This is a genomic window from Bacillus sp. CCB-MMP212, assembly GCF_022748145.1.
Classification (GTDB): domain Bacteria; phylum Bacillota; class Bacilli; order Bacillales; family Bacillaceae_G; genus Bacillus_A; species Bacillus_A cereus.
Map to the genome: position 1 here is coordinate 1 of NZ_JALDQE010000020.1, position 50,114 is coordinate 50,114.

Below are 50,114 nucleotides of genomic sequence, written 5' to 3' on the forward strand. Positions count from 1 at the left end.
GATGTAAGTCCGGTTCGGGGAGGAGCATTTGGAAACCTATCACAGCAATGTGAAAAGGCGCTGGGTGCTTACTCTACACTTACGTTTCCAAAGTTTTGAAATATTACAAGGATTTGGGGTGTGTTGCGGATGTATCTGGAGAATGGATTTCTGATAAAGGTTGGAAATGGCCAACGAAAAGCGGGCGTATTACAGGTACATTTGATGAAATTCATGCTAGCAAACCGCATAATGCTGTAGATATTGGGGCCATGACCGCCGGAAAACCAGGAGACCCCGTATGGTCGATGGAAGCTGGTATGGTTACGGATAAAACGGGAAATGTAAACAACGGTGGTTTAGGGGTCTATGTTGACCATGGAAATGGCGTTGTATCTCGTTACTTACATTTGAGTAAAATCTTAGTTGCACCAGGAACTATGGTAACAAAAGGACAGATTATAGGGGAAATGGGTGGTTCTAACTATGTTGGTGGTGTTCTTAATATGTTTGGATACGCTGTCCATTTAGATTTCCAAATTCGTATAAACGACCAACCAACGGATCCAATGAAATTCTTTAAGAAAAATGATGATCCAGGGTTATCATCAGGTGGCTCTCCTACAATGGCAAATGCTAAACGACAAAAGGTACTGGAAGAAGCGAAAAAATGGCTTGGACAAGGGAAAGTGAGCTATGTATCCGGTGCTAGAAATCCAGCTGCAGGTAGTACCGATTGCTCTGGATTTACACAATACGTGTTTAAAACCAGTATAGGTGTCCAACTAGGGGATTGGACAGGTGCTCAAATTGGACAGGGAAAACAGGTGCCCGATATCGGTCGTGCACAGCCAGGAGACTTAATTTTCTATGAAAATCCGAACCATGTAGCTATTTATTTAGGGAATCAGAAAATGATTCATATTGGTGATAATAAAGGTGTACAAATTACAGGTCTAAACTATACGGCAAGAGGACAACATATGACGCAAGTTCGTAATGTAATAGACTGATTTGGGATGTGATGATATGAAGAAAGTCATGAATATGTTAGCGAATCTGCCTCGTAAGTACTTAGTTATATTGGGAATTATAGTGTTAGTAGTAGGCGTTGCGACCTATAATACTATTCATCGTTATATGATGAAATCACAAGTACAAGAGGAAGAGCTGGTCAATCAAGATGAAATCGAGATGCTTGGAGATAAGCCAAAGGGATTTGATACAAAAGAGGAAGAATATATCGCAAAGACAAAAACAGTAGAGGATTTGCTACGAAAAATTTCTAATAGTAGTTATGATGTACCGTACTTGTTTACAAAGGCTGGATTTGGTATTGAACCGATGAAAATGACAAGCAATGAGCGTATGCTGGCTACAGAAGCTGTACAACGATATTTCCTAAATGGGGATCAGTTTTACAATGCGCGAATTACCAAAATTGACCGTGGGAAAAAAGTAGATACGTTTCATATTGAAGTTTTAATTCAACAGGTAAACTTCTTAGAACCACGACAATTTAAAGTGCAGGTAAACAAATATGCACAAATTGTAACACCAATTGCACAAATTCCGCATGGACAAGAAGAAGTACCTGTGGATTAAGTAGAAAATAAGGGTTGTGGAGAAAAACGCAACCCTTTTATAAAAAAATAAAGAGTACCTAAAATCTTTTATTTGATATTCATAATATCATGATATAACAAAACAGTGATTAAATAAAATTTGTATATAACGCTAAAACGAAATAAATATGGAGGTATACAAATGAGGATGTAAATTGGAACAGCTGCGAATTTTGTTTCGGGATATTATATAGGTCGAAATTTCGGATTATTAGGAACGTTGCTTGGATGGGCTTTTTTGTTGGGTGGTGGATATTTATTAATAGAAAATTGGGATAATATCACAGTATGGATGCATAGTTTGAATATTGTACGAGGACTAGATGGTTACGAAGACATGAGCAATGGCTTCATTTTCATCTGTTTGGTATTGACACTCCCACGGCTAAAGCCGCAAGCTGACTAACGTCAGTGGGATTCTTACTACCAAAGGCGAAGTCCATTTCTGGTATCGCTGACGTGCAAGATTGCGGTGTGCCATCACCACTCCCACAACAGACCATATAGGTTCGTGGGCTACGGTACTGTGACCATACCGTACAGATTGTTGGTTCTCAAATGTTTTTACGTCTTGTTCTTGACGACTTAATACATTTTATGGAGTAGAAGAATTTGCTACCCCAACCTCATATGTATTCTGTTTTCAGAGAACAGTCGTTTTAAAGTCTTTTGCATGACTATGAATAGAGTATACCATGTTTTGCTATGCAAAAACGATACTTTCATCCCACGTCTAAAGACGGACTAAAGTCCTGTGTGGGCTTTCTCGTATCATAAGTTCTGTAAGTGGCTTTATTCTTATCTTGTTGTCACCGATTTTCGTTATATTATTGGTAATTTGTTTCGTGTTAATAAATATTGTAGCTTGTACACTTGTGTTATTAACATCACCAAGTACATGTATGAAGAAGAAAGATAAGGAGAGTGAATGGGTATGAGTACAATTCTAGTTTTAGGTGGATCAAATGGAAGAACGTTAGAGAAGTTGGCCAAAAAAAGAGACTGCCAGGTTATTTTCCATGATGGGAAAAATCACGGAGGCGCAAAGAAAACCTTTCGAAGTGTTATAAAAAAATGCGATGTTATTGTCATTCAAAAAGGTGCATGTGGCCATGTATCTATTGATGTAGCAAAAGAGTACGCAAAGAAGTATGATGTCCCACTATTATTTAATCCGGGATTTGGTGGAACTGATGCGCTTGAAATGGGATTAAAGCTTTTGAAGGTTGCATGAGGTTTGATACATATCTATGGAATTATTATTGTTAAATCAATATATAGCATTTAAAAAGAGGACGGAGGAAGATAGTGTTTAAAGATATATATGTATTATTTCCACCAGAAGGGAAAGAAAACATCGAATTTCAATTCATTTTAGATATAGAGGGAGAGAAGTTTTACGAATATTATAAGGAAAAATATAAAGATCTTATGTCCGATGTATCTGTATATTTTCCAATGTTTCAAAATACGTATGAATCCTATTTATAGGGATTTTTATACCCGTATGTAAGTAGCTTTAAAGAAATTCGATTAGGACGGGATACATGGGAAAATGAAGGTATTTGGTTTGGTATTCATCAGGACGGAAGGGAACTGGAGATTCTTTTACCTAGAGTAGATTTTACTTATTATAAAGGAGCTTTATCCTACAAAAACTTGAGAACAAAATAACTGTACAAAGTCTTTATTTACATACAAAAAAGGAGAAATGAGAATGACACAAACAGCAGCATATCGTTATACAGTTCCGTCAGTAGATGGAGAAGGATGGGGGGTATTTTTATACGATCAATCCGGAGTTTTTACAGCTGTTACAGACTTCGGTAACTTTGCTCATTGGTTTTCATTAGGAAGAAACAAAAGTATAGAAGAATACTTAATTAGCCGAAGACCGGATCAGATACTTTGCAAAATTGCAAAAGAAGATGTGGTTGATATTGAAGGAACCATTACTTATATCAAAAAAAATTTGCTATATGATCGTAGAGAAGGGCGCTTTACAGAAGATGATGCAAGGACAGAATGGAAGCTTATTGAGGAATTACAGGTAGATTTGGAAGAGTACTCAAATGAAGTAGCATTTCAATATTGGTACGACAAAACAAAGATACAATTTGACGACGGTTTTTTTCAGTACAAATATCCAAGTGCAGCTGTTCGATTTTCAAATGAAACATTTGTGAGATTTCAAGAGAAATTAAAGGTGGAATTAAAAGAGGTGCAAGCATGAAGCCAACACTTGAAATGATAAAAGATGAACGTGGTGGAGTGGAAATGACTTATACAACAAGTGGAGGTAAGCAATGCTCTACTTACTTTACCGGTCCTCCAGAAGATATAGATCACGTTTGCTTGGATTATATGAAGGGACGTTTTGCAAATGTTAGAACAAAGAAGCAAGTTGATTTCATAAAACGTAGATATAAAGAAGCATATCAAACGGTATTTGGTGGGATGGACGGATTAAAGGCAGGCGACAAGGTAGTAATGCACACCTGCTTAGAGTCAAAGCGTTATGACGGAAAAGTTTGGACTTGTAGGACAGATCAGTTTAAAGCAGAGAGGGGTATGGAAGCGATTCTCAGTATGAGGGGCCACTCTGGGGTTTAATTACAAATCAAAAAAGAACTTTATTCAAGTTCTTTTAATCTACGATACAGAGCGGCCTGACTCACACCAGTAATTTGGCATATTTCTTTAACAGTTTTATTGGTATGCTTGCGCAATTCAATCGCATGATTCATACCTGGGTGCTTATCCGTATATTTCTTCAATCTTCCTCTATACACTCCTTTTTGTTTCGCTAACTTTATTCCCGTACGTTTCTTTTCTTTAATCATTTCTCGATCAAGTTCACTAAAGGCAGCCAAGACAGTTAAAAAGAATTTTCCTGTTGGCGTTCTCGTATCTATTCCTAAATTTAAAATCGCAAAGTGAACATCCTTTTCCCGAAGTTGTTCTACTAATTGTAAAAGCTGAATAGTATTTCGACCTAAACGATCCATTCTAGTTACGACTAAAGTATCCTCAGTAGTTAGTTTTGAAAGTATAGAGTCTAACTCTGGCTTTTGTTTGGTTACTCCACTTACTTTTTCTTTAATAATTTAATCTACTCCATATTTCATGAGCTGTTCAATCTGTGTATCTAGATTTTGATCTTGTGCACTGACACGAGCGTATCCATAAACCATTTTTTCCTCATTTCAATTGTATTTTTGATAAGTGTTATTAAGAGTCTCTGAGACTAATAATATCAAGGAAAGGATTTCTTCTTAATAGGGTACACTCTATCGAGAGAGTAAATATGCAATTATGCATATTTATATTTTTTTATTTTAATAGAAATTAAACCTAATATATAATTAAAAGGTTTTTTACGAATTGATAAGGAGATGTGAGAATGAAGAAAATCATAGGACTTATATTATCATTATTCTAATTATTTTCTACCTATGCACCAATGTTTACAGAGGAAGTCGAAGTTTTAAATCAAATAGGCCGCATCAAAGAGAAAGGAGACTGGTATTATTGTGGTTCTCGTCAACATAATGCGAATTTTACACTAAGGGATTTTCAAATTAAAAAATTTGGTTTTACTGTATATTAAGAAGGTTCTATAAACGGGCTACTATATTAAAAAAATGAAACATCTTATGAATTAATTATTGTTTAGACAGAATGACTTAGGTTGTCCTTATGCGAAATATCAGTATGAATAGAAATTTGATAATTATATAAAATGCCGTAAATGAAGGATAAAATAAGTGCTAATTTTGCAATTATATTTTTAAAAATTGAATAGGAGATTTATTATGAATACAATTAAGAAATTATTTTTAAGTTCTGTGATATGTATTTTATTATTCAGTACAGTAGGAACAGCGTATGCAGAACAAAATAATCAAGGAAATTCATCATCATTTATTGACGTTCCTAAAACTCACTGGGCATATAAAGAAATGATGTATATGGCTGAGAATAAGATTATAACAGGATATGGAAATGGGTATTTCGGTGCTACGGATCCTATTATTCGCGAACATCTTGCTGCTTTCTTGTACCGATATTTAAAACCGCAAGATAGTACCAATAATCCATTTGTTGATATTGGTGACAGCAATTTTAAAAAGGAAATTTTGGCACTTACTGCACGGGGCATATTTAGCGTAAATGTAGAGAAACAATTCAATCCGAAAAATAATATGACGCGTGCTGAAATGGCTGCAGTGCTTGTCAGAACATTCGATTTAAAACCGCAAGGGAATTTTGACTTTACGGATATGAAAGGTCATTGGGCTAACGAATATGTCAAAACATTAGCTGGGAATAAAATCACAAATGGTACTGGTGATGGAAATTTTAATCCAAATGGACTTGTCACAAGAGAGCAATTTTCTGTGTTCTTATATAGGACAATCATGGCAACATCAGGTATAAAAAACAATGAATCGGTTGGCTGGGTTGTAGATGGAGAAAAGAAATACTATTATGACAAACCAGGCGTGAAACATACTGGATTATTACGTTCAGGGGATGATACCTATCTCTTCGATAAAAATGGTAATCTAGCTTCAGGATGGAATACCGTAGACGGAAAGGACTACTATTTTGATACGGTAAGTGGAGCTGCACAAAAAGGATGGTTCTCTCAAACTACCCATTGGTATTATGCAGACGATAACGGTGTGATTCAAAAAGGCGATGTAACCTACAAAGGAAAACAGTTCCAATTCGATAGAACAGGTAAAATGGTAAAAGGGTGGATAACAATCCAATCCCTCGACCAAAATATCTACAAATCCAGAACAGTTGTAAGGGGATTTGACCCGATAAAAGTTAGAAAGGATGAAATTCTTGAAGTAGTAGGGGAAGACGGTCCTCTATGGTTTAAGGTGAATTACAATGGTCAAACATACGTTGTGCAAAAATTATTTGCAGTCGTGTTTGATCAATCCTTGTCTAATAAAATAGATACAATTCGTCATGATATTGACGATTTAAAAACGAGTGCTGAGTTAGTAAAAAAATATTCCGAACGCTATAAAAAAGCAAAAGAAACTAAAAATTATGATGCGGCTTTAGTTGAATCAAGTGAATTCGCACAAAGTGTTTCTCAATTATTAACGACACTAAAAAAATCTGAATTGAAGAATACTGTAGATAAGATTTATGAAAAAGAAGCTGATCCAGCTGTAAGAGAAAAATACAATTCTACTATCGCAACTTTAGAGATGATGAATCAGGATTTCGGGAAAATCCATAAATTAATGTTACTAAAAGATAGTGTTATGATTATCGATAAAGCGAATAAGGATTCAGGTAATATTATTCAACAAATTCAAGAAGGTAAATATTTAGTACAACAGGATAAAGCTAACCTTCAAAACTATGTGAATGGTTTAACGGATTATAAAAATAGTATGACAGCCTATAAAAAGCAAATGTTGGATTGGTTTGTAGATACTGTAGATGCAGGAACAGATGCCATGATAATGTTTATGGACATGACAACAGCTTACTCGCTCTCAATTAATAAGGTGTTTATCGAACCAGCAGAAAAATGGGTTGGCACATTACCAAAAGGTGAAATAGAAAAATTTGCAGATGGTGTTCGCGACTATGGACAGCAACTTACTGCCATGCAGGAAGGATTCAAAAACAGACTACCTGAATATAAACAAATGGCCAGTGATTTACGCGTAGTAAATCAAAGTTTCCATAAGTTTGGAGATTCAGTACAAAAAGCTGGGGCATCACTTCATAAACAAGCAGTAATGGCTGATGGACTAATTAATAGTGTCTCAACGCATGTTGCAGAAGCTCAACAAGCATTTCCAACACTACATACAGATATTATGTCTGGATTAGATGCTGCCAATAATATTATGGACTCTACTAATAAAATTGCGAGTTATAAAATTGATGTACCTGCAGCATCCCAAAACATTGGAAATATTGACTTGAGTAATGCACTACGTGATTTAGGTGGTGATCCATCTAGAGTATATGATCGTAAGAATGATGGAGATTTATCTTTCGTATTAGGTATTACGCCTATAATTGGTACAGGAAAAGAAATTGGACAACTCATAAAAGGGGAAGACTTAGTAACAGGTCAAAAATATGGTCCAGAAGATTATGTATGGGGGACACTGGCTGTCGTATCTGGTGGTACAACACGAGTTGTTGGTAAAGTTTTTGGAAAGGCTGCTGATCTTGAGAAGAAAGGTAAGGCTTTAGAAGCGGCTGCCAAAAATACAAAATTCACGAAATATCCTACGGGTTTTGATGAAGTCGCTCAGTATATAAAACAAAATAAGAAATTACCGGATAATTTCATCACAAAAGATCAAGCAGAAGCACTAGGGTGGGTGAATAGAGATGGCAATCTGCATAGAGTAGCTCCTGGTAAAAGTATAGGTGGCGATATTTTTGAAAACAGAAAGAAGCAACTACCCGACGTTCCGGGTAGAACTTGGTATGAAGCGGATATTAATTATATTTCAGGTTATCGAGGTAATGATAGAATTGTCTATTCTAGTGATGGACTAATTTATAAAACCTCGGATCATTATAAAACATTTACTGAGATAAAGTAGGAGAAGTTTTTATGGAATTTTTAAATTTAGATGGTCGACAATTTACAAGTGAAGAAGTTTTACACAAAGTATTAAAGGAAAAATTAGATCTCCCTGATTATTATGGGGAAAATGCTGATGCACTATGGGATTGCTTGACGGCATGGGTCATTCTTCCGTTAACAATAGAGTGGGAGTTTTTTAAGGAAAGTCAAAATATGTTAGGTCAAGAGGCAGATATAATTTTAGAAACATTTCAAGATGCACAAGAAAAAATGCCAGGTAAATTCTATATTGTTGTAAAATAATTAAAAGAATCTTAGGTAAAAATAAAAACCGTGGAAATATTTAATTTCTACGGTTTTTATTGTATCAATTAGATTTTCTTTTATAGTGGCCCCTCATACCTCGAATTGTTGCCGTACCCTAGAGAGTGGCACACAAGTGGTTTTTCTAGAAGGATTTAGAGGTTACTTTGCAGTTAATTTTTTAAAGCGAATTAGTTTGTTAGAAAACTAAGCAGAATAGTTAAGTGGGAGCGATTAGTAGCTGAAATGCTAGTTATCTAGCATTTTTGTGCTTATTGTTGCTGTAATGAGTGGTATCGAAAAGATAAAGAAAGTGGAGGATGGAATTAAGAATATGAGTAGTGGTATTAAATATAAATCGGGTTTCGTCATTTTGATTTATTTTGTTATGACACAATTTGTAGGGATAATAGGTGTACTATTGCTAGCAAAGACAGGTTGGTATGATATTCAGGGAAACCAACAGCAAGCAATTCAACAACTTCTTGTGCATTGGGAACTAATTGGTTTTTCACTTATGCTGATAATCATTTTTCTTATATATAGAAAAGAATTAATAAATGATCCAAAGTTATCGATTAAATTATCAAGAAAATCATTCATATGGATTTTAGTTGGGATCATATTCGTATTTTTTGCGCAGGTGGTTGGTAGTGTATTAGATAAAAGTGTATTTCAGCTAACTACGCAATCAGCAAATACGTCTAATACAGTCGCTGCTGCAGCAATATCTCCTGTGGCACTTATTTCAATTGTTCTTCTTGCACCGTTAGTAGAAGAGTTTGTTTTTCGTTATGCGGCCATAAACATTTTAATGTCTAAGTTTAAGCAAACTTGGAGCATACTAATAAGCGCATTGTTCTTTTCTATCATGCATTTTGATTTTCCGTTTATATTTGGATATTTTTTAATTGGACTTGTACTTGCTGTAGTATATGTGCGTACCAATAGGTTACTAGTATCATTTGTTGCCCATGCTAGTATGAACTTAATTGTTGTTATACTCCAGATTTCTTGATGAAAAAGCAGCGGATTCGCGCAACTTACTAGTGATTTAGTTTTTTTATGTTTATGAATTTAAAATTATGGTAGACTTAATAAGACTATATTTGAAAATGTGGGTTCAAGTTGCTGTATTGACTGAATTGCACCAAAAAACCAATTCCATTACACGGGAATTGGTTTTTTGGTGTGTGTTGTTAGCATAATTATTGACGGCCTAAAGGAGATTTGTTTCTTTGTAGTTTAGTATAACTTAGATAAAAAGAATATTCAAAAACAAAATGATGAATCTTTACATATTTTTAAATTACAATACAAAAATGTAAAGATATGGTTTATGATGAGTGGTGAAACACTCTCCTATGTTTCTAGTGATTGTATTTTTTATCTGTTTTTGGTGCGAAATCTGTTGATGGATTTTGCACTTTTTTATTTATTGTTTAATAGGTTTAATTTAATTATTTGAAAGGGGGAAATTAGTATGTTTGGGAATAAAGAAAATGAAATTAAAGAAAATGAAATTAAAGAATACCTTATACAAGAAGGTTATGAGATTAAAGAATATTTAAGAAAAAATGGAGATTGGTACTATTTTAAAGTACATACTTTTTGGTCTGGAAAACATTTAGTAAAAGTAAAAGATGGAGTATTTGGTTTTAGAATAGAAAAAGCGTAAATAGAGGGATTTATTCTGTATAAGTGCACTTATACAGAATAAATCCCATAATAAAAATACTGTAACTAGCAAAATTAAAGTTTACTTTCATTTCTTTCATCTTTAACCCAATTAGTTCTATAAGGGGTCTTGCAAACAAAACGCGGATTTCGTACGCTAAGGAATTATTCGGTGTCTTTTTTTAATATATCAATTAATAAAATGAACTATATAAATAATTTGTTATACTTCCGTGTACCCTAGCTGATATAATGTATAAGGCAATTATTGGTTAATGAATAGCGTACATATATTAGGGAGGTACATAAGTCATGGAGTTAATAGTTTTTTCATTTGTATTAGTGGTAATATTCTTTATTCTGTCGATAGTTTTAAGTGGTAAAGGTCAGCGAATAGCAAAAGAAGTTTTAAAAGAGCTTATTAATGGTCCTGAGGGGAAAATGTTGGTAGGTTTTTTTGGATCTGCAGCAGTTACAGGAGTAATTTTTGTCATTTGGCTTCTATTAAATTAAGCATTCCAGTTACTCAGGCTGATACAAGGTGCAAGAAAATTACTGGATAATTAAAGGTACATATATATTAGGAGGTACATAAGCCATGTTAGAGGTAGTTTCGGCATTTTTCTTATTAATTCTCTATTCCATTGTTTATCTCTTTTCAAGTGGAGAAACTAAGCAAATAGCAAAAAAACATATAAAAGAAATTCTCAATAGTCCGGATGGAGTAATAATATTAATCGTTGCTGCGGCACTTTTAATCGGGGGGATATATTTATCTTTTTATGGTTTCGGTTTATGACTATAAACTAAAATCATATCCAAGTATACGAGACAATGGTTCATCTAGGAAGTATGCGTATTATGGTGGAGAATGGGACACAGGTGGTCTTTTTGGAGGAGCCAAATATGTTAATTGATGAATCGGATAATAAATAATATATAGACCTTATCTTTTCCATAGGAAGATGAGGCTTTTTTATGCATAAAGAGAAGACACCCTAAGGTGCCTTCCTCCAACTTGAACCACTTTAATTTTAATACTATGTATTGGACTCCCATTCAAATATTAATTTTGCCATGTTAAGTTGTTTCGCACATTGATAAATATGGTTCAAATCTATATTCTATTTTTAGCTCGATATAATTTGAGATTATCCCGATGATATTTCCTCTAATAAAATTGTGTGATAGACTGTATGTAACTGTATATTGTGAGGGCGGGAGGTTGCTATCCTTTCTCTGATTCTAGAGAGAAAGGAGGTGACCGAATGGATTCTTTATTTAATTTATTGTATGACGCTGCTAAGGTATTCCTTACAGTATTTGCAACAGCTTATGCGAATGAGCTAGCGAAAAAGATTAGCAGTAAACGAAATAAAAGAACCGCCCCAAATGCCGGCAAGCGAAAGGGCGGTTCTAAACGCAAAAAATAAGTTTAAGCAACCGACCACCTTGCGGTAGCAGTTACTTGAAGAGATGTTAGCGCATCTCTTCTTTTATTATATACACAAGGTATTAATGTAATACTATTACACTAATTATATCAAACGTACATAAAAAATCAATGAGCACGTAATGGATATAATGTACAGAAGAAAAGACATCCTAAGGTGCCTTCCTCCGACTCGAACCACTTTACTTTTAATAATATGCATTTGGACTTTCATCCAAATAATATTTTACAATATTAAGTGATATTGGTGATTGAGAAATATGAATCGAATCTATTGTTTTACTTTTAAGCTCTTTTCGTATTCTTTTGCTTCATCAACATTTTTAAATGTTTTTAAATCGAATATCTTTTCTCCATCAATACATACAACTAATACTCCATCTTGAGCTTGAAGAACACTACCTACATTACCTTTTCCGAGTGAAATACTGAAGGGATTCTCTACATTTAATGATTTCTTTTTAGCAAGATAATCTTTAAATGGCATACCAATGGATAGTTCGTCTTTTAAGCCTTTAATAGTGTTACCAGAAGTAGTTGTTGGTTGTTCCTTTTTTGTAGCCTCTTCTTGCTGTTTGCGTTGCTTTTCAGCCGTCTCTTTTTCTGCATTCTCCTTTTTCAAAGTCCCTTTTTCTTCAGCTTTCTTCGCTTTCTCAGCTTCCTTTTGTGCTTCTTGCTCAGCTTTAGATTCTTTGGAAGTACTTGCTGTCTCGTTAGATGAACATGCTGCTAATCCCATAAATAAAGCGAAACAAGTAAGTGTTGTTAATAGTTTTTTGTCCATAGTATGTATCCCCCAGCGTTTAAAATGTAAGATTTACCTGAACTATCATAACAAATATAATCAAAACTATTTTGTCATATTATGTCGAAATGAAATAAAAAAAACACCCTAGGGTGCCTTCCTCCGACTTGAACTATCCTGTATTAATGCCGTATCGATTAATACATTAAATTATAAAAATAATTTGTTATACTTCCGTGTACCCTAGCTGATATAATGTATAAGGCAATTATTGGTTAATTAATAGTTCATATATATTAGGAGGTACATAAACCATGATAGAGTTAGTTACGGCATTTTTCTTACTAATTATCCATTCCATTGTTTATCTCTTTTCAAGTGGAGAAACTAAGCAAATAGCAAAAAAACATATAAAAGAAATTCTTAATAGTCCTGATGGAATAATAATATTAATCGTTGCTGCGGCACTTTTAATCGGGGGGATATATTTATTATCATTATGATTTCAGATATCTTAGCTTAAAACGTATAAGGAAATTAATAGCACGCATTAGGGAGGTACATTAGTAATGGTATTTATAATAGTGTTATTTTTCATATTTATAATCTCTATTATTCTTTCATTATTTTCAAAAGGTGAAACTCAGCAAGAAGCAAAAGAAGTTGTAAATGACATTATTACCGGTCCTAATGGGAAAACACTCTTAATCGTTGCTGTGGTATTTATAATCGGAGGGGTATTTATTGTTGGTAGTATTATAAATAATGACTATGAACCAAATACACATCCAAGTATACGAGACGATCGTGATCCTTTAGGATGTGCTCATTATGGTGGCGAATGGGACACTGGCGGTCTTTTTGGAGAAGCTAAATGTGTTTATAATAAAATTGATGAATCGGATAATAGGTAGTATATAAAGGTCTTATCTTTTTTATAGGAAGATAAGGCTTTTTTATGCATAAAGAAAAGACACCACAAGGTGCCTTTCTCTGACTTGAACCACTTTAATTTTAATAACACCATTTTACAACCACAAATATATCTTTAAACTTTCATATAATATTTTATCACTTTTTTCAGTTAATTGCATGTACTGATGAAAAATAGTCTATTTCTTGTAAACTCCTTTTCTCCATAACCACTCAATAGGACCAAAGCGGAAATATTTACTCCAAATTTTGCTGAATAGTATTTGTACAAATATAATTAAAAACCCGAAGATACATAGTTGCCAGTAATATACGTGTGAGATATCTTTAAAGTACAACGAAAGAATGACAAGAGTTAGTGTACTTTGGCTAATGTAATTCGTTAAAGCATATTTACCTACGTTCATAAAGGGCTGCAGCCACTCTATATATTTTTTATTCTCACAAACTCTAAGTAGGGTACAAATATAGAATATAGCTAGCGTTTTCCCTCCAAATAGAATCCATAGTTGTACATCCTGAGAGTAATAGACATTCGTTTTTATAAAGTAGTAGATAATAGGATACGAGAGAAGACATGAAATACATAACGAACTCCACTGTAAAAATCTAATGTGCTGTATTAATTCTGGTACCCTTTTAAAAATATTTTTCTTGCCAGCCCATAAACCAATTAAAAATAACCCTATATATTCCGGAATTCCTATTAGTAGTTGCTGAAATTCCTGTGTCATTAGAAAGAAAAGACGTGTTTTTACTTGATGTGAATAATGTGTAAATAGATTTACCGTGTGATTGGTAGTGTTGCCTGTAAACATATATTGATAGTAGTTTGGCACTTCTGGAATAGAAGAACTTGTTCGTAAAAATACAATAATATGTAATACATAACTAACTAGTAGGAAACTAAAACCAGCTATAAAAATAAGTTTAGTAGATCGCTTATAAAAGAATAATAGAATAAATCCAGCTAAAGCATACGCATGTAAAATATCTCCGTACCATAGAAAGGTGAAGTGGAGTAAACCGAAGACTAGTAAGATACACAGTCTCCGTATAAATAGTCTATACATGGGATACCCTTTTGCTTCTGTATTTTTCATAAAGATGTAAAATCCTACTCCAAATAAGAATGCGAAAATAGTATAGAACTTTGATTGAATAAATAAATCTACTAAAAAGCGAATTACTTTATCTATACCAATATAACCCGCTTGATTAAAGGGATCTAGTCCCGTCATAGTGGATAGATTCGCAAAAAGGATACATAGTATGGCTATACCTCTTATTATGTCTAAAGAATGAATACGGGCGTTTTGTTGCATGTTAATTCTCCTTTCTTACAAAGAAAAACGAGCACTATACTAGCTAGCGCTCGAATTACGTCTTGCAAAGAATCCATCATATGTAGCAGCTGAAACGGCTCCTTCTAGACGTTCAACTTCTTCACCTCTGTTATAAGCTACAACAACTGGAGTACCTGGAATGTCGAACTCTTGAAAGGCACTTTGATTTTCTGGTGTAGAGATATCAATACGATAAATGGTTCTATCATGCTTTTTCGACATACTATTGATGTCTGGCGCAGCCTTTTTACAATAATGACAGGTTGGTTGATAGTAATACGCAATGAATTCTTCATGGGATTGTATTTTTTGCTTTAATTCATCTTTTGAAATATCTTTTATAATCTCAGGTGATACTTTTGCGTCTGCAGCATATACAATTGTTTTTTCTGGTGTTATAGTTTCTGTTTGGACTGATTCATTCTTAGTTAAAGTAAAAATCGCAATACAAGCAACACATAAAGTTGTGATAACGGCTCCGATTTTATAGCCTTTTTTCATAGTAAATTCCTCCTTAAAATAAAAAAGGACAAACCTCGCCCGAGTTAACAGGGCGTAAGGTTTGTCCTTCACGCTACGTACAATAGAGTATAAACAATGGAAACAAATTTTCTATCTATATAATACCATAAGATTTATATAGAATGCTATAAGAATTTCAAAAGAAAAACAAAGGAACAACTTAATCATAAAATTTCATGTACCAGATTGTATATCAAAAACAATAAACATCACAACAAAGGGATTCTCTGTGGTGTATCCAACTGATAGGGACATCCAATAAGCATAAAATCATTCAACAAGGGTGTTTTTGCCCACCCCCTTGAAAAGGGGGAATAAGAAATATTCATATTCCTTAACTCATCTATAAAACGTATTACTTTTCATTCTTATTTTAAGAAACATTCGGCTTATTTTCTTTATTTTATATTTTCTTTGAATTCTATAGTTGCAACAACTTGGGCATGATCAGATTGTGTTTTATTTTCAATATCATCACATTTTAAATGATGGTCGAGTACTTTATATGCGCTTACTCGACCAACGTGCTGTTCGTTTTTCCCATTAAGTGCATTAGATACAAAAATATAGTCAAATACGTTTCCTACTTTTTTATAATAATGTGTGGGCAATCTTTTTTGTCCACTTTGATTTGGAGCTAAGTCAAAAGCATCGTAAAGTTTATAATTATATACAATCTTTTGTTCGTCATCATCAATTGGTTTATCGTTGATTTTTAAAAGCCTTTCCCTATTAGTTAATGCTTCTATGGGAATAGAGTGTTCATCATCGTTTAGATCACCAAGCAAGATAACTGGAACTTCTTTATGAGTGTGTAGGGTTTCAGATATCTCATGATATAAAACCGCTGCTTCTGCTCCTCGTTGTAGTAATGATATTACATGTCCTATCGACCTTGCTCGTAAAGTAGCTAATATCTTATTATCTAATGAATCATCAGGATTTAAATGTAAATCTCTAACTGCTGGGTTTTTGGATTTCAAATGCGAAACATAAAAAATAATATCACCAGAACCATCAATATGTATCGTAGCCTTTATTGGAATACGACTGAATTTAAAATCTTCATTAACAGGTATTTCCTCCATAATGGAATCTGGTACTTTAACAGGATTTACTGATATTATTGGATATTTTGACGCTATTGCAACTACAGGTTTTATAAATACTGATGGATCATCTATATCTGTGACAGGGGTTTCTACTGTTTCAAAATGAATAAACCCTAATTCCTCAACTAAGCTTTTCAAAATAGCTGAGCTAAATACTTCTTGAAAACCAATAACATCGCATTTCATTTTTAATATTTGTTCTTTAATCCATTCTTTCTTCATCAACCATTCAGCATCTGAATATTTGTTACCAGGCTCATACCATTTGAAAGGAGGTTCAGCAAATTGGTATAAGTTAAATGTTCCACAGCGAATCTGCACAGTGTTTCTCCTTCTTTCTATATGTATTATACAGAATACCAATTAAGTTAAAATAAGCGGATGTTTGGTCATGAATGGCAAACAACAATCTTTATTTGTTTATTACACATAATGAAATAAATCTTAAGAGATATTTTACTATAAATTAGATTATCTCCTAATTAGCAATGTATTATGCAATCCATTGCTAAGAAAAGGAGCTAAATACATAAGAGTAACCAATTCTAATTATTTTTCTCCGTAATTTTAAGAGAACTGTTTCATTAAAATGTCTATGTTGATTTTGAAATAATGATAATCTCTCTTTTCTTAATTTGGAGAGAATCAGAGAGATTTTATTTATATGTGATACAACATAAAAGTTAATTGAAATAACCTGAAGTGTCGTTATAGAACCATTTCAATGATAAAGATTGAAAATTGTATCTAAGCTAATCAATGAGGTAACAAACAAATACTAGCTAGTTCGATTGAATACTATTAAAAAAGGAGGATAGATTATATATCAATCATTACATACTTTACAAGAACTTGGGTGTTCCTCAACACGAAAAAATGAGTTGAATTCTCATAAAAAAACTGTAAAATAATAAAATTTCAGTTTAGGGGATACTTTAAAATATTAGCTTGATGTCGATATGGTGCTACCCCAACTACTTTTCCTACAACCCGTGATGTACCACCCGAAACAACAGGTAATGTGACCCATCCATAATCTAGAAGTCCATATTCTTGTTTGGTAACCAAGTCTTTTCCTTTGATTAATTGTCCGATCCCTTTCCATGTTCCCACCGATTTGTGGTAACTTCTTTTAAGATTTTTGTATAATTTGTCTATTATATCGAAAGATAATATGGAAATGACTAATTTATGAAAGGAAACTAGAATATGTTGGCTGATTATCAAAAAAAAATTATAAATATACATGAGTATTTTAACCGTCACCCTGAAAACGGAATTGTAACAGCTATACAAACATTGTTAGTACCTGAAGATGAAATATTTAACGTAGACACGTATGACATAATAAAATTCAAATCTAATGGTGCTGAATTAATAACTTGTGATAACTTTTATCCCCCCAGTGGTACTTTACCTGAAGTTTTAACATTTACACATGATTATATTAACTCAAATCTTTCATGCGCTCCACAAGGAGAATTCTTAACAGCTATACCAATTTTTGATATCAATGAATCTAATAAAACATTATTAGTAATAAAAAATGAAGCGATAGTACCAAATGGAGTTAGCGATGAAATACTAACTCAATTTGATAGTCGTATTCGCGATAATCCAGCATATGTTATGAATGCAGCCAATAAATTTGCAATATCACAAAATTATGCCGGCGGAATAAGCCCTTGTACTCGAAACTCTGACGGTAATTGGATTGTGTGGTGTATTAAAGATGGATATCTTGAACAAGATTCTGTATATCCCTATGAAGTAAATCATTATACAAATTTTTCATATAATTATCCGGACGATCTAAAGGAGCAACTAATTATAGGTCATGAAATTGTAACGTCTAATATAGGTACTTGTGCAGCGTTAGATCCTGCAATACTACGTCAGTTACAGGCGAACTATAGACTTGATCAAGTAATCCATAATACATGGGATAGTAGCCCTTGTGCTTCAGATCCAGGGGCGGTTGGTTGTGCTGAGATAGGTGGAAATAGAATATGGGTTAAATTTGATGGTGGTCTTGGTCGTGTTCCCAATTTAAATGAATTAGCAAAAGTGTTGATTCATGAAATGATGCATATTGCTGGTTTTAGCCATCCTAATCGAAATGATCCAAACTACCCAAATAGTCTTCCAGTTTTAGCACAACAATGTATTCGTAAATAACTGATTGTTTAGCTAAATTAAAAGAAAAAACACAAAAAAACGCGGAGCTTTAATCTGCGGTTAAAAAAGAGAATAAGTCCGTAGAGTAAAAAATCAAATGGGCATACTATATAAACACATAAAAATAATTATTTCAGTTTGCTTCAAATCGATTTTTTACTCTTTTCTAGTCATAACAAAGTCGTGAAAATCAAACTTCTGCTATGCCGAACTTCTTCACCTACTCCTTTAGTGTTTCTATAAAAATAAAAGACAATAAACTATGAAGTTAATCACTAAATTTAAACCATTTTTTAAGATAATAGGGGTCACCATACATGCTCATCAAGCTAATATTTTGAGTACCCCCAAAATATAAAAATATCTTCCCACAGTTAGTTGTTTATAAGAATTCAGTTCATTTTTTGTTTTGTGATATTTGCTTTTCTTAGCTTGATGGTGATGGGGTGGCACCATCAAAACGAGAATTATGTAAATAAGTAATGAGTTTTTCAACTAAAACATTTATCAATCAAATTCGACTTTAGGGCTTATATACTTTGGATTAATAAGGCATTCATCCAATTTTATATGGACAATTATCTAAAACCTTTACAGTTAAATATAATGTCACTGACTGCGAAGTTGTATCCATAATTAATATTAAGATGATTAATATAGACTAGAAAAAGAGTATTGGAGAGATGCTTATGTATTATAATCCAAATAACTATAGTCCAAATAACTATAATCCAAATAGTTATAGCCCAAATAATTATAATTCAAGTAATTATGATCCGGATTCTTATGAAAATATAGATGTTAGACAAGGTACAGTTCAATTTTTTGAACATATAAATGCAACTGGTTCGTCATTTAATGTAAATCTAGGAAGTGATGTAGAATACGTTGGAGATGTGTGGAATGATAAAATTTCTTCTGTAAGATGCCCGCCTAGGTCTCTAGTAGCCTTGTATGAGCACAGAGGCTTTAAAGGTAGAGTCGTTCTACTGATAACTAGAGGTAACAATTCACGTGTCGTTAATCTTCACACACATTTAGATTTTAATGATCAACTTTCATCGATTCGAACTTTCCAAATTTGCTAAAAGAGCCCCAGATTATCCGCTACTAAAATATGTTAAATAACCAGAATTATCAATTGTATAATAGTTTAACCTATTAAAGATGTGATTTAGTTTTCTTTTGAATGTAACAATTAATCTTGATGAATATTATATACATGTATAGTTAACATAACGTCCTATTATCAGTAGCAATAGTAAAGGAGGAACCCTACTCTCATAAGGGCCCCCTTTTTTGTGCTATGGGTCTATGCATTTTTCTATACATTACTATCCTGACAAGGTTTTAGGGTCCTCTTTTGTTCGTGAATTAGTAGAAAAACTGTATAATATCTTGCATACTCTTAGCGTGGTTATTTTTCAAAATGCTGGTGATACCCCTCATTGTATGTAGAGTAAAAATTTTTAAATATAGCAGAAATGATAATGAAGTATCTATCTCTAATTTGCTAACTAAAAATTTTCAATACAATTAATGTAGAAGCAATGGCGAAATAGGATATTAAATATTCTACATTTTATAGACTTGCTAAACAGTATAAAGAAGTAAAAAAAGGGAAACCTAACGAATAATTAAGGATGATTCAGGGGGTACCAAATGGAGCATAAAACAGAAGTAACAATTGGGGATTATGTTCAATTTTTATATCGTAAAAATCCTAATTTAGAATTAACCGGATATGTAGTCAGTGTTCTACAGAATACAATTGTTGTAGATATTACAGAGATAATGGGATTTGAAGTAGATGATGTTAGGCAAGTAGTAAAACACGGTTACTATAATAAAGTGAAGCAAAGGCAAATAAAAAATAATGTTTCAAAAAAATGCTCCTAGATCAATCTAGGAGCATTTTTTTGATGAAGTTACTGGATTTCTTACGATGATAAATACCAGCCGTTAAAGAGTAACATATTCATTTAGAAAAAGCACTATCATGGATTCTTTTATATGCCAACCGACGTTCATCTCCACCTAAAATTGGTGTTTCACACCTTCACATTTTTGAGGAAGGAGTCTTCTGTCTGAAAATGATAAAAAAGTCCTTAACAATTTGTTAAGGATTGCGGAATAGAACCGCAATTTGGGCTGACACCCAATCAGTTTGTAGAAAATAAATTGCGATTATAATAGCAATTGCATTCCCAAAAGCAATATTTCAAATGGATTGTAGCATAGCTGTAATTAGATTGGTATCAATAAAATATGGATTGGATTACAAATAGTGGTTTTGAATATTAGAAAGAGTTTAAAAGTTAATTACTTCTCATGAAAAAAACCTTAAGAGATCTTGTAACGATAAATTTTTAGAGGAAGGGTGGATTTTTAATTATAAATTCACATAATTTTCAAACATTAAAACTCTGGATGTTAATATTTGTTATATAATGAAATCAAGCCGTAATCAATATGGTTTCCCCGTTATGAATAATGAGATAATTTATGTGTCCCGTGTATTCGCTTTAAAACAAAAAGAACTTGTAGTGATTTCTACAAGTTCTTTTTGTTTTTCTTATTGTATTAGAAAAAAGCCCTTTAAATATAGCAGAAATAATAATGAAGTGTTTATTTCTCGTTTGCTAACTAAAATTTTGTATTTTAACAGGTTTCATTCATAAAAATATTTTAGACTATAGAATGAATCATTAGAGAGATAAAAAATAAGGAAAAAGGGAAGAACCACCAATATTCTTTCCTTTTTCCTACAATTAGGGTCTCTATATTAATGAATATAGAAGATTATAAAATGTTGGATGCAACAGTTTACATTCAAAATTATAGCAGGAGCGACAGGTATTTTTTATGCAATATTGCATAAAAATTATGATTTATCAAATATACATGTCTAATGAGAAACACAAAAACTCTATATAGGATGAATTTAATCTTTACATTTTCTTTATAGTGAATTAAAAACGGCAAAAAATAAAAAGGTTAATTTTATCAATACGAGTTTTTTCTTTTACATATTAAAATGGAAGTACCCTTTCAATGTATACTGACCCCTTCACAAATCGTGAAGGGATTTTTTTATTTAATAAATGAGTTTTACAAAACATATAGAATGTTAAACTGATAAACCCCATTAATCTCAGTATGTGTACATGAGATCAATGGGGTTTTATTAATATATGTTCGAAGATGTGGGAAGTATTTTGTGTGTCTATAAAGGTTAGTTTTAAATTTTACGGATGTCTGTATATTCTATGAACATTTACAGACATTTTTGTTATAATTATTGATGAGGTGTATGAAATGAAACACAAAACATTTGGATATGTACGAGTTTCCAGTAAAGATCAAAATGAAGAACGACAAATTCGAAATATGAAAGATTTAGGGATAGAAAATCGAGATATTTTTATCGATAAACAATCTGGTAGAAATATGCAATGCGAAAATTATCAAATGTTAAAACGTCTTGCTCGTACAGGTGATACCATTGTATTTGATTCTTTAACTAGACTAGGAAGAAGCATGAATGATGTCCTAGAGGAATTCAGATACTATGAAAAGCATGAGATTAATTTACAATTTATAAAAGAACCCTTCATTAATGTAAATTACACAGGTAAGAGTACAAATGATGTTATTCAAAGTGCTATTCAGAAAGCAACTCTTACCATTTTATCTGCTTTTGCAGAAAAAGAACGGCATGATATTAAACAGCGACAAGCGGAGGGCATTGCTCTAGCTAAAAGGCAAGGTAAGCGGTTAGGACGTCCCCCAGTAGAAATTACAGCCGAATTTATTGAAGCCTATAAAGAATGGAAGTCTGGTAGCATTACAGCAGTAGGAGTCATGAAGAAATATGGTATCAAACGTTCTTCGTTTTACAAACTTGCTAAGCAGTATGAAGAAACAAAACATAAAAATCTACTGAATGATTAATTATAATTTAGGAGGTTATTATTATGAAACATACAGCAAAAGTAAAAATTGGTGATTGCGTTCAATTTTCTTATCGTAAGAATCCTTCCTTGCAATTAACTGGATATGTGGTAAGAGTTTTAACGAATACCATTGTTGTAGAGGTTTCAGATATGATGGAAGAGGAGTTAATTGATGCTAGACAGGTAGTAAAGCATGGACGTTATCATAAGATAGCCCGTAAACAAGTAAAAAGTAAAGTTTCATGAAAAACGCTCTTAAAGAAATCTAGAAGTAACTTTTTAAATGTCATATAATGTCTTGAATACATTTGTATATTGGCATTTTTGTTCGTATTTTGTATACTAAATGTGAGTTTCCTTACAGTAGGCAATCTTTCAATTTCTATGACAGCCAACTAATCTGTTAATTATGTATGGTAGCAAATAAGCTCTTATGTCCACAGATATAAGAGCTTATTTGTATATGAATCACTCTTTTATGTACAATGAAAGAAAAACATTATATGAGATGGGGAGAGGAAAACCCATGTCCAACCAACAATTAGTGAATTTACGCATTGATTTTGCTTTTTAACAATTATTTGGTACAAGTGGAAATGAGGATATTCTCATTGCTTTTTTAAATGCTATATTACAGGATTCTTTAGAATCGCCCATTGTTTCGTTACAACTGGAAGATCCACACTTGCACTGAGAACATGAAGAGGATAAATTATCGATTTTAGATATTTCCGCTACATTAGATATAGGAATAAAAGTAAATATAGAAATACAGCTGAATAACAATCATGACATGATTAAGAGAAGTTTGTATTACTGGGGAAGGTTATATACATCCCAACTACAAAAGGGAATGCCATATATTTCTCTTCACAAAACCATTACGATTAATTTATTAAACTTTGTGATGTTTCCAGAATATGAAGCATTTCATACAACAGGAATCCTATGGAATCAACAGCAACAAAAGAAGTTAAGTGATGAATTGAAGTTCATATTGTGGAGATTCCAAAACTCATGCAACAGTGGCGGAATGAACAAGTAAATCCCTGGGAAGATTCGTTGGTTGTTATTACTTCCAGCGAATGAAGATGAAAGATTAACCCAAACATTGGAGGATATTGCGATGAACCAAGACCCGATTTTACAAAAAAGCGATGGATAAATGGGAACGTATGAGTCAAGATTCTTCTTTCCGACAAGCGTATGAAGCAAGGGAGAAAGCGTTGATGGATGAAGCTGCGAAGTTTGCTCATGCTCGTAATGAAGGAAAAAAAGAAGGGATTCAGCAAGGAAAAATACAAATAATTAACGGTATGCATGAACTTGGAACGATAAAAGTTAAACGACCTGAAAATAAAATTTATGTTAGACCACGCTTTCGCATTCATGGATCCACAGATATCTTGGAGCATTTAAATAATTTTATGTTTGAAGAATTAGGCATTAAGAAGAAAAAGTTACAAACTGATGGAAAAATACCAAAAACTAAAATTTTATATTTTCAATCATACAAAGATATAGAGAGTATTTTGAAATATATTGGTGCCTCAGAAACATTAAAAATGTTGTATTCGTTCGATTTAGGATTTCATGATGCTGAAGAATTTAAGAAGATTGACCTAGGGAAGTAAGCAGGTCTTTAGATGGGGTATTACTATCTTATTGTACAAAAATGTAACAATTTATGATTATAAGAATAGTTTCTAACTTTTAATCTAATGTAAAATTAGTGAGAAGTTTATCTTATGACAAAATGTTAACTAAAAAGAATTAGAAGTGATTATTTGAATAAAATAATATTGTTGTTTTTATTGGCTACATTTTGTTTAAATATCGCAGGATGTTCTAATGATATGCCTACACCAAGGGAGAATTCTAAATCTTCAACAACTAAGAAGATTAAATGCATCAACAAAGCATGGTACAAAAAAAGATATGTTATGTAATAGTTTAAAGAAACTTTAAATGGTTGATGATAAAGATTATAAGAGAACAATGATAATGGGTTAACCATAATATTTTTACAATATGATTAAATTCTCTAAAGTTACCTAAAAAAGACTATCAGTATGAAGTGCACCTAAATTGTTAGATACATAATTAACAATTGGAGGTGCATTTTTTATGGCTAACTTTTCTTCAAAAGACAAAATAGAAGCAGTAAAACTATATCTAGAAGGTATTAAAGGCGGAAAAACCATTGCTAATTCTATAGGGGTTCATCCTAGAGAATTTTATCAATGAATTACACGGTTTGAATTTTCAGGATAAAAGGCGTTTGAAAAACGCTATACAACTTACTCTCTCGTGTATAAACTAGATGTAATTCATTATATAAATGAAAAGGGGACATCTCTCAGAGAAACAGCTGATTTTTTTAATATTCCTTCTGGCGAAACACTCCGAAAATGGAAAGTAGCTTATGAAACAGAAGGATTAGATGCCCTAAAATTAAAGAAAAAGGGTCCAGATATACTTGTTAATGATTAAAACAATAATCATTATATGGATCTTGGTGGCGTCTTATTTGTTGTTAAGGAAAGATGTTACATTCCCATAGATAACCATCTTATATTAATTACATAAACTAGTGTGTGACATAATAATATAAAGATATTATATTTAAAGGGGGATTCAAATTGGTTAAAAACTTACCTTTACTAATAGTGATTTTAATACTTGGTATAAGTTCTTCTACTTGGGGGTACTATAAAATCTTAGCTTGATGGGCATGTGGGTGCTACCACTATACGTAATCCTCTTTAAACCTAAAATATAATTAATTCATATTTAATTATATTTACATACTTTTAACCTTATGTTAATGTAAACTTTATTATAATTAATTCTATTTGATTTTTAAGTCTCTTTACCTACGTGATAAGAATGCATAAACCATATACCAAATAGCATTCCTTAAATTTTATAGGAAATTATCATTCTTACATCCTTAAAACATAATAATAAGATGTGAAATATGATTTTAATGAATAGCAGGTACACAATGGTAATTTGAATTTAACAGCAACGAAGTGATTATAAATTTATTTTTTATTTTTTGAGGGTGTGAAAGTATAATGAATCCGGTTTTTAAAAAAATATGTATTTCCTTTGCTTTTTCTGTAGCAGGGCTGTTTTGTTTTTTTAAGTTAAATGGAGACCTGTTATTGTCTGGAGTGGGAATTATAATGGGATATTTATCTTTATTTAATATCATGAGTTTATATTCTCAAAATTCTCACGATAAAACATTTACTGAATTTTTGAAAAAAATCGCAGTTATTTGCTTCTCTTTTGCAGTATTAGGAATATCCTTTGGGATAATACATGAATTATTAGGAGCATGGAGTCTTAGTATAATGGCAAATTATTGGTTTCTAATGCTAATTTTATATGTAACAAATATAATTTCATTAGTTATTATAGTATTTGCAAATCAAAATGAACCACATTATCCCTGGTTATATAGAATTCTTATATTTTTCAATCTACTTCTTACCGTAGGTCCAGTTTTATTCCCAATATTTATTCTAATCCTTGGAAATGGCATGAATGCACATACAATATGGTAATAACATTTACATTACATAAGATTTTAAAGTACCCCCTAAATAAAGATTTTGTGTTTTTAGCACCGAAGTCCACTTTTATCGTTTTGCAGGCTTTTATTTTTTAAGTTGATGAAGATATAGGCCTACCCCACAACCAGCAAGCTAAGTTTATATCAGTTTAATTTCATAAGAAAGTTTCAGAAAAGAAAAGCTGATTTAATTTTGCAATTATTAAGTTATATGGCTGAGGATGAAAGAAAAAGAATCCGTGAAAGACAAAAAGAGGGAATTACAATTGCACTTCAAAAAGGAGTTAAATTTGGCCGCCAAAAGGTTGTAATTGATGCTAATTTTAAAGAAACTTATCAAGAATGGAAAAATCATAAAATTACTGCAGTAGAAGTCATGCAAAGAGTAGGAATGAAGAGTAATACATTTTATAGAAGAGTCAAAGAATACGAATATAATTTACAAGAAAGCAATCTTTCTTAAAAGAAGAGGTTGCTTTTTCTTATTGCACCTTTTTGTGAAAGTAATTAAAAGGGGCATAATTAGAATTATTTTTGATCTTATTCTTTCTTTAGTGAAGGACCTTGCATGAACCTACTTACACATGTCTTTACGAACGAAAAAGAACAGATTATTGAAATAATCTGTTCTGAGAGAAATGATACAATTTTAGTTTTTTGCACGAGAACCAATTGTTTAACCATAGCGCGAGTCCATTTCTTATTTCCAGCTTTTTTGTCCTCCTTCAAAGTGATCAATACATGGAGTCTGATGATATTGACATTTCATATAAATCATAGTTACGTTACTCTTCTTTCGGAAGTACAATTTTTTTATATAATTGAACCGTAATGAAGTAATAGGTCAAGTAAATAACTACAAAAATAACAAGTGGTAACCATATACGGAAATACGGATCAATTAAAAGAGGGCTGAACATGTTCATACCAACTAATATGTGAACAATACCTACAATTGCTGGGACTAAGAATACAAAGAATAACTCTTTATAAATCGATTGTGTTAATAACTCTCGGCGAACACCGATTTTACGAAGCATTTGATAACGTGTGAGGTCTTTGGATGCACCAGACAGAACTTTAAACATCAGACAACTTGCCATCATTGCTAAGAACGCAATTCCAACGAAGAAGCCCATAAACGTTAGTCCGCTGGCAAGAGCATGATTCATATTATATGTTTGATACTTACTATCCAGTTCTTCCGCTTTCACATTCATATATTTCGCTACCTGCAACTCATCAAGTTTTTTCCATTCTTTTATGTATGATCCAAAATCATCTGTTTTTCCAATAAACACCTTATTTTCTGTACCTTTCATATTATCATATATGTTTTGATTGACAATTTTCACTTCATGATTCGGATACATATACTCTGGTTGGATTGTTTGGAAAGCATCGCTCCATTGTTTTGGTTTTCCATCATCTTTACCCCATTGTCTTGACAATGCAAATGCATTCATGGGAATTTTCTCTGAAACTTTGATTGTCTTTTCATCTTTTCTATCTTTTAATAAAGGACGATTATTCTCTAGCTCTTCTTTCATATAATAAACATATCTATCATCCACCTTGTAGCGGTATTCAAGTTTCTCTTTAAATGGAATACCGTCTAACAATTTCTTTTCTTCCACTGTCGGATTATGAACTACCGAATCATAAATCGTTCCTTTATCAGTCTGTATTAGAACATCGTTTTTAAATGCCATACCACAAGCAATTCCACCAGCTCCAAGAGCTATTAAGATTGCTACCGTTGCCAGCACATTGATTAGGCTGTTAATACGGAAGTTTAATTGAGAAAAAGTAAAGGCATTCAGCCCTTTTTCTCTATGTTTTTTATTACTCTTTACCTTTTTAATCATAACGGGGAGAAGAGATCCAAATAACATATAAGTACCAACTGTTGCTGCGATTAATCCAATAGCCATGAATTTAGGAGTGGTCAGTCTATCATCTCCCTGTAGCTGTGATATATAGATCAGTGATGCATAACCAATACCTAGTAAAATCAAACCAAGGAATGCAACTACAGCTGTCATTTTACCTTTTACTGCGACACGCTCTGTTTGTGCATCTGCATGTACAAGTTGCAAAACAGAAATACGTGACAATTTCATACTATTCATGATGGCTGATAGTACAAATAAGGCAAAAAAGAAGATGCAAGTAACAGTCATAGATGGAATATAAAATGCTTGATAATCCTCACCAGACAACTCCAACTGTTTCATCAATAACTGACCGATACCTTCTGCAAGTCCCACACTAATTGTAATTCCAATCACAAGAGACGCTAAGCCTAATACGATTGTTTCAATAAACATTAGTAGTGTAACTTTATGCTTTTTTGCTCCTAACATCATATACATCCCAAACTCTTTTTGGCGAAGGGATAATAAGAAAGAAATTGCATATAAAATATAGAAGAACGTTATGATTGCTAGTAAAACGGAACCAATTTGAAATGCAAATACAATAGCAGGCATCTGTGTATTAGATTCAAGAAATGCTTTATTTTGCGCTAGGGTTTGGAACATATAAAAAATTGAAATAGATATAATAAGACCCAAAAGTAATACAGTATAATCTTGTAACTTACTTTTTAGCCCTGACATGGAAAGTTTAAATAACATGATTGAACTTCATTCCTTACGCTTTTTGTGTGCCTAAGTTTGCAAGCACGTCTAAAATTTCTTTATAGAATTCTTCATGGGTACCACCACGATGAATTTCTTTATATAACTCACCATCTTGAATAAATAAAATACGCTGACAGTAACTTGCGCTGTAAGGATCATGCGTAATCATCATAATTGATACACCTTGCTCTTTATTTAAGCTTGTCATAGCATCAAGTAAACTTGTTGCGTTTTTAGAATCAAGCGCTCCTGTTGGCTCATCCCCTAAAATAATTGCTGGCTCATGCACTAACGCACGTGCTGCTGCTGAACGTTGCTTCTGTCCACCAGATACTTCAGATGGATACTTTTGAAGTATTGTTGAGATGCCTAACATATCAGCTACTTTTTCTACTTTTGATCCAATATTTCGTGATGAGACACCTTGAAGGGAAAGTGGAAGAGCGATGTTTTCGTAAATAGATAAGTTCTCCAATAAGTTAAAGTCTTGGAAATACGAGGAAATAAAATCACTAAAACAATATAAACAGATGTTATACTTTTAGTGTTAGACATTGCAACCCCAGTCATTAGATAGGATATAGTTGTCTGTGTAGCAACGGAACCAAAACTTACATTAAGTATTAGCAAATATTCATTTCATATATTAGTGGATATAAAAGACCGATTTTGAGTGTTATGATGTCCGCTAATGATACTTATAGGACATTCTGAAATCAAAAAATGAGAAGCGTGCGGTCAAAAATCATTTGTGTACCCAAAAATCTATATAATTTTAGTCATTTTCGCCGTTTTTAATGTCCGCTAATGCTTATAGCGTGATTTGGTTCCATGTGTTACACAAAGGCTTAATTGTAGTATTGCATGCAGATGATACCGGAAAAACATCATTTAATCCGCTTGTTCATATGTGAGTAGTAACTAAAAATAAAAGGATGGTATTAACATGAAGTCAACAGGTGTTACACGAAGAATAGATGAATTAGGGTGGATTGTTCTTCCGAAAGAGTTAAGAACAACGTTAGGAATCTATGCGCTTTATTTTCTTTTTGCACCAGAACCGTCTTTATAAGTTCTATGTCACTATAAAATGATGCATGCAATAAAACTATTTTCTTTATTAATAATAATGGTAATTTTTACACTAGAACTCTTAGTATTGCGTATTAAAGTTCCTCTATTAATATATTTAAAGCTTTTGACTTAATCCTTTCATATTCCATAGCCCCAGCAAGTTCATCAGCAAGTAAAGGCGACTTTCTAACATATCTTTCGCGAATTACATCATACAATTCGTATGGAAATAACATATCAATAAACATAATTTTCTTCTGCTCAGCTGTTAAAGGAGAAACTGACTCATATGCGTTAATCATAATTTTAAATTGGTTTTCATTCCAAACACCAGTTGTATCTAATAGAGGAATAATCATTTTACGCAAGTCTCGAATAGGTAAATCGTAAGAAACCGTATCTAAATCAATTACCCAAATTTGATTACTTGGGTCTAATAAGGAATTTCCTGTTCCATAATCTTGATGACATAAATTTGGGGATGTTTGTAATTCATCAGTCCATTTAGTATATTCAGATTCCAATAGTCTTTGGTGCGTTTGTTTTGCTTCTAAAATAAACGTATCAATTTCGGCCAAGTATAGCTGTGAAAATGGATCATCTGGCATAGTTGCAGATAAAGTTTTCCAAATCTCCATCTGTTGAAATCTTTTAATGTAATGATTGGGCCAACGTCCTAGTTTGGTAAATATAGGTATTCCTGGTGGGGGCTTATAGCCAATAGAGGCTACATGGAAATCTGCTAACCCTTTCATAATCATTTCAAGATCTTCTTGCATTGTAAGCTCAAATGGTCTTCCCTCAATCCAATCATAAACAACAAATAAAAATGGACCGTGTTTTGTATACAACTGATTCAATTTGCTTGGAATTATGCTTGGAACACGCATGCCTTTGTTGGCTAGATAATCTTGAGCGTGAATGGAAAATAGAGCTTTTTTTTCGGGGCGATGAATTCTCTTTAAGCAAAATGGTCCATCTGCAGTTTGAATTTTCCATACTAAGGCCAGTTGTCCACCTTGTATTAATTCGATTGTAGTTGCTTGAATATCCCAATGCTGGATCATTGTCGCTGCCAATTCTACTAGTTTTTGTTCCTCTTCGGGCGATAATGTATACACCGCTTCTTCATTGTTATTCTCCACATATATCACCATCCTTTTATGCTCTCTTATTACTGTATGGTACATGACCATTTTTGTTCTAGCCATTTGCCTTTAAGAAGAAAAAGTACTATTGACTAATTTTCATAATAAAGGATGAAAAAATGGTCGATAAATCACAAACACAAAGTTTTTTTCGTAACATATGAAGAAGGTTGTATTTTTATGAAACAGGGAGGCGTTTTAATGAAAATAGCTATAATTTCGACTGAAAAGCTACCTGTACCAGCTGTACGAGGTGGAGCTATTCAAATTTATATAGATTCTGTTGCTTCCATTATTGCTTCAAATGGAAAAAATGTGACAGTTATTTCTATAACAGATCCAAATTTGAAACCAGAAGAAAAAAACAAAGGCGTAAGGTATATACGGTTTCCAGAAGAGGAATATCTCCATTATGTTATTAAACATTTGAAACAGGAAAAATATGATGTAGTACATTTATGCAATCGTCCAAATTGGATTACAATTTTAAGTGAGGCAGCACCACAGACGAAATTTGTGTTAAGTGTGCATAATGAAATGTTTGCATATGAAAAGATAAGTGATGAAGAGGGAGAAGCATGTATTGCAGCTGTTTCAAAAATTGTAACAGTTAGTGATTATATAGGAAGAACAATTACCTCGCGCTTTCAAGCTGCAAAAGCAAAGACGAGAACAGTATATTCTGGTGTAGATGTAAATGAGTACTATCCTTCGTGGACAGTGAATGGAACAAAAGTTAAAAGTCATGTGCAAAAACAGTTGGATTTACAAAATAAAAAAATAGTTTTATTTGTCGGACGCTTGAGTAAAGTAAAAGGTCCTCATATTTTGCTACAAGCTCTTCCTAAAATAATTGAGGAAAATCCAGACATTGTAATGGTTTTTATTGGTTCAAAATGGTTTGGAGATAACAATGTAAATAATTATGTAAAACACTTATATACCTTAGGCGCTATGTTTCCAGAACATGTAGTCTTTATTAAATTTGTTAAGCCAAAGGACATTTCAACACTTTATGCTATGTCAGATATTTTTGTTTGCTCTTCACAGTGGCAAGAGCCCCTTGCTAGGGTGCATTATGAAGCAATGGCAGCAGGTTTACCAATAATTACGAGTAACCGAGGTGGTAATCCTGAAGTAATTGAAGAAGGAAAAAATGGATATATTGTCAATGACTTTGAAAACCCTGATGCATATGCAGAAAAGATAATTAATCTTTTAAATAACGAAAATAAAAGAAAACAGTTAGGGAAATATGGACGTAGTAAGGTTGAAAAAGAATTTAATTGGAACCGAGTTGCTAAGGATTTAATGAAAGTGTATGGGGAAATCTTATAAATTTTAAGAAGGGGATGATTAAAGGTGGAAGAAACAACTGGATTAGAGAGTGAACATTTAAAAAAGGTCCTTAGCTTTTATCCATTTGAAATAAGTAATATTTTATTACAATCAAGCAGAAGTGGGAGAACAATGTGGGAAGTTGAAACAGAAGAAGGATTAAAAATATTAAAACAAGCACAAATGCACCCAAAAAGGATGCTATTTATTGCTGGAGCACATTTACATCTCCTTCAAAATGGATTGCCAATTACAAAAATTCATAAAACAAAAAGAGGGGGCTTTTGTATTGGATCTAATGAGTATGCGTATGTACTATATGATAAGCATCAAGGGAAAGAAGTCATTTATTATAATAAAGAACAATTAGAGAAGGTACTATTATATGCAGGTAAATTCCATCAAGCATCGGAAGGATATATTCCGATGAAAGAAAGTAAAATTCGGAGTAGATTAGGAAAATGGCATAAATTATATAGATGGAAATTACAAGAGTTAGAAGGAAACAAAAGAATTGCACTTTCCTTTCCAGATGATGTATTTTCAACTATGTTTTTAGAGTATGTTGATAAGATGTTAGCACGTGGAAAGAAAGCACTACAAGAACTAAATGATCCATATTATGACCAATGGACAAAAGAAGTTATTGCATCTAATAGTTTTTGTCAGCAAGATTTTACCTTAGCGAGGTTTACAGAAATAGATGATGCTATGTTTATGAAAGAGCTACATTCTATTACAAGTGATTTACCAGTGAGGGACCTACGTATTATTCTAAATAAAGTAATGAAAAAAATGTCAGTTTGGGATACTAATTTAGCTATTCATATGTTGAGTGCATATAATTCGGAAAATTCCTTTTCAGAAAAACAATTTCGTGTTCTTTGGACTGATTTATCGTTTCCTCACTTATTCTGTTCAATTGCACATAAATACTATTTAGGACAAAAGCGTTCGTGGTCTGACGAAAAGTATATTTGGGCATTGCAAAATATTATTGCACTTGAAGATTCTAAGGAAGAATTTTTACGGGATTTTTCTGATATTTATCATGAAATCAAGAGCAATAGTGGGGGGAAATAAAATGAGTTCAGAACAAGAAGAGATAGTAATCCCTATTTTAGATTTAGAGAAATTTGTATTTTCTCCACCTGGGCCAATGGGATGGGAATTGTCAGAGTATGAGCAGCAAAAAAATATTGTACTAAATGAATCTTCGGTGCTAGAGAATTTAGCGATTATTAAGGAAGTGGAATTAGAGGAGTTGCCCAAAATCGGATTGCTAGATTTAGAAGAGAAGTTACCACCAAAAACTACAATGATTGATGACGTACAAGATAAAGAGATTCAAGATGTAATAGAGCTGGAAGAACAAAGTGAGGAATTAAATGAGATCGTTTTAACGCAAATAGAAAAGCCAAAAATAAAAGTCACTATTATTACTCCTGATTATCCATTAAAAGGTCCATGGGTATCAAAATTGGTAAATAATGCTAAGTAGAACGATTAATGAAACTTCCGCAAATATATTAATCTTTTTATACTCTTTCAACATAGTATATATAAATCTATATGAAAGGAGTTAGGTAAATGGCTGATGTGAAAAGAGCAAAAATAAAACTAGATGTTGAGAATGGCTTTAGTGTTAATCCTGGTGATGATTTACAAGAAGTTCTAAAATCTCTAGCTGAAGTAATACAATCAGGCACGCATAATGGTGTAGAGGTTGAAATTCAATATGTTGATGAAACAGAAATTACTTTTACAGACGAAGAAGAGGACGAAAAAGACGAAGAAGAGGAAGAAGAGGAAGAAGAGGAAGAAGAGGAAGAAGACGAAGACGAAGAAGAGGAAGAAGACGAAGACGAGGAAGAAGACGAAGAAGACGAAGAAGAGGAAGAAGACGAAGAAGAGGAAGAAGACGAAGAAGAAGAAGAAGAAGAAGAAGAAGAAGAAGAAGAGGAAGAAGAAGAAGAAGAAGAAGAAGAAGAAGACGAAGAAGACGAAGACGACGAAGAAGACGAAGAAGACGAAGACGAGGAAGAAGACGAAGACGAGGAAGAAGACGAAGAAGACGAAGAAGACGAAGAAGACGAAGAAGACGAAGAAGACGAAGAAGACGAGGAGGGCGAAGAAGAAGACGCATAAAATAATTGATACTTAAAAACGCTTGGTTTCCCCAAGCGTTTTTTGCTCTCTACATATATAATAGGTGAAAATGTGAACCTTTAAATATAGGAATAGGTTGACCCTAGGTAGGCATTAGCCTATATTTTTATTTTATAGTAGAGAAATTTCACAAGGAAATGAGAGGCAATCCATATCAATCGATAAGGTATACAAATTTGCATTTGGCCGAATCAAGGATAAAAAATCTTATTTGCGAGAACAATTATTTTTAGTCATTTTGTATTTAATTGTTTCCTTGTTATATTAAATCATCTGGTTAAAGAAATGGGGAAAAGATTAGCGCAGCATTTTTACTCCATCGAGTTTATCCTATAAAAAATTTTGTACGGAAAGAAAATTGTATTTGTATCAAAAATATTTAATTCTATTTAGCTCTATGTTTAAATTTTGTGGCCCTAAACAAAGTGGATAATAATGGTAGTTTAAATGATTTGAATTTTGAGAGGGCGTAATAAGTTTTTAGAAGGTTGATTTGTAGATTCAGCGACTTGTTTATATACCTGATCAAGTTTTGTGGCTGTATGTTTAAATGTAAAGTTTTCTTCTACAACCTTTCTTCCGTTTTCAGCAATCCATTGTGCAAATTCTCGTTGGGATAGCAAAGCGTAGACAAGTCTCACAAACTCCATTGGATTATTATACTGTTCTATTAGGCAGCCGTTATATTCATCTGTTATAACTTCAGCATTTCCCCCACGGTTTGTTGTAATAATTGGGATTCCAGCAGCCATTGCTTCATAATGAACACGTGCCAATGGTTCGTTCCATTGTGAGCTACATATAAATATATCCCCCATTAGAAAAATATTATGAATTTGATCTGCAGGAATAAATTTGGTGAAAATTACGTGTTCTTTAATTGGCCTAGCCATTTTATATAGTCTTTTAACATATTTATTTACTCGGTTATCACTAAACCATTTACCACCAACAATTACAAGTACCGTATCCTTATGTGTTTGAATAATTTTCTTCATAGCATGAATGAGTAAGTCAGGTCCTTTATTTTTGCATAATCGGCCAACAAATAAAATTACCTTTTTATCTTGGATACCGTATTTTGTACGATATGCATTTCTTATCTTTTGTCCTGTTGGTGTCCAGATGGAGGGGGATTGTTTTAAATTTACACCAGAGTAAACAATAGAAATCTTTTCTTCAGCTTGTGGAAATCTTTCAATCACAGTTTGTTTAATATAGTTGCTAACGGTCACAATGGCGGTAACCATTTCAAGAATAAGATTGCCTTCATAAATGGATAGTTTATGCTCAGCAAACATATCGTTATGAAGACCTAATACAAATTTACTGTGTGGGGAAGCTTGTTTATATAGAGGTATATTTTTAGGGCGATTAAAGACATGTATAATATCAAAGGCATTGGTTTGGAGTGTTCTTATAACATGCTGTTCATATTCTTTTTGAGGTAAATACACGTAATTGACATTATCTTGTGTTTTTTGATTTGGAAGACTTGGATCTGAAATAGAGAAAATAGTAAGTTCATAATCTTGACTTATATAGGGGGACACCCCATCAATCATCATTTGAATTGCTCCACCTTTAATTGCTGGAGATGGTAATTTTTCTGTACAAATATATGCAATTTTCATAAACTAATCTCCTTTGTATAGTTGTTTTATATAATGAAATTCTGCTTCCAACCCATCGGATAGAGAAACTGTTGGAGAATATTGCAGTAATGTATTGGCCTTAGATATATCTGCCCATGTTTGCTTCGGTTCCCCAGGAACTGATTTTAGAAATTTTTTGGTTGCTGATTTCCCTGATATTTTTTCTAAAATAGAAATGATGTCTAAAATGGAAGCCTGTTCCTTTCCACCGATATTGATAACTTCACCTATTATACTTTTTTGGGTCTCTAAAGCTGCCACCGTTCCTCGTATACAGTCATCAATATAGGTGAAATCGCGTGTTTGTGTTCCATCACCAAATATTGTGAGAGGTTTATCTTCTAAAAGTTGTTTAATTAATCTATGAAATGCCATATCAGGACGTTGTCTTGGCCCATAAACTGTGAAATACCTTAAAATAACAATTGGTATATGAAAATTTTTGTGATAAACATGACATAAGTGTTCACCACTTAATTTGGTAACACCGTATGGAGATAGGGGGGTAGGTAATAAATCTTCAGAAACTGCGCCAGATTTTTCACCGTAAACAGAAGATGTTGATATATGAATAAATTTATCTAATTTTATGTGTTTACAGGATTCAAGCAACTGCTGTGTAACTATTATATTATTTGAAACATAAGACTGAAAATCTTTTCCCCAACTTGTTCTCACACCAGGAATAGCAGCTAGATGATAAACAACATCTATATCTTGTAATAGTTTTGATAAATCTATATTTAAAATATCTTCTTGTATGAATTGAAAACGTGAATTCAATTCGAGAGATTGTATATTATCTGTCTTTAAAGTGGCTGGAGTAGGACCGATGAAATGATCAATTCCAACTACATGATATGCACTATTTTTAAGTAACGCTTGACACAAATGTGAGCCAATGAAACCAGCGGCTCCTGTTACAAGTATTTTCATGACCGACCCACTCCAATATATTGTAATCCGTATTTTTCTATTTCATCTTTTTCAATGCAATTGCGTCCATCTACGATTGTGCGTCCCTTCATAACTTGTTTGACTTGTTTCCAATTAAGTGTTTTAAATTCATCCCATTCCGTTGCGATAATAATGCAATCGGAATTTGTGATTGAAGTTTCTAGGTTATCATGCTGTGTAACTTGTTTTTTTAAATGTGGAGGAAGAAGAGCTTTGGGGTCATAAGCATGTAGATCATAGCCATGAGGAATTAATTTTTCAAGAAGTATTACGGCAAGGGAGCTACGAATATCATCCGTATTTGGCTTAAATGCAATTCCTAACACCGTTATTTTTTTTGAAAAGGGATTTTTTATAGCTTTTTGAATCTTTTCAACATAGAGATCTATTTGTGTGGAGTTAATGGATTGTACAGCTTGTAAAATAGGAACCGCTACGTGTTTATCACTTGCTGTATAGATAAGTGAATGTAAATCTTTTGGGAAGCATGATCCTCCATATCCCAGTCCCGCCTGAAGAAAATGAGGGTTAATTCGAAAGTCATGGCCAATTCCTTTTGCCACCTCAACAATGTCAATGTTATATGCATCACAAATCCGAGCGATTTCATTTATAAATGATATTTTTGTAGCTAAAAATGCATTGGATGTATATTTAATCATCTCTGCTTCATTTAGACCAGTACAAACAAAAGGAGCACTAATTCCTTTATATATATTCTGCATAATTTTTAACGACTTTTTGTCACCTTTTTGGGTTCCTATAATAGTTCTATCTGGGTGGAGCATATCACGAACAGCAGAACCTTCACGAAGAAATTCAGGATTAGAAACAATATTGAATAGGGATGATGAAACACCAGATTTAATAAGCTTTTCACATATTTGCTGATTTGTACCTGGTGGAACTGTACTTTTGGTAATAATAGTTTTATAAGATGTTATAGCTGGAACTAGTAGATCGATAACAGAATAGATATATTTTAAATCCGTCTTTCCACTTGATGTAGAAGGAGTCCCTACAGCAATAAAAATAATGGATGATTGTCGAATAGTGCTATCAATATCACAACTAAATTGTAATCGTTTTCGATTTTTATGAATAAGTTCTTTTAAATCTGGTTCATAAATGGGGCATTCTCCCTTTTGGAGAGAGTAAATTTTATCTTGAGCTTTATCTACGCATATCACATCATGACCTAAGTCTGCTAATACTGCTGCTGATGTAATACCAACATAACCAGAGCCTATAATACATATCTTCATATGCTAATCACCTTTCTAAACTTAGTACTAGTTGTAACAGTATATTGATGGACAAGTTAAATTGGTGACAAGTAAAAGGGCCTATTCATATAAGCAATGAAAGTAGGCAGAAGGTAAAGGCCTCTTTTAATTTCATTATGCGCAGGTACAGAGGGTGCTGAATACATTGTTATAAACAATTGAAGGAGAGAAGATTAGTGATTAAAAAAGCAATTATTCCAGCAGCTGGTTATGGCACTAGGAGCCTTCCAATTACAAAGGTAATTCCAAAAGAAATGTTTCCTATAGGTAATAAACCGGCAATTCACTATATTGTGGAAGAGGCTGTGAAGTCGGGTGTTGAGCAAATATTAATTGTACTTTCTAGCAGAAAGGATTTAATAGTTGATTACTTTGATCAATCATTAGAATTGGAAGCTTTTTTGGAAAAAGAGAAAAAATCGCATCTGTTAAAAGAGCTTATTGTCCCTAAGATTCAAATTCATTATATAAGACAGCCATATGCGAAAGGGCTTGGTGAAGCGATAAAATTAGGTGAAACATTTATTGGTAATGAACCTTTTGCTGTACTTTTACCAGATGATATTATAGTTTCTGATAAAGAAACCGCTTTAAGCCAGTTAATTAAAATTTATAAAGAGAAGAAAAATAGTGTAATAGGCATTCATAGGGTACCAAATGAATATGTAGAAAAGTATGGTATTATTGCAGGGAATATTGTAAAAGGGGATTGTATAGATGTTACAAATATTGTTGAAAAACCAAAAGTAAATCCTCCATCTAATCTTGCAGTAATAGGTAGATATGTTTTCACACCGGATATCTTTCCATTATTAAAAAATCTTCAACCTGGTGTTGGGGGGGAATATCAATTAACAGATGCGATACATTCTTTAATTATGACTAAAAAAGTATATGGAAAAATGATTAAAGGGAAACGATTTGATATTGGACAAGAAGATGAATATATGCAACTCCTTAACCTTTTATATGCAAAAAATAAAGTAAGCAAATATTGATTTATCATTTTAGCCAAGAAGACTCCTTCCTCAAGGAACGCGAAGTGAGTAGGTGGGAGTTGAATTGGCTTCGAACAAGGGATGGTAAGGAGCCATCTTAATTGTTCGTCATACATAAAGTGTTACTTCACTATCAATCGAATATACGTTCTGTGTGTAATGGTCATACAACGAAATGGAGGTGAATCAAATGATAATGAATAAAGCCTATAAGTTTCGTATCTATCCAAATCAAGCACAAGCAATTCCTAAAGATTTGATGAAACATATGTAAAAGTTAAGGGGAATGAGGAATATTTATGTCTTACCTCTGAGTCGATAGGTAGTGGGGGTACAACCGACTTTTACTAATAAAAAAGAAAAAATCATATGACTTCAGAGCGTTTTTTCAAAAAGTCTTGAGGCCTTTTCGGATTTCTTAGCTTTATGCAATTACAATAGGACAGAATGCATATTAACTGATTATAATTGAAGTGCGAAAAAGAGAAAAGAAAACAGTAAACAGACGGTATCTCAATCAGCTAAACAAAATACCTAAATTACATTATGTGTTTCATAAGACTCTTTTTAGGTTTTGTATGTCTAAAGAGTTGTGCGGGTATAGATAAGGAAAGTATTCATAATGGATGCTTTTTTCATTGTTATATAAAAACTACAGATTAAACGCTTTCAATGGATATATTAGTTATAGTTGGGGAGAATCATCATATAATGATACTGAACGGTTTCCAACATGTTCCCCTATATTTTTTCAAGAGAGAGCACTTATTGGAAGAGTGCGCTCTTTTGTTTTCACTTTTTGGGAAGGACAAGCATATATTGAATCGAAGTACAGGTTTGCAACTTATTTTATTTCAATGCTTATTGAAAACTACTTATCATATTAAGAGAGTCTACTGGCGCAGGTGCTTTCTTTTTGTTGAATAAAATGGACATTTGAGTAGATAATGCTTCCGTGAACTACCCGCCACTTAATGTCCTAGCGGACGGTTTGAAGTGGGGACTTCTTCGTTAATCATTACTTTTGATTAGCTAACGAATTTATCTTCTAAGCCGATACTAAACCGCTTCAATATGTTCTAGTAAAACAAACGGATATTCTTCTATTGTATAGTCACGCATTAGAATGTGGCTTTTTTTGATTGAAGTGATAAAAGGAATAGACTTTTCTGAAATACGGCTGAAGTCAATGCCGTTGCTATGGGAGTGCAATTCCTATCTAAAATAAAATGACGTTTGTTCTTACTTTATATAAACTTGTGTTCTTTTATAAAGTTTTTTTGCTTACTTCTGCATAAAGAAAAGATAATATACATTGCTTTTTTATATTGATATAACTCTAAAGAAAATGATTAAAGGTTGTATTTATGTCTATAAATTTTAATTATAAAATATAAAGTGTTCATTTTAACAAAGTAGTTATTTAGTAAGCATAAAAATAGGAGTGCCTAAAGGGCACTCCATGATGCCAATAACAACACTATAAAAGTATATGAGTGGTTTAACTAAATATGTTTTTATTTTTATACTTTAAACAAAATCTTTTTAAAAATGAAAGAGCACCCTGGAGAGTGTTCTTTTATCTAAACATGCATTGAAAAAGAATACACGACATTGTATGTGTATTTCTTTCAATTTTGTGTAGCTTTTAAATAAAACAAGCGCTTTCAAAGTAGTCTATGATCAAGATTTATATAAAAAAGTTGCACAAGATATTGTATATATGTTTTTAATGGTGGTGCAATTTTGAAACAAAATCATTATCATAAATTGAAGCAACTCCAATATGCGTTCCAAGGTATTAAAAAGCGAGAAGTATTACTATGTTAGAAGTAAAGTTATTGCAATTGTGGATTCCATAATAATAACTGTTAGGAATTTTAATAGTGCAATTGAATTTAATTATTATTATATATAAAATTAAATAAATTGAACAAGACCGTCACTTTGTACGTCAAGGTGGTCAGTGCAATTAATTAATGGCTTGATGAAAAAAGAAGCCCTGAATGAAATGTTACAGTGCTTTACTGGGAGGGGAGTTATGTCGTACTCAAAAGGGATTTTAACATGGATTTTGGGATAAATAAATTGGGGAATGTGTCCAATTGTTCTGTAGTCATTATTTAAAAAAAACACTATTTGGTAAGTAATTAGAAGAGCACTTAGAAAAGTGCCCTTTTGTAACGACTATACAATCTAAAAAGAGAGGATACAATATATCATATGTAGTTATGTTTATTTAATTGTGTGTCCTTTATATAAAAAATTTATTTTGTCATAAATAAAAAGGTGATTCTTTTTATACACACTTTCAGTAAAGCAGAGCACTTCTTTCAGATATGGAATATGCAATAGTCTGTAATCTCATCTTTATAATTCAAGTGACGAGCTTAATTTATAAGATAGGAATTTCTGCATTATAAGAATCTTAAGTATAACTAGATTCTTATAAAAGGGCAGCTAGCAAATACTAACTGCTTATTCTAAAGATGACAATCTGGATGTATAAATATAACATGACCAAGAAACGGGAGAACTATTTAAGTAAGGATATCGAATGGAGAAGAACCGTATCATATGGATCAGTTGTCATTTTTGAGAATATCGATGAAAAAAAGATGCGTAGACTTGTTGTGAAGGAGCTGAAAAACTATAAAGTATTGTGCGTTCGGATGAAAAATCAAGAAGAACAGGCTTAAGTTGGGAGCATTGTTCTTTTTCTTAAAATGTGGGGGGACAATAAAAATCATAAGATACATTCTAAACAAATGGAACGAACATGAAGATCAGCTGAAAATTATTGAGATGAAGCATCGAGAGAATGATACGGTAAAAGATTCATTTGTATACAACAGCTAATGATGAAACGTGATCCATTTTATCATTTTAGCCAAGAAGACTCCTTCCTCAAGGAGCGTGAAGGGCCACAGCCCAGTGAGTAGGTGGTAGATGAATTGGCTTTGAACGAGGGATGGATGGAAGCCATCTTAATTGTTCAACATACAGAAAGTGTTACTCCATTATCTATCGAATGTACGTTTGGTGTATAATAGTCATATATCAAAATGGAGGTGAATTAAATAATGATTAATAAAGCCTATAAGTTTCGTATCTATCCAAATCAAGCACAAGCAATTCTAATCAACAAAACGATTGGGTGTTCTCGCTTTGTATTCAATCATTTCCTATCCTTATGGGATCACGCATACAAAGAGACAGGAAAAGGCTTGACCTATAGTACATGCTCTGCCAAACTACCTGCCATGAAGAAAGAGCTTGTTTGGCTAAAAGAAGTGGATAGTATTGCGATTCAGTCGTCTGTTCGCAACCTTGCGGATGCTTATACGCGCTTTAAATCTAAGAAGAACAACGTACAATCTTATACCACAAAACAAACAAATGAAAACATTGCTGTTGTAGGGAACAAAATAAAGTTGCCGAAACTAGGCCTTGTTCGATTTGCCAAAAGTCGCGAAGTAGAGGGGCGTATTGTAAATGCTACAGTTAGACAGAACCCTTCTGGTAGATATTTTGTGTCACTATTAGTTGAAACAGAAATACAAGAACTTCCGAAAACACATTCTTACATTGGAATAGATGTAGGACTAAAAGATTTCGCTATTTTGTCAGATGGAACACACTATGAAAATCCGAAGTTTTTCCGATTATTAGAAGATAAGTTGGCGAAAGCACAGCGTGTTCTTTCTAGAAGAATGAAAGGATCTTCTCGCTGGAATAAACAACGAGTAAAGGTAGCTAGAATTCATGAATACATATCAAATGCTAGAAAAGATTACTTGGACAAAATTTCAACTGAAATCATCAAAAACCACGATGTTATCGGTATAGAGGATTTGCAAGTATCGAATATGTTAAAGAATCATAAGTTAGCTAAAGCAATTAGTGAGGTATCTTGGTTACAATTTCGATCCATGTTAGAATACAAAGCAAAATGGTATGGCAAACAAGTCATTGTCGTATCGAAAACATTTGCTTCTAGCCAATTATGTTCTTGTTGTGGATATCAAAATAAAGACGTTAAAAATCTAAACCTACGTGAATGGGACTGTCCTTCTTGTTGTACACATCATGATAGGGATATTAACGCAAGTATCAATCTAAAGAATGAAGCGATAAGGCTTCTAACCGCAAGGACTGCGGGGTTAGCCTAATCAATTAGAGTTCGATAGAACTCTTTACTTAGGAATCCCTCACTTCTAAACGAAGTGAAAGTGGGGGGAGTTCAACAGAGGAAAAAGTGAAATTGAGCTGATAACTATGGATTTGGGTATAACATGAGCTTGGTTTTAAAGTAACAGAAATGGAATTCTAGCATTTTGTAGTGTTGATATAGATAGGTTCAAATGAAGTTTTTCTGCTTTACATGTTATATTGTTTCACTGACCTATTTTTTGATAGGCCTAATTTTAATTCTATTAAAATTAGTAACAGATTGTCCAAACTTTACTAATCTATCTTACATAGCATGTAGTAATAAATTAAAAGGAGGAATTTAGTATGTCTTATTACTACTGTAATCATTGTAAGGATTACAAAAAGAAATATCACGATTGTCATAGAAGCAGTAAGGGTTATGAAAAATGTGATAAAAAGCATGAGGAGAAACCTTGGGTTAATGTAAAAGTAAATTGTTGTTCTGATGATAACCAATATAATCTTGTAAGAGCATCTGCTTTTAGAGCTGTGAGCACAGTTAATCAAAATTTACCAGCAAATACATTTGTTAAGGTCTTATTTCAAAATGAACAATTTGATTTAGCGAATGAGTATAATCCAGCTACATCAATTTTTATTCCAAAGACAAGAGGTGTTTATTCTGTTATTGGGACTATTGCGTTCATTCCCAATAATCTAAACACAAATTATAGAGCGCGGGTAGAAATTCGAGTTAATGGAAATCCGGCAATTGCAATAGATAATGATTTTTTTGGTCCAATAAACTTTGCTAATGTTGTTGCTGTTTCATCAATCATTCAATTAAATGCAGGGGATATAGTTGAGATTTTTGCACAAAGTAGTGTAGCTGGAGTTATTTCTAATGTAGAAAATAGTACGCATTTTGAAGCTGCAAGATTTCCATCACCAGACGCATAATTGATATGAAAATTTTTCTGTGACTTTATATAGAGAAAGTCCATAATTTATATTTGACTTGCATTTATGCAGGTCTTTTTTTGATGAAAAATGTTTATTGTGATACAAGTTGGTTACATTATTTGGGGAATCTAAATTATTTATATAAATTTTGCATGATGTGTACTTAGAAATAATATGTTTATAAACGAAGGGGTATCATCCAATATATGTTTTGGTTGATACTTTTTTGTTTTATGAACAAAAAGGCTATTAAAAAAAGGGTGATAAAAATATCAAATCCTTTTCACTATGTACATTTATTTCACTGTCTCATTTAATTCTTTTCCAGATTCAAATGTAGGTTCTTTTGAAGCAGCGATTTGTATTCCTTCACCTGTTTATGGGTTACGTCCTGCACGTGCAAATCTTTCACACACTTCAAATGTACCCAATCCTAGTATCTGTACTTTTTCTTTATTAGCCTAACGCATTTATTATCGTATCTAATACAGCCTGTGTTGCTGCAACTACCTCTTTTGGTGTAAGTTCTATTTTTTCCGCTACTACTTTTGTTAATTCTGTCTAATTCATTTTTAGCACATCTTCATATGTAATTAGGTAACTATTACAACGTGTGTATTTTTATGATGCAATTTAATAATATACATAGAAAAATCCCTAGCAAGAGCTAGGGGGACAATTTCTGTATGGTAGTAAGAAAGAAAAATGTGTTCATCACACAATTTATATTTTTACATTTTGATTTTATACAACAAAAATTACCTAATCTAGATAATCTACTTATTTCTACATAAAGGCTACTTTCAATACAATCAGTCAAATTACTACTAGTAAACCCTTTTTAGATATATAATTGTACTATTAAATGCAGATGATACCAAGCAAACATAATTTAATCTGCTTGTTCATAGGAGATTAATAGCTAGAAATATGAAAATTTATAAAAAATAAAAAGGGTGGATAAGATGAAAGCAACAGGTGTTACACGAAGAGTAGATGAATTAGGACGAATTGTTCTTCCGAAAGAGTTAAGAAGAACATTAGGAATTGTAGAAAAAGATCCTATGGAAATATTTGTATAAGATGAAAAATCATTTTACAAAAATACAAATCTTATGATGCTTGTGCAATAACTGGTGATATTTCAGAAAAAAATATATCATTAGCAAATGCTCAAATCGTTCTTAGTCCTGAAGGTGCTAAACTGTTAATTAAGGAAATCCAACAGCAATTAGTTAAGTAGATTCATTATTCTTAGTAAATTACATTAAAGCAAAAGACACCTTAATAGATGTCTTTTGCTTTAACTTGAACCAACATAATTCCATCAATACTACTTTTACAATAGCAAATATATCAGCAATCTTTCATATCATATTCATTTTAGCATAGATCAGACTGTTTTTAAATCATTCGAATATTAAAAAATATAAATTTGGAATTCCTACCTTAAAAGGGGTCCCGCCACATCGCTATCAAGCTGAGGTTTTGAAGTACCCCCTAAACGAAAATTTCTTTTCTTTACAGGCAGTTACTTTGAGAAGTCAGCTCATTTTTTTCGTTTTAGGGCGTTTATTTTTCTTAAGCTGATGGGCATGTATGGTGACCCACATAATAGAAATAGAAATAGAAATCAAGAAAATGCCAAAAAAGTTGGCATTTTCTTGATTTCTATTTCTATTTATTTTTTCACAAAACATTTACCATATTCAACAAAATCACAATCTACATAAAAATAATTATTTCCAGACCAAATTTGAACTCGTTGCTTTGCGCTATCAAAAACATAATTATCATATCCTGGATATGCATCTCTAACCCATACATATTCAGTAGCTGCGCTGACAGGTAATGCGGATGTAACTAAAGCAGTTGCTAAAGCAATCCCTCCTATAGCTTTCTTGATTTTAGATTTCATCATATTTTATATCCCCCTTTATTTTTTGCTATTAAACTTTTAATGTTTAATAGATTACTATCAATATAACACTCTTCTGATAATTGTAAATATTTAGGTGGTTTATAAAAAATATGCAGAATATTACAAATATATGTATAATTACCACAAGGTAGTGCCCCTTAATATATAGAGGAGGGCGTTTATGAAATCTACGGGAGCCTATCTACATTAGGAAACTACTATTGATTAAAGGAACAAAGCATATAAAAAGACACTGTATAGTGTCTTTTTATATGTGGATATAGCTCTAAAGAAAATGTAGTGATTAATCAAAGAAACTTGGATGCTTATTGGTTAAACTTAGTATAATTTTAATATACATAAATTTTATTTCAAACTTATAATAAGATGGAACATAATAGGGTTATCTCTGAGAAGAATTTAAGAGAAAAATTTAAAGATAGTGAAGGATAGCTTGAAATCTTTTTCAAATTTGTGCTGGGAAGCTAGAAAAAGTAAAAAAGTGTTCTTTTTTACTTTTTACATGTTATTTTGCGGAAATGAATTTAATTAAAATGAGGCGTGCATTGTGAAGCTAGACGTGAATGAGTTAGCAGAGTATCTTGCCAATACTCCTTTCCGAGTAGAAGGAGTATATCGTTATGCTAAAAATCCAGGTGTGCCTTGTGCTGAGTCTACAGATTATTTCCCAGGATTTGTATTTCCGCTTACAGGGAAGACGCAATTTCAATTTAATGGTACGCCGTATACCCTTTCCCCAGGAAAAGTTATACATGGGGGTGCTAAAATGACATTAGCTCATAAAATGCTTGGTGAAATAAACTGGGAATATATTCTCGTTTTATATCGGATAAGTAATTCAGAACGAGAAGACTCTGGCTTTACTCATCAGCATTTTGAATTATTAACAGGACAATCTCCTCGTCTTGTAGAAATACTTATGCGTCTTTGGGGTGTGTATAATCAGCGTGGAGGCATTTCGATGTTTCAGACCGAAATGCTGTTTCGCGAAGCGTTGAATGAAGCTTTATTAAGTGTTGTCAATAGAGAAAACAACTATGAGTCGCATACTTTATTCGAAAGAATATCTAGTTATGTTCATAAATAATATTATAAAGATATTACAATGCATACGCTTACAGAACAAAATAATATTAATCGAAATCGTCTTTCTTACGTGTTTAGAAAGCATGCAGGTATGGGGGCAGCAGAATATGTATTGAACTATCGTATAAAGATGGCTCAAAAAATGTTATGTACAAGTGGTGTGCCTGTACAACAAATTGCGCAGGCTGTTGGAATCGCAGACCCTTTTTATTTTAGTAGAGTTTTCAAGAAGCGAGTTGGCATTTCGCCTACTAAATATCGCGAGAAGTTTATCAATAATCCATACTAATGTCAACAGGGGTCCATTCTTATTTGAAAATCACTGTTCTATACTTATGGAGAATTAAAGGAAACATTGGATTGCAAGAACTTTCATTGAAATCACTCCTTTGTACTATCTGAATGAAAAGTTCTGGCCGGAGCATTTTCTTTTTAAGCATAATGACGACTTTTTTACTTAGATTATTGTAATATAGTGGAAGTTAAATATGAGGAGGGATTATTATCCATTACCAACCTATTAAACTAAATGACGAGTTATCTAAAATTAACGATTATTGGTATCCACGAGTGATTGGTGAAATGAATGATGATCAAATTCAGCTTTTTAAAGCTAATGGAGATTTTATATGGCATGAGCATCCTAATACGGATAAGCTATTTATTGTGCTTGAAGGGGAGATGTTCATCGATTTTCGTGATGGACAGGTGAAAATTTCTAAGGGCGAGATGTTTATTGTCCCGAGAGGCGTTGAGCATAAACCTTTCACTGAAAAGGAATCCCACATCATGTTGGTAGAGCCTAAAAGGGAAATGGATTGATAATTGTATCTAATGTTTCGTTGGCAGATAAGAAAGTGTAGATAAAATTGAGAAGTTAGGATTTAAATGCTCTATTATGGAAATATTATGCAGTGACCTTTTCCTTAGTAATTCGTCCGTATTCCTATTCTAATATCTAAAATAAAAATACATCACTATTAAATAGTGATGTATTTTTATTTTAGAAAGAATCGTTGTACGTAGCTGTACGAAAATAAAATTCTCTTTAATTAATAAATTAAAAGCTCTATTCTATTAGAGTTGATGATATGTTTTTATTTACAATATTATATAACTCTTATTTGTCTGGAAAATTGATTTTTTCTGTGGATACTATAATATTTTAGCTTAATAGCGATGCGGCTCTACCTCGTTGTACACAATACAAGTATTTCTTGCACAAGAATCTAAGACACTAAAACAAAAGTTTTTTCATTTATTTACAAAAAATTCAGTTAATGGTTTTTTATTCCTATAAATGTATATATCTTTTATATTTTATCCCTTATATGCATTTAAAATAGTTTTATTTGTATATTTATTAAATTTCGGACTATTAAAACTTTAAAAACTTTTCAATAAAATCGTTTGCCTCTTCTGTATAAGAAATATATACTTTGAGGTGTAAGGGTGAATACCTTATAAAAATTTAAAGGAGGTTTTTTTATGAAAAAAATGAAAAAGTTAGTGAACATTGCTTTAGCTGGAACTATCGGTTTAGGAGGATTGGGAGCGTTCGCACCAACAGATGCAAGTGCAGCTGAGGTCTCTCCTGCTAAAACTAATATTCCTACTAACTTATCTACTGAATTACCTACTAATTTTGTAGAGTCTAAGTTACCAAATGCAGCGAAAGCTAGTGCAAATTTAGATGTAAGTATAGATGTATTAGGTATCGCTAATTTGATTAGGAATGCTATTAATAGTCAAACTAATCGTTCAGGATTTGTAAAAGGTGTAATGGAATCAACATTTTATTCTGCAGGTCAACGTTATAATGTTATGGTTTTTAACTTAAACCAAAACTATGAGGATCGTTTTAACGGTGTTAAATTCTTCGGAACAACAGTATATGATGGAATCACTTTTGGAATTTGGGTATTTGAGGATGGGGAATTCACGAATAAAGGTGATGGCGGATGGATTAACTGGGCATTTAGAGGTTGGTTTGATCGTGATGGTGGCCATGTTAAATTTTATCGCCCATAAAAATAAACCACAAAATCAGCCAATTTTGCGGTTTATTAAATAAAAAGCATTACCTAAGCCTAGGAGGTCATATTCTAAAATCAACTCCTAGTAAAAACAGTATAGATGATATTTATTAAAAAGAAAAGCACTCTTGGGAGTGTTTTTCTTTTTTTATTTAAAAATTAGGATTTTTAGGAATGGAAACAACAAACCCTTTACCTTCTTTGTTAACATAATATTTCGGAAATAAATAATAAGATTGTTTGTGTTTTTTATCATTTTAGCTAAGAAGACTTCTTTCTCAAGGAGTGTGAAGGGGCACAGTCCAGTGAGTAGGTGGGAGGCGTTCAATTAATATTAGAACATATAAAAAGACACTATAGTATGCATAGTGTCTTTTTATATGTTGACTTATTCTGAAAGAAAGTGTAGTGATTAATCATAATTTGTTGGATACTTCTTGGTTAATTCTATTATAACATTATCATGGAAGAATTTAAATGCATTTATGCATATATATAATTTTATTATATTTTAGACACGTCTGAATTTCTTTCGATTTCCAAAAGTTCCAGTTTCTTTATTTTTATATCTATACTATAATTTAACGAATTTCCGGAAAGAATTCTCCTTCCTCAAGCGTGTGAAGGGCGTAGCCCAACGGTAGGTGGGAGATGAATTTCGGTT

The 50,114-nt window shown here is 32.6% G+C and carries 42 protein-coding genes and 12 pseudogenes; 39 read left to right on the forward strand and 15 right to left on the reverse strand.

Annotation, left to right across the window (positions count from 1 at the left end; translation table 11 throughout):
• Positions 1 to 74: 74 nt before the first annotated feature.
• The 7 genes and pseudogenes from MRP26_RS29270 to MRP26_RS29300 all read left to right on the forward strand — a co-directional run.
• Positions 75 to 992 (forward strand): annotated as a pseudogene (locus MRP26_RS29270) (NlpC/P60 family protein); the annotation flags it as partial.
• 16 nt (positions 993 to 1,008) lie between these two features.
• Entirely contained in the window at positions 1,009 to 1,584 is a 576-nt protein-coding gene (locus MRP26_RS29275) for a hypothetical protein (RefSeq protein WP_197241594.1), read from the forward strand.
• 174 nt (positions 1,585 to 1,758) lie between these two features.
• Positions 1,759 to 1,980: pseudogene (locus MRP26_RS29280) on the forward strand (hypothetical protein); the annotation flags it as partial.
• A gap of 552 nt (positions 1,981 to 2,532) precedes the next feature.
• Positions 2,533 to 2,838 (forward strand): DUF2325 domain-containing protein, encoded by a 306-nt coding sequence (locus MRP26_RS29285; protein WP_197241595.1) that lies wholly within the window; start codon positions 2,533 to 2,535, stop codon positions 2,836 to 2,838.
• A gap of 74 nt (positions 2,839 to 2,912) precedes the next feature.
• The gene (locus MRP26_RS29290; RefSeq protein WP_242807383.1) at positions 2,913 to 3,095 is read left to right on the forward strand and encodes a hypothetical protein; all 183 of its coding nucleotides are present in this window, start codon (positions 2,913 to 2,915) and stop codon (positions 3,093 to 3,095) included.
• A gap of 226 nt (positions 3,096 to 3,321) precedes the next feature.
• Positions 3,322 to 3,837 carry a phiTE_072 family protein gene (locus MRP26_RS29295; RefSeq protein WP_095022078.1) on the forward strand — a complete coding sequence of 172 codons (516 nt, stop codon included), beginning with the start codon at positions 3,322 to 3,324 and terminating at the stop codon, positions 3,835 to 3,837.
• Positions 3,834 to 4,217 carry a hypothetical protein gene (locus tag MRP26_RS29300; RefSeq protein WP_242807384.1) on the forward strand — a complete coding sequence of 128 codons (384 nt, stop codon included), beginning with the start codon at positions 3,834 to 3,836 and terminating at the stop codon, positions 4,215 to 4,217. The genes MRP26_RS29295 and MRP26_RS29300 overlap by 4 nt, the downstream gene beginning before the upstream one ends.
• Positions 4,218 to 4,237: 20 nt before the next feature.
• Here MRP26_RS29300 and MRP26_RS29305 read toward each other — a convergent pair.
• A pseudogene (locus MRP26_RS29305) lies at positions 4,238 to 4,798 on the reverse strand (recombinase family protein).
• A 621-nt stretch (positions 4,799 to 5,419) separates the two neighbouring features.
• Here MRP26_RS29305 and MRP26_RS29310 point away from each other — a divergent pair.
• The 7 genes from MRP26_RS29310 to MRP26_RS29340 all read left to right on the forward strand — a co-directional run bounded on the left by MRP26_RS29310 (position 5,420) and on the right by MRP26_RS29340 (position 11,603).
• Positions 5,420 to 8,206, forward strand: coding sequence for an S-layer homology domain-containing protein (locus MRP26_RS29310; RefSeq protein ID WP_197241601.1), 2,787 nt, complete (start codon positions 5,420 to 5,422; stop codon positions 8,204 to 8,206).
• An 11-nt stretch (positions 8,207 to 8,217) separates the two neighbouring features.
• Positions 8,218 to 8,493, forward strand: a complete 276-nt coding sequence (locus MRP26_RS29315; RefSeq protein WP_000395059.1) for a barstar family protein — start codon at positions 8,218 to 8,220, stop codon at positions 8,491 to 8,493.
• Positions 8,494 to 8,827: 334 nt separating this feature from the next.
• On the forward strand, positions 8,828 to 9,511 hold the full coding sequence (locus tag MRP26_RS29320; RefSeq protein ID WP_242807385.1) for a CPBP family intramembrane glutamic endopeptidase: 684 nt from the start codon (positions 8,828 to 8,830) through the stop codon (positions 9,509 to 9,511).
• A gap of 465 nt (positions 9,512 to 9,976) precedes the next feature.
• Entirely contained in the window at positions 9,977 to 10,171 is a 195-nt protein-coding gene (locus MRP26_RS29325) for a hypothetical protein (RefSeq protein ID WP_197241602.1), read from the forward strand.
• A gap of 311 nt (positions 10,172 to 10,482) precedes the next feature.
• Positions 10,483 to 10,683, forward strand: a complete 201-nt coding sequence (locus MRP26_RS29330; protein ID WP_242807386.1) for a hypothetical protein — start codon at positions 10,483 to 10,485, stop codon at positions 10,681 to 10,683.
• An 85-nt stretch (positions 10,684 to 10,768) separates the two neighbouring features.
• Positions 10,769 to 10,969: a hypothetical protein gene (locus tag MRP26_RS29335; RefSeq protein ID WP_242807387.1), complete on the forward strand. Its 201-nt coding sequence runs from the start codon at positions 10,769 to 10,771 to the stop codon at positions 10,967 to 10,969.
• A gap of 469 nt (positions 10,970 to 11,438) precedes the next feature.
• Positions 11,439 to 11,603, forward strand: a complete 165-nt coding sequence (locus MRP26_RS29340) for a hypothetical protein (protein ID WP_000377658.1) — start codon at positions 11,439 to 11,441, stop codon at positions 11,601 to 11,603.
• Positions 11,604 to 11,894: 291 nt separating this feature from the next.
• Here MRP26_RS29340 and MRP26_RS29345 read toward each other — a convergent pair whose 3' ends face one another.
• The gene (locus tag MRP26_RS29345) at positions 11,895 to 12,407 is read right to left on the reverse strand and encodes a hypothetical protein (protein ID WP_000358699.1); all 513 of its coding nucleotides are present in this window, start codon (positions 12,405 to 12,407) and stop codon (positions 11,895 to 11,897) included.
• A 275-nt stretch (positions 12,408 to 12,682) separates the two neighbouring features.
• Between MRP26_RS29345 and MRP26_RS29350 the strand changes: the two genes are divergently transcribed.
• Complete coding sequence (locus tag MRP26_RS29350) at positions 12,683 to 12,871, forward strand: hypothetical protein (RefSeq protein WP_000571720.1); 189 nt, start codon at positions 12,683 to 12,685, stop codon at positions 12,869 to 12,871.
• A gap of 66 nt (positions 12,872 to 12,937) precedes the next feature.
• Positions 12,938 to 13,282 carry a hypothetical protein gene (locus MRP26_RS29355; protein WP_197241605.1) on the forward strand — a complete coding sequence of 115 codons (345 nt, stop codon included), beginning with the start codon at positions 12,938 to 12,940 and terminating at the stop codon, positions 13,280 to 13,282.
• A 198-nt stretch (positions 13,283 to 13,480) separates the two neighbouring features.
• On the opposite strand, the gene MRP26_RS29360 is transcribed toward MRP26_RS29355, so the two are convergent.
• From MRP26_RS29360 to MRP26_RS29375, 4 genes are all read right to left on the reverse strand, one after another.
• Positions 13,481 to 14,626, reverse strand: coding sequence for a DUF418 domain-containing protein (locus MRP26_RS29360; RefSeq protein WP_242807388.1), 1,146 nt, complete (start codon positions 14,624 to 14,626; stop codon positions 13,481 to 13,483).
• A gap of 39 nt (positions 14,627 to 14,665) precedes the next feature.
• A complete protein-coding gene (locus MRP26_RS29365; protein WP_242807389.1) occupies positions 14,666 to 15,148 on the reverse strand; it encodes a thioredoxin family protein in 483 nt (160 codons plus the stop codon).
• A gap of 419 nt (positions 15,149 to 15,567) precedes the next feature.
• Positions 15,568 to 16,602, reverse strand: coding sequence for an endonuclease/exonuclease/phosphatase family protein (locus MRP26_RS29370; RefSeq protein ID WP_242807391.1), 1,035 nt, complete (start codon positions 16,600 to 16,602; stop codon positions 15,568 to 15,570).
• Between the two features lie 597 nt (positions 16,603 to 17,199).
• Positions 17,200 to 17,394 (reverse strand): hypothetical protein, encoded by a 195-nt coding sequence (locus MRP26_RS29375; RefSeq protein ID WP_242807393.1) that lies wholly within the window; start codon positions 17,392 to 17,394, stop codon positions 17,200 to 17,202.
• Between the two features lie 96 nt (positions 17,395 to 17,490).
• Here MRP26_RS29375 and MRP26_RS29380 point away from each other — a divergent pair, with 96 nt between their 5' ends.
• From MRP26_RS29380 to MRP26_RS29420, 9 genes and pseudogenes are all read left to right on the forward strand, one after another.
• Entirely contained in the window at positions 17,491 to 18,459 is a 969-nt protein-coding gene (locus tag MRP26_RS29380) for a hypothetical protein (RefSeq protein ID WP_242807395.1), read from the forward strand.
• Positions 18,460 to 19,148: 689 nt separating this feature from the next.
• On the forward strand, positions 19,149 to 19,547 hold the full coding sequence (locus MRP26_RS29385) for a beta/gamma crystallin domain-containing protein (protein WP_242807396.1): 399 nt from the start codon (positions 19,149 to 19,151) through the stop codon (positions 19,545 to 19,547).
• A gap of 574 nt (positions 19,548 to 20,121) precedes the next feature.
• The gene (locus MRP26_RS29390) at positions 20,122 to 20,358 is read left to right on the forward strand and encodes a DUF2187 family protein (RefSeq protein ID WP_197241627.1); all 237 of its coding nucleotides are present in this window, start codon (positions 20,122 to 20,124) and stop codon (positions 20,356 to 20,358) included.
• Positions 20,359 to 21,777: 1,419 nt separating this feature from the next.
• Positions 21,778 to 22,413, forward strand: coding sequence for a recombinase family protein (locus tag MRP26_RS29395; protein WP_088344979.1), 636 nt, complete (start codon positions 21,778 to 21,780; stop codon positions 22,411 to 22,413).
• A 23-nt stretch (positions 22,414 to 22,436) separates the two neighbouring features.
• A complete protein-coding gene (locus MRP26_RS29400) occupies positions 22,437 to 22,661 on the forward strand; it encodes a DUF2187 family protein (protein WP_000683046.1) in 225 nt (74 codons plus the stop codon).
• Positions 22,662 to 22,941: 280 nt separating this feature from the next.
• Positions 22,942 to 23,746, forward strand: a pseudogene (locus MRP26_RS29405) (Rpn family recombination-promoting nuclease/putative transposase); the annotation flags it as partial.
• 796 nt (positions 23,747 to 24,542) lie between these two features.
• A pseudogene (locus MRP26_RS29410) lies at positions 24,543 to 24,884 on the forward strand (helix-turn-helix domain-containing protein); the annotation flags it as partial.
• Between the two features lie 611 nt (positions 24,885 to 25,495).
• Positions 25,496 to 25,990 carry a DUF3902 family protein gene (locus MRP26_RS29415; RefSeq protein WP_088344982.1) on the forward strand — a complete coding sequence of 165 codons (495 nt, stop codon included), beginning with the start codon at positions 25,496 to 25,498 and terminating at the stop codon, positions 25,988 to 25,990.
• 189 nt (positions 25,991 to 26,179) lie between these two features.
• Positions 26,180 to 26,461, forward strand: a pseudogene (locus tag MRP26_RS29420) (recombinase family protein); the annotation flags it as partial.
• 322 nt (positions 26,462 to 26,783) lie between these two features.
• Here the strand turns inward: MRP26_RS29420 and MRP26_RS29425 are convergent.
• A complete protein-coding gene (locus tag MRP26_RS29425; protein ID WP_242807397.1) occupies positions 26,784 to 28,637 on the reverse strand; it encodes an FtsX-like permease family protein in 1,854 nt (617 codons plus the stop codon).
• Positions 28,638 to 28,653: 16 nt separating this feature from the next.
• A pseudogene (locus MRP26_RS29430) lies at positions 28,654 to 29,139 on the reverse strand (ABC transporter ATP-binding protein); the annotation flags it as partial.
• 450 nt (positions 29,140 to 29,589) lie between these two features.
• Between MRP26_RS29430 and MRP26_RS29435 the strand changes: the two are divergent.
• Positions 29,590 to 29,673 (forward strand): annotated as a pseudogene (locus tag MRP26_RS29435) (sporulation protein); the annotation flags it as partial.
• Between the two features lie 136 nt (positions 29,674 to 29,809).
• Here MRP26_RS29435 and MRP26_RS29440 read toward each other — a convergent pair.
• On the reverse strand, positions 29,810 to 30,913 hold the full coding sequence (locus MRP26_RS29440) for a CotS family spore coat protein (RefSeq protein ID WP_044585215.1): 1,104 nt from the start codon (positions 30,911 to 30,913) through the stop codon (positions 29,810 to 29,812).
• A 153-nt stretch (positions 30,914 to 31,066) separates the two neighbouring features.
• On the opposite strand from MRP26_RS29440, the gene MRP26_RS29445 reads away from it, so the two are divergent.
• The 4 genes from MRP26_RS29445 to MRP26_RS29460 all read left to right on the forward strand — a co-directional run bounded on the left by MRP26_RS29445 (position 31,067) and on the right by MRP26_RS29460 (position 34,351).
• A complete protein-coding gene (locus MRP26_RS29445; RefSeq protein WP_086423102.1) occupies positions 31,067 to 32,203 on the forward strand; it encodes a glycosyltransferase family 4 protein in 1,137 nt (378 codons plus the stop codon).
• Positions 32,204 to 32,227: 24 nt separating this feature from the next.
• Positions 32,228 to 33,286 (forward strand): spore coat putative kinase CotS, encoded by a 1,059-nt coding sequence (gene cotS / locus MRP26_RS29450; protein WP_197241632.1) that lies wholly within the window; start codon positions 32,228 to 32,230, stop codon positions 33,284 to 33,286.
• A gap of 1 nt (position 33,287) precedes the next feature.
• Positions 33,288 to 33,704, forward strand: coding sequence for a hypothetical protein (locus tag MRP26_RS29455; RefSeq protein WP_197241633.1), 417 nt, complete (start codon positions 33,288 to 33,290; stop codon positions 33,702 to 33,704).
• Between the two features lie 89 nt (positions 33,705 to 33,793).
• On the forward strand, positions 33,794 to 34,351 hold the full coding sequence (locus tag MRP26_RS29460) for an AAA family ATPase (protein ID WP_242807398.1): 558 nt from the start codon (positions 33,794 to 33,796) through the stop codon (positions 34,349 to 34,351).
• Between the two features lie 464 nt (positions 34,352 to 34,815).
• Here MRP26_RS29460 and MRP26_RS29465 read toward each other — a convergent pair whose 3' ends face one another.
• Genes MRP26_RS29465 through MRP26_RS29475 form a run of 3 tightly spaced genes read right to left on the reverse strand, consistent with a single transcriptional unit; the run spans position 34,816 to position 38,249 of the window.
• Entirely contained in the window at positions 34,816 to 36,006 is a 1,191-nt protein-coding gene (locus tag MRP26_RS29465; protein ID WP_197241635.1) for a glycosyltransferase family 4 protein, read from the reverse strand.
• A 3-nt stretch (positions 36,007 to 36,009) separates the two neighbouring features.
• Entirely contained in the window at positions 36,010 to 36,963 is a 954-nt protein-coding gene (locus tag MRP26_RS29470) for an NAD-dependent epimerase/dehydratase family protein (protein WP_197241637.1), read from the reverse strand.
• The gene (locus tag MRP26_RS29475) at positions 36,960 to 38,249 is read right to left on the reverse strand and encodes a UDP-glucose dehydrogenase family protein (RefSeq protein WP_242807399.1); all 1,290 of its coding nucleotides are present in this window, start codon (positions 38,247 to 38,249) and stop codon (positions 36,960 to 36,962) included. The genes MRP26_RS29470 and MRP26_RS29475 overlap by 4 nt, the downstream gene beginning before the upstream one ends.
• 197 nt (positions 38,250 to 38,446) lie before the next feature.
• Here MRP26_RS29475 and galU point away from each other — a divergent pair, with 197 nt between their 5' ends.
• Positions 38,447 to 39,268: a UTP--glucose-1-phosphate uridylyltransferase GalU gene (gene galU / locus MRP26_RS29480; protein ID WP_242807400.1), complete on the forward strand. Its 822-nt coding sequence runs from the start codon at positions 38,447 to 38,449 to the stop codon at positions 39,266 to 39,268.
• A 190-nt stretch (positions 39,269 to 39,458) separates the two neighbouring features.
• Positions 39,459 to 39,542 carry a helix-turn-helix domain-containing protein gene (locus MRP26_RS29485; RefSeq protein ID WP_346770930.1) on the forward strand — a complete coding sequence of 28 codons (84 nt, stop codon included), beginning with the start codon at positions 39,459 to 39,461 and terminating at the stop codon, positions 39,540 to 39,542.
• A gap of 788 nt (positions 39,543 to 40,330) precedes the next feature.
• Here the strand turns inward: MRP26_RS29485 and MRP26_RS29490 are convergent.
• Positions 40,331 to 40,483, reverse strand: a pseudogene (locus MRP26_RS29490) (Y-family DNA polymerase); the annotation flags it as partial.
• A gap of 1,301 nt (positions 40,484 to 41,784) precedes the next feature.
• Between MRP26_RS29490 and MRP26_RS29495 the strand changes: the two are divergent.
• From MRP26_RS29495 to MRP26_RS29505, 3 genes are all read left to right on the forward strand, one after another.
• A complete protein-coding gene (locus MRP26_RS29495) occupies positions 41,785 to 41,967 on the forward strand; it encodes a hypothetical protein (RefSeq protein WP_133300474.1) in 183 nt (60 codons plus the stop codon).
• Positions 41,968 to 42,351: 384 nt separating this feature from the next.
• Positions 42,352 to 43,440 (forward strand): IS200/IS605 family element RNA-guided endonuclease TnpB, encoded by a 1,089-nt coding sequence (gene tnpB, locus MRP26_RS29500; RefSeq protein WP_242807401.1) that lies wholly within the window; start codon positions 42,352 to 42,354, stop codon positions 43,438 to 43,440.
• Positions 43,441 to 43,786: 346 nt separating this feature from the next.
• Positions 43,787 to 44,383, forward strand: coding sequence for an ABC transporter permease (locus MRP26_RS29505; protein ID WP_044585220.1), 597 nt, complete (start codon positions 43,787 to 43,789; stop codon positions 44,381 to 44,383).
• A gap of 299 nt (positions 44,384 to 44,682) precedes the next feature.
• Here the strand turns inward: MRP26_RS29505 and MRP26_RS29510 are convergent.
• Positions 44,683 to 44,917, reverse strand: a pseudogene (locus MRP26_RS29510) (HU family DNA-binding protein).
• Positions 44,918 to 45,351: 434 nt separating this feature from the next.
• Here MRP26_RS29510 and MRP26_RS29515 point away from each other — a divergent pair.
• Positions 45,352 to 45,629, forward strand: a pseudogene (locus MRP26_RS29515) (AbrB/MazE/SpoVT family DNA-binding domain-containing protein).
• Positions 45,630 to 46,067: 438 nt separating this feature from the next.
• On the opposite strand, the gene MRP26_RS29520 reads toward MRP26_RS29515, so the two are convergent.
• Positions 46,068 to 46,307, reverse strand: coding sequence for a transcriptional regulator (locus MRP26_RS29520; protein WP_197241641.1), 240 nt, complete (start codon positions 46,305 to 46,307; stop codon positions 46,068 to 46,070).
• 568 nt (positions 46,308 to 46,875) lie between these two features.
• Between MRP26_RS29520 and MRP26_RS29525 the strand changes: the two are divergent.
• The 3 genes and pseudogenes from MRP26_RS29525 to MRP26_RS31180 all read left to right on the forward strand — a co-directional run bounded on the left by MRP26_RS29525 (position 46,876) and on the right by MRP26_RS31180 (position 49,445).
• A pseudogene (locus MRP26_RS29525) lies at positions 46,876 to 47,703 on the forward strand (AraC family transcriptional regulator).
• Between the two features lie 293 nt (positions 47,704 to 47,996).
• Entirely contained in the window at positions 47,997 to 48,236 is a 240-nt protein-coding gene (locus MRP26_RS29530) for a cupin domain-containing protein (RefSeq protein WP_000997182.1), read from the forward strand.
• A gap of 666 nt (positions 48,237 to 48,902) precedes the next feature.
• On the forward strand, positions 48,903 to 49,445 hold the full coding sequence (locus MRP26_RS31180) for a hypothetical protein (protein WP_000738326.1): 543 nt from the start codon (positions 48,903 to 48,905) through the stop codon (positions 49,443 to 49,445).
• The last annotated feature ends 669 nt before the right edge of the window (positions 49,446 to 50,114 follow it).

What these genes read in the sequence shown, in the direction of transcription:
- MRP26_RS29275 (WP_197241594.1), top strand. Translation starts at nt 1,009, where the DNA reads ATGAAGAAAGTCATGAATATGTTAGCGAATCTGCCTCGTAAGTACTTA.
- MRP26_RS29285 (WP_197241595.1), top strand. Translation starts at nt 2,533, where the DNA reads ATGGGTATGAGTACAATTCTAGTTTTAGGTGGATCAAATGGAAGAACG.
- MRP26_RS29295 (WP_095022078.1), top strand. Translation starts at nt 3,322, where the DNA reads ATGACACAAACAGCAGCATATCGTTATACAGTTCCGTCAGTAGATGGA.
- MRP26_RS29300 (WP_242807384.1), top strand. Translation starts at nt 3,834, where the DNA reads ATGAAGCCAACACTTGAAATGATAAAAGATGAACGTGGTGGAGTGGAA.
- MRP26_RS29310 (WP_197241601.1), top strand. Translation starts at nt 5,420, where the DNA reads ATGAATACAATTAAGAAATTATTTTTAAGTTCTGTGATATGTATTTTA.
- MRP26_RS29315 (WP_000395059.1), top strand. Translation starts at nt 8,218, where the DNA reads ATGGAATTTTTAAATTTAGATGGTCGACAATTTACAAGTGAAGAAGTT.
- MRP26_RS29320 (WP_242807385.1), top strand. Translation starts at nt 8,828, where the DNA reads ATGAGTAGTGGTATTAAATATAAATCGGGTTTCGTCATTTTGATTTAT.
- MRP26_RS29325 (WP_197241602.1), top strand. Translation starts at nt 9,977, where the DNA reads ATGTTTGGGAATAAAGAAAATGAAATTAAAGAAAATGAAATTAAAGAA.
- MRP26_RS29330 (WP_242807386.1), top strand. Translation starts at nt 10,483, where the DNA reads ATGGAGTTAATAGTTTTTTCATTTGTATTAGTGGTAATATTCTTTATT.
- MRP26_RS29335 (WP_242807387.1), top strand. Translation starts at nt 10,769, where the DNA reads ATGTTAGAGGTAGTTTCGGCATTTTTCTTATTAATTCTCTATTCCATT.
- MRP26_RS29340 (WP_000377658.1), top strand. Translation starts at nt 11,439, where the DNA reads ATGGATTCTTTATTTAATTTATTGTATGACGCTGCTAAGGTATTCCTT.
- MRP26_RS29345 (WP_000358699.1), bottom strand. Translation starts at nt 12,407, where the DNA reads ATGGACAAAAAACTATTAACAACACTTACTTGTTTCGCTTTATTTATG.
- MRP26_RS29350 (WP_000571720.1), top strand. Translation starts at nt 12,683, where the DNA reads ATGATAGAGTTAGTTACGGCATTTTTCTTACTAATTATCCATTCCATT.
- MRP26_RS29355 (WP_197241605.1), top strand. Translation starts at nt 12,938, where the DNA reads ATGGTATTTATAATAGTGTTATTTTTCATATTTATAATCTCTATTATT.
- MRP26_RS29360 (WP_242807388.1), bottom strand. Translation starts at nt 14,626, where the DNA reads ATGCAACAAAACGCCCGTATTCATTCTTTAGACATAATAAGAGGTATA.
- MRP26_RS29365 (WP_242807389.1), bottom strand. Translation starts at nt 15,148, where the DNA reads ATGAAAAAAGGCTATAAAATCGGAGCCGTTATCACAACTTTATGTGTT.
- MRP26_RS29380 (WP_242807395.1), top strand. Translation starts at nt 17,491, where the DNA reads ATGTTGGCTGATTATCAAAAAAAAATTATAAATATACATGAGTATTTT.
- MRP26_RS29385 (WP_242807396.1), top strand. Translation starts at nt 19,149, where the DNA reads ATGTATTATAATCCAAATAACTATAGTCCAAATAACTATAATCCAAAT.
- MRP26_RS29390 (WP_197241627.1), top strand. Translation starts at nt 20,122, where the DNA reads ATGGAGCATAAAACAGAAGTAACAATTGGGGATTATGTTCAATTTTTA.
- MRP26_RS29395 (WP_088344979.1), top strand. Translation starts at nt 21,778, where the DNA reads ATGAAACACAAAACATTTGGATATGTACGAGTTTCCAGTAAAGATCAA.
- MRP26_RS29400 (WP_000683046.1), top strand. Translation starts at nt 22,437, where the DNA reads ATGAAACATACAGCAAAAGTAAAAATTGGTGATTGCGTTCAATTTTCT.
- MRP26_RS29415 (WP_088344982.1), top strand. Translation starts at nt 25,496, where the DNA reads ATGAATCCGGTTTTTAAAAAAATATGTATTTCCTTTGCTTTTTCTGTA.
- MRP26_RS29425 (WP_242807397.1), bottom strand. Translation starts at nt 28,637, where the DNA reads ATGTTATTTAAACTTTCCATGTCAGGGCTAAAAAGTAAGTTACAAGAT.
- MRP26_RS29440 (WP_044585215.1), bottom strand. Translation starts at nt 30,913, where the DNA reads ATGGTCATGTACCATACAGTAATAAGAGAGCATAAAAGGATGGTGATA.
- MRP26_RS29445 (WP_086423102.1), top strand. Translation starts at nt 31,067, where the DNA reads ATGAAAATAGCTATAATTTCGACTGAAAAGCTACCTGTACCAGCTGTA.
- MRP26_RS29455 (WP_197241633.1), top strand. Translation starts at nt 33,288, where the DNA reads ATGAGTTCAGAACAAGAAGAGATAGTAATCCCTATTTTAGATTTAGAG.
- MRP26_RS29460 (WP_242807398.1), top strand. Translation starts at nt 33,794, where the DNA reads ATGGCTGATGTGAAAAGAGCAAAAATAAAACTAGATGTTGAGAATGGC.
- MRP26_RS29465 (WP_197241635.1), bottom strand. Translation starts at nt 36,006, where the DNA reads ATGAAAATTGCATATATTTGTACAGAAAAATTACCATCTCCAGCAATT.
- MRP26_RS29470 (WP_197241637.1), bottom strand. Translation starts at nt 36,963, where the DNA reads ATGAAAATACTTGTAACAGGAGCCGCTGGTTTCATTGGCTCACATTTG.
- MRP26_RS29475 (WP_242807399.1), bottom strand. Translation starts at nt 38,249, where the DNA reads ATGAAGATATGTATTATAGGCTCTGGTTATGTTGGTATTACATCAGCA.
- MRP26_RS29485 (WP_346770930.1), top strand. Translation starts at nt 39,459, where the DNA reads ATGATAATGAATAAAGCCTATAAGTTTCGTATCTATCCAAATCAAGCA.
- MRP26_RS29495 (WP_133300474.1), top strand. Translation starts at nt 41,785, where the DNA reads ATGACCAAGAAACGGGAGAACTATTTAAGTAAGGATATCGAATGGAGA.
- tnpB (WP_242807401.1), top strand. Translation starts at nt 42,352, where the DNA reads ATGATTAATAAAGCCTATAAGTTTCGTATCTATCCAAATCAAGCACAA.
- MRP26_RS29505 (WP_044585220.1), top strand. Translation starts at nt 43,787, where the DNA reads ATGTCTTATTACTACTGTAATCATTGTAAGGATTACAAAAAGAAATAT.
- MRP26_RS29520 (WP_197241641.1), bottom strand. Translation starts at nt 46,307, where the DNA reads ATGATGAAATCTAAAATCAAGAAAGCTATAGGAGGGATTGCTTTAGCA.
- MRP26_RS29530 (WP_000997182.1), top strand. Translation starts at nt 47,997, where the DNA reads ATGAATGATGATCAAATTCAGCTTTTTAAAGCTAATGGAGATTTTATA.
- MRP26_RS31180 (WP_000738326.1), top strand. Translation starts at nt 48,903, where the DNA reads ATGAAAAAAATGAAAAAGTTAGTGAACATTGCTTTAGCTGGAACTATC.